Here is a 57,671-nt window from a genome sequence, read left to right on the forward strand (position 1 = left end):
CGGATCTCCTGCACGCAGGCGCGGCGGAACTGCTCACGAGCCTGGTGCTCCACCCGCTGCCACAGAGCGGTCTGCGCAGGCAGCAGATCCACCATGCCCCGCAGGCTTTGCAGCTTCTCCACTCCTGGCCCAATGCTGCAGCCAGTCTGCAGTGGCACCCTTAGCCTCGCTGAGAGCCGTGTTGCCGCCCCTTGGCCCAGCTGCTGATCACCGGAGGAGCTGGCTTCATCGGCAGTCACACCGCCTTAGTGCTGCTCGAGGCAGGCCACAGCCTGGTGGTGCTCGACAACTTCCAGAACAGCTCCCCGGAAAGCCTCAGGCGGGTGCAGGAGCTGGCGGGCCCGGAGGCCGCCGCAAAGCTGCGCGTTGTGGAAGGGGATATCCGCTCAGCCGCCGATCTCGAAGAGGCCCTGGGCAGCAGCACTGATGCGGTGGTGCATTTCGCGGGCCTCAAAGCCGTGGGCGAATCCGTCGCCAAACCTCTTGCCTACTGGGACGTCAACGTCTGTGGATCAAGGCAGCTGCTGGCAGCCATGCAGCGAGCCGGCTGCCGGACGCTCGTGTTCAGCAGCAGCGCCACGCTTTATGGAATCCCTGATGTGGTGCCGATCCCCGAGAGCGCCCCGGTGCAGCCCATTAACCCCTACGGCCACAGCAAGGCCGCGGTGGAGCGGATGCTCTCGGACCTGGCAGCCAGCGAACCGGGCTGGCGGATCGCCTGCCTGCGCTACTTCAACCCCGTCGGCGCCCATCCCAGTGGACGCCTGGGCGAGGACCCCAACGGCATTCCAAACAACCTGTTCCCGTTTGTGAGCCAGGTGGCAGTGGGCCGCAGAAACCGGCTCTCGGTCTTCGGCGGCGACTGGCCGACCCCCGATGGCAGCGGCGTTCGCGATTACATCCACGTGATGGATCTCGCCGAAGGGCACCGAGCAGCTGTGGATGTCCTGCTGGCAGAAGATCCGCAGCTGCTCACCCTGAATTTGGGCAGCGGCCAAGGCCACTCCGTGCTGGAGGTGGTGGCGGCCTTTGAAGCAGCATCAGGTCAGGCCGTGCCCTACGAGGTCGTGGCCCGCAGGCCTGGTGATGCAGCAACCACCGTGGCCGACCCGTCGCTGGCGGCGGAGCTGTTGCGCTGGCGTACCCAAAGGGGCCTGAGCCAGATGTGTCGCGATGGCTGGGCCTGGCAAAGCGCCAACCCCCAGGGCTACGCCTCGTGATCAAGCCGCTACGGCTGCTGCAGGAATACAGCAGCTGCCTGGCATCCACCCGGCTGAGGAAGCCGCACCAACTGCTGGTGCTGGCCCTGTTCAAAAACGAGAGCCACGTGCTCGCTGAGTGGGTCGAGCACTACCTCGCTGAAGGGGCCACAGCGATCCACCTGATCAACAACAACAGCACGGATGACTTCTTGAGCCCGCTTCAGGATTTCATCGCCTCTGGCGTCGTGACTCTCCACCACGACGCCCGCCAACACTGCCAGCGGCAGATCTACAACGAGCATCTGCAGCGCCTGCGTAGCCAATGCCGCTGGCTGCTGGTCTGCGATCTGGATGAATTCATCTACGCGCGAGGCTCAGGACTACGCATCAGCGATCTGCTGAAGGCCCAATCCATGAACGTGAGCTGCATCCACCTGCCCTGGAAGATGTTTGGCTCATCGGGCCGTGAAAGACAACCCAAGAGCGTTCGCTCCGGATTTGTCTCCAGGGCCAATGCCGACGCACCTCATCCCTGCAAAACCAGCGAAGGAGGCATTCCTGGCAAAACCATTGCCCGCGCCTCGCGCATCCGCAGCCTGGATGTTCACACCTGCAACCTGAGCTGGGGCCGGCGCATCCTGCCCAATGGCGAACCCGCTGATCGCGGCAGCTTTCAGACCATCAGCGAGGCTGCCCTGGCGACCCATCCGCTGCACCTCAACCACTACGCCATCCAATCCCTGGAACTCTTCAGAGCCGTAAAGATGACCCGGGGTGACGTCAACAATGCCGATTACGCCAGCGTTCGCGACCTCGACTACTTCCGGCGCTACGACACCAATGCCGTCGGCGACGACGAGTTAGCGATCAAGAGCGGTAAAGCGCAGTTGCCGTAGGCGTTCACCCAGCTCCGGCCCTGGCCGCAAGCCCTCCTCGCGCATCAACTTGTTTGCAGTGAGAGGTGATCGCACATGGCGCCAGCGCAGCCACCAGCGCAGCAGCGGCTTCCAATTAGTGGTGCCACTCGCCACGAGCAGCGCAACTGCCTCGGGACTAAGACCCGGGGCCTCCAAGAACTGACACCACGCGGAGGGAGCCTGCTCCGCTGACTGGCTTTGCAAGCGGTGCTCTAGCTCAAGCATTTGAGCCAGGAGCTTGTGCTGGCGGTGGGGCAGTTGCAGCCGCTCCGCCAAAGCCAGAGGATCGCTCGCCCCCGCCAGCAAAGCCGGGAGCAAAGGAATCTGCAGCCGCTGGGCCCAGTGAAGCCGGCGCCGCCATTGGTCAGCCTGCAATTGCGGGTCCAGCAACACCAGGGCACCCCAGCGTTGCAACGCTGCCAAAGCCGTCGGCCAGGGCTCACGGCTCAGCAGCAGCTCCAGCTCCATCCGCAGACGCGTGCCCAGGGCCGGTGGGGCCTGACCCGGGTCATCCCCTGGTCGCCACTGCCAAGGCCAGGCCGACAAGGTGGCATGGGCTTGAACCTGGGCATCAGGCGCCAGATCAAACCCCAGGCGCGCCGCATAGCGAGCAGCCCGCACCAGGCGGGTTGGGTCATCGCTGACGCTGCTGGGGTGCAGGAAACGCAGCTGACGTGAGCTGAGGTCCTGCTGGCCACGATGGGGATCCAGCAATTCACCACCCTCAAGCGTCAGGGCCATGGCATTGACCGTGAAATCACGGCGGGCCAGATCTTCATCGAGCAGACCAAAGCTGACGAGCGGGTTTTCTCCAGGCTCGAGGTATCGCTCACTCCGCGCTGAGGCGATATCGAGCAACCAGGTCCCCCCCTGATCCTCGGGAAGATCCAGCTCCAGCTCGAGGGTGCCAAAGGAACCGTGCTCTTGGACCCGCAGGGGGATCGGTTGAGCGAACACCGCCCGCAAAGCCTCCGGGAGACGCTCCACCAAGTCGGCAGCGCGGCCCTCCACCAAGAGATCAAGATCGGGGAGTCCGCGCCAGGGATCTTCGTGGTGGCGATGCAACAGCAAATCCCGGACAACACCCCCCACAAGGGCGCAGCGCTGACCAGCTGCGGCTGCGGTTAACGCCTGCAGCAGAGGCTTTGGGACATCAGGGATTTCCATCGCCCTGCCGCTTCAGAGCGGCTCGATCGGAGCCAAGCGGGGGTCCAGGATCTTGGGCCCCATGCCCTCAAACTTCACAGCAAGAGAGGTCTTTTCACCGCTGCCGAAGAGGTGGGTGACCTGGCCTTCTCCGAAGGAGCTGTGACGCACCCGATCGCCCACAGACCAGGTTCGCGCGGGGGCACGCCGGCGCACGGCGTTCGCGGGTTGTGATGGGGAAGCTCCGCCACCCGGTCGATCAATTCGGGTAAGCCGATCGAGTCGCTGTTCCCGGCGAATTGCAGCACCACCGCTGCGGGGGATGTCGCCTTGAACCAAGGCCTCCGGTAGTTCTGAGAGGAAAACCGACGGGACAGCCGGCTCGCGCATGCCGCCCCAGAGACGTCGCTCGCTGGCATGGGACAAGAAGAGGCGCTCTTTGGCCCGCGTAATGCCGACGTAACAGAGGCGCCGCTCTTCCTCCATAGCTGCTGGATCTTCCAAGGATCGATAGCTGGGGAAGAGACCCTGCTCCATTCCGACCAAAAACACCACCGGAAACTCCAGACCCTTGCTGGCGTGCAGGGTCATCAAAGTCACCCGGTCCTGCTCGGTGTCCTTGCTGTCGGCATCGCTCGCCAAAGCGGCTGAGGCCAGGAAGTCTTCCAGGGAGCCCTCTTCGTTTTCCTCCTGGTACTGCAGTGCGGCATTGACCAGTTCGTTAAGGTTGCGGCGCCGGTCCTCTGCCTCATCCGTCCCCGCAGCGATCAGCTCAGCGACATAACCGCTTTTCTCCATCGCCAGCTGAACCAACTCAGAGGGGGCTGCCTCTTGGGAGCGATCCTTCAGGTTGTTGATCAACTCACAGAACTGAAGCAATCCTTTCGCCGAACGACCTCCGAGGGAGCGCACGGCCTCGGGATCGCTGACGACATCCCAAAGCGGAATCCCAAGTTGATTGGCAGCATCCGTCAGCCGTTCAATCGTGGTCTTACCGATACCACGCTTGGGTGTATTCAAGACCCGCAACAAACTCACCGTGTCGGCAGGATTCACCAACAATTTGAGATACGCGAGCATGTCTTTGATCTCGCGGCGGTCATAGAAGCGCAAGCCACCGACAACCACATAGGGAATGCCCCAGCGCACCAGGGATTCCTCCATCGCACGGGACTGAGCATTGGTGCGATACAGCACAGCCATATCTCCCCAGCTCAAGTCGGGATGGGCCGCATCCATCATTCGCATGCGGTGAACCACCGCTTCGGCTTCAGCAATCTCGTCATCGCAGCGGGTCAACGTCAGCAGTTCACCTTCACCACGCGTCGGCCTTAGGACCTTGTCGATCCGCTCACTGTTGTTCGCAATCAGGACGTTCGCCGCTTCAAGAATGGTTGCTGTAGAGCGATAGTTCTCCTCCAACTTGACCATGGTCTGCGTGGCCTCATCTGGCGCACCATCGCCAAAGTCATCCTGAAAGCCCATCAGGATGGTGAAGTCTGCAGCGCGGAAGCTGTAGATGCTCTGGTCGGCATCGCCGACAACAAACACCGAGCGGCCAGACCAGTCGTCAAAGGATTCCGGATCGCGTCCATCCGTGACCAGAAGTTTGATCAGGTCGTACTGGGTGCGGTTGGTGTCCTGGTATTCATCCACCAGAACGTGCCGAAAGCGGCGATGCCAATAATTGCGGACTTGGTCGTTCTGACGCAGCAACTGCACCGGCAGCAACAGCAGGTCGTCGAAGTCCAGGGCGTTATTCGCGGCTAAAGCACGCCGATAGCGGCGATAGGTCTCAGCCATCAACTTGCCGCGCTGCCCGCCCGTGTCGGCCTGGAGCTGCTCGGGCATCCAACCCTGGTTCTTTGCGTTGCTGATGGCCCAGCGAACCTTCTTGGGCTCAAAGCGTTTGGGATCGAGCCCAAGCTCCTGGGTGACGATCTCTTTGACCAGGCTTTGGGTATCCCCTTCGTCGTAGATCGAGAACTGACGGGTCCACGTGAGCCCCTCTGGATCGCGGAACTTATCGATGTCAAAGCGCAGTAAGCGCGCAAAGAGGGCGTGAAACGTACCGATCCAGAGGTCCTTAATCACCTCGCGATAGATCCGCGAACGCAGTTGCCGCTGATCGACAGCCGCCAAGGTGCTCCAGGGCTGTCCGAATTGGCTCTGGGCCAGCTTCTGGGCTAGGAGCAGCTCGAGTCGCTCCTTCATCTCGCGCGCAGCCTTGTTGGTGAAGGTGACCGCCAGCAGCTCAGCCGGATCGACGCCGTGCTGCCCGATCATGTGGGCAATGCGATGGGTCAAGGCGCGGGTCTTACCGCTCCCCGCACCAGCCACCACCAGCAATGGACCTTCATGATGGTCCACGGCCTTGCGCTGGGCATCATTGAGACCCGCAAGAAAGCTCATGAAGCCGCTTGTTGCTGCTCAAGCATCGCCAACTCACGGAAGCTGTCTGAGCGCTCTTTCAGTTCTGTATAGCTCCCGTAGGCCTTGACGCTGCCGTTTTGAAACTCATAGATCCGATCACAGCGCTGAACCGTGCTGAGCCTGTGGGCAATCACGACCGTGGTGCAGCGGCGGCCGATCACCTCAAGCGCTTCAATCACCTCGGACTCCGTACGGTTATCCAAGGCGCTGGTCGCCTCATCCAGCACCAAGAAACTGGCCTGGCGATAGAAGGCACGAGCCAGGGCCAGGCGCTGACGTTGACCACCGGAGAGACGCAATCCGTTCTCTCCAACCTGGGTGTGAAGGCCATAGGGCAACTCGGCCACAAACTCCTGAAGCTGAGCTGCTTCCAGCGCCTCCCAGACACGATCAGATTTCACCTGCTCAACCGCCTCACCAAAGGCGACGTTCTCCAGAACGCTGGCATTGAGCAAATTGATTGACTGGGGCACCTGGGCACAGTTGGCCTGCCAAGCGGGCACATCAAGGCCTTCCACCGGAATCCCATCGAGGTCCAAGGCACCGCGGCTGGGATGGAGCAAACCCAGAAGGATGTTGGCCGTTGTGGTTTTGCCGCTTCCCGTGCTCCCCACCAAAGCAATCCTTGAGCCAACGGGGATAGAGAGATTGACGCCCTTCAGCACCCAGTCCTCGGAGTGGGGGTAGCGATACCAAACATCGTGAAGGCGAATCGTATTGCGCGGGAAAACCCCTGCCGCTGATGGGACCCCTGGAGTGCGCTGGGTCGGCCTATCTGCCGGCAAATCGAGCAGGGCCAAGGCTCCATCCAGCAGGGGCAATCCACCACGCAACTGAGTTAGTGAGCGGAAAGCATCTTGCAGAGGTGGCGTCAATCGCAGTGCGGCCACAGCGATAGTGGCCAAGAATGGAAGAATGGTGCGTACTTCATTTGGGTTACCGCTCATCAGAGCAGGCATCGCCCCAACAGCAAAAATCATCGTAATGCCAAAGGGCTCAATCAGGCCGCGTGGCAAATCTGGCAACCATTCTGTCAACCAGGCATAACGGCGAGCCCGCTCACCAGAGACCCTGAACTGGCGTTCAAAGTAAGGCTCGGAACCGCTTAGCTGGATATCACGTATAGAACCCAAAGATTCAAACAAAATGCTGGCCGATTCAGCCTCCTGCCTGAGCTTCTGGCGGAATCCATGCCTCAAGCGTGGCGTCACAGCCCCGGAAATGATGCTGTAGGCAAGGACAAGGCTTAGCACCAACACGACAGCCAGCCAGCGCCCAACGAATAGGATCCCAATCGACAGCAAAACAATAGAGACTGAGGCACTCAGAATCTGAAGAATTGGAGTGACCACGTTCATGGCAACTCGGTTGAGGTTATTGAGAAGCTGGGAACTCAGATCTGCCGTACTTTTGCCCAGGTGATATTCATAGGGCTGCTGAAGCAGCCGGGCATGAATTTCATCCGAGATATCGCGCCAAACTCCAGCCGAAAGTCTCTGCTGAAAGAACTTCAGTGCAATCTTTGAGAGGGAGGCACCCCAAGCCAACAGGATGAAGACCAGGATCATCCAGACGCTCTGGTTGACACTGTCCCCACCAAAGACATGGATGCCTGGCAGTCGATCCTCCAGGTCGGAATCCACCAAGGCGCCAGTCAGGCGGGCGATCACCGCCACGGACGCCAGATCGATCACACCCGGCACCACCGAGAGCGGCACCAACATCCACAACGCCGACCGCCGCCGCCGCGGCAGGTGATTCAGCAGGTGGCGTAGCTGATCGAGGGTTCGGCTGCGCATGGTCTCAAACTATGGCTCCAACCCTGGCGCTATGGCCGCAAACGGCCAGCCAGCGAACCGATTGGCCTGAGTTTCGACTTGAGCCGGAGTCTCCACAGAGGAGGGGCTTTCAAGGCAGGCTCACCAGCCAAGATCCGGTCCCAGTGCTGGTTGACCGCAACCAAGGCCTGACGCCAATGCTCCAGCAGAGACGCTTCGCTGGAGGCATCCAAGAGGTCATTGAGCGTCTCGAGCTGGGGCCTCCAGTCCTCGGGCTGAGCCACCGCGGCACTGATGGCCTCAAGATCAGCGGCCAGGGTCCCCGCTCCCAGCTGATGGCCCATCCGGCCTGGCTCCAGGCTGTCGGCCAAGGCATGGTTCAAGCTGCTGAACATCACACAGCCGCAAGCCAAGGCCTCCAAGGGGGGTAGTCCGAATCCCTCCGTGACACCGCGACCACGCCAGTAATCCGCCGAGTCGTACAGCACCACCTTGGCGCTATTGAACAAATCAACCAGGTCCTCCACCCATCCGGATTGCACCTCAACCCGAAGGCCCTTGGCCTTGAGGGCAGGGACCAACTGCTTCAGGACATAGGCACTGGTCTTGCGCTGCTGCACCAGAACATCAATGCTGCGCTCTCCATCGCCGCACCGCTTTCCCCGTTGCAGCCACTCGGGACTCAGGGCGTTGGGCACCAGGCAAAGCGGATTACGCGGAGCGCGATCACCCCAATAACCGAGGGTGTTGCGGCTCACCGCCAGCACGGGCACAGCAGGCGGCAGGGAAAAGCCATAGCCGCTGCTGTGGGCGTGATAGGCACAGGCGCGGCCACGCAACTGCCGCAGCAACCAGGGGACATCAAAGCCCCAGCTCACAATCCAGAGAGCGCCCCCCGCACCATCGGGGAGGGGCTCGGCACGAAGCAAGTCAGCAAGGAATGGCCTGCCTTCTTCGCGCTGGCGGTAGGTCACCAACTCGACGGGCCCCAACCCAGCTAGCAGACGGGCGGTTTGGAGCTCAACGAGCAACCCCCCACAGCGAAAGCGACCGGTGGTTCCGGGGACTAAGAAGCGAAGGGAGCGCAAGCTCAAGCAGCGACCGTCTCGGTGCTGCCGGTGCGCTGGCGACGGGTCAGGAAACCAAAGAGCACCTTGCCAATGGCAGCGACGAGGTTGCCCTCGAGCTCCTTGAACATGTTCATGTTCAGGTGGAAGGCCTCATTGGCCTCTTCCACGATCCGATCGGCCATGGGCTGATCGATCGGCAGGGTGTCCATGGCCGAGCGATAGGTCCCCTTAAAGGCCTTCTCGTCTGAGATCGCATCGAACTCATAGAAGTGGAGACCGTCATCTCCTCCCAAGTTCATCGCCTTCTGGGCAATGTTCTTGAGGATCTGGCCACCGGAGAGATCACCGAGATAACGGGTGTAGTGGTGACCGACGAGCAGCTCGGGGGACTCCTGAGCCACCTGGTGGATGCGCTCGACGTAAACACTCGCCGAAGGGGAGGGCTGGATGTTCTGCTTCCAGTCCGCACCGAAGTAATAGACGAGGTCCTTCTCAAGGGCCTCACGGCGGTTCAGTTGCTCAAAAGCGATGGGAGCGAGGACCGGATTGTCCTTCAGCCGGGCGAACTCGTCCTCCATCGCCCCATACACGAAATAGAGGTCGGCCACCAGCTTGCGGTAGCTGGCCTTGTCCACAACCCCCTTGAGGAAGCAGCTCACGAAGCCGGTGTTCTCGGCCATGGTGTGGGACTTCTTGGTCCCTTCACGCAACTGGGCAGCAAGAGCGACAGCCATGTCCTTGGATTCGTGGTCGTGCGATACCGCACGGTCAGGAGGATCAAGGTAAAGGGGAGGCTGACGGGGGTGAGCGCAAGGTTGCGAAGGGTTACGCCACGTCGGCCGCGCCTGCTCCCGCCTCGAACAGATCAAAGAGCTCGCCGCAGAACTGCTTGAGCTTGAGGGCCACGGACTCCACGGGCAGATGCGAACCTGCAGGACGCCAGTCGCCCAGGGTGGTGAGCCGCCAGCGCTCGCTCTCGTAGGTCAACCCACGAATCGTGACCCCCAAGAGCCTGGGCCTGGCCTCACTGACCCCAGCAGCCAGGCTCAGCTGCAGCAAAAAGGAGCGGCACTGGCTGCGAGGACTCCAACCGGGCAGATGAAACGACAGATCCAGGGTCTGCTGGTCCTCGAAGGCGCGGGTGTGCGGGTCATCGCGCCAGGGACGCAGATTCGCCCGAGCATCAGGGAAATGCTGACGAAACAGCGCGGCCACCGACGCGATCAGCTGAACCAATTCCAGTGATCGAACCTGGTCGCCTGCATTCATGCGTGCCTCCGGCTGCAGAACCCTGCTTGGCCGAAACCTAGGCTCACCTTCAGTGTTCTGCCGCAACCATGGCGACCTTCGAGAAGCTCACCGCCCCCAGCCAAGGAACGGCCATCCGCTTCGAGAACGGTCAACCGGTCGTTCCCAACGACCCGATCATTCCCTTCATCCGCGGCGATGGCACCGGCGTCGACATCTGGCCCGCTACCCAGAAGGTGCTGGACGCAGCAATCGCCAAGGCCTATGACGGTGAACGTCGGATCGAGTGGTTCAAGGTCTACGCAGGCGATGAGGCCTGCGACCTCTATGGCACGTATCAGTACCTCCCCGAGGACACCCTGGAAGCGGTTCGCCAGTACGGCGTCGCCATCAAGGGTCCCCTGACCACCCCTGTCGGTGGCGGCATCCGATCCTTGAACGTCGCCCTGCGTCAGATCTTTGACCTGTATTCCTGCGTCCGTCCCTGCCGCTACTACGAAGGGACGCCCAGCCCGCACAAACGGCCCCAAGACCTCGATGTGATCGTCTACCGCGAGAACACCGAAGACATCTATATGGGTGTCGAGTGGGAAGCGAGCGACCCTGTTGGCCAAGCACTGCGCAAGCACCTCAATGAGGTGGTGATTCCGGCCAACGGAAAGCTCGGCAAACGGCAGATTCCTGAGGGTTCAGGCATCGGCATCAAACCCGTCAGCAAGGACGGCAGTCAGCGCCACATCCGCAAGGCCATCCAACACGCCCTGCGGATGGAGGGCAAGAAGCGCCACGTAACCCTGGTGCACAAGGGCAACATCATGAAGTTCACGGAGGGCGCCTTCCGCGACTGGGGCTACGAGCTCGCCACCACCGAATTCCGTGCTGACTGCGTCACGGAGCGAGAGAGCTGGATCCTGGACAACGCCGATCAGAACCCCGGACTGAGTATCGAGGCCAACGCCAAGATGATCGACCCGGGCTACGACAGCCTGACTCCCGAGAAGAAAGAAGCGATTTGCGCAGAAGTTCAAGGGGTCATCGATGCCATCGGCTCCAGCCATGGAGGCGGCAAGTGGAAGCAGATGGTGATGGTGGACGACCGCATCGCCGACAGCATCTTCCAGCAGATCCAAACCCGCCCAGCCGACTACTCGATCCTGGCCACCCTGAACCTCAACGGGGACTACATCTCAGATGCGGCTGCCGCCGTGGTCGGTGGATTAGGTATGGCACCAGGCGCAAACATCGGCGACACCGCTGCGATTTTTGAAGCCACCCACGGCACGGCCCCGAAGCACGCCGGTCTTGATCGCATCAACCCCGGCTCAGTGATCCTGAGCGGCGTGATGATGCTCGAGTACATGGGCTGGCAGGAAGCAGCTGATCTAGTGACCAAGGGGATCAGCGCTGCTATTGCCAATCAAGAGGTCACCTATGACCTGGCTCGTCTGATGGAACCGCCTGTTGAGCCGGTGAGCTGCAGCGGTTTTGCTGAAGCAGTCATTAGGAATTTTTGAAATAGGTTGATGCAAAAGTGAAAACAAAGAAAGCGCAGAAGGCTAGAAACAAGTCAGTTTTTTACATATTCTACGCGTTACTTTTGCCAATCGGTCTATTTAGCTTAGCTGAGCTGGCGCTCCTTGCATGTCACCGCATCACTGGTAGCAAGTTACTTGAACCATCCATAGAACGAGAAGTCCGTGAGGGGTCGATAGCTCGAGCGCCTCTGGCAGGTGAAAAACAGATTAAGAAAGTGGCCATTTATGGGGGTAGCTCCGCAGCGGGATTCGGTTCAGAAAACTCATTCCAGGATTTGATCCTAGACGAGGGCAGGAACAACGTAGTCATAGATAGTTACGCAAAGGCCGGCATGCCCTTCGCAAGACACCAAGAAAAGATAGCAATTGAGACAATGTCCCACTATGATTTGATAGTTATTTATGCTGGCCACAATGAGGTTTTTGCCAACATATTCAAGCAAGCCATCGAGTCAGGACAAGCCTGGAAATACCCAAACGGCAAAAGGGTAACACCTGAAGAAGCTTCAAGATTCGAGAGATATTCAAGAGGGTTCACCTCTCAGATGTTGTCAAGTAAATCGAAACTGGCCACTACGATCAAAGGGCTCAGAACCCCGGAAGTATTAGGCAAAGGCCTAGCGACAGCCTCAGACTACATAAATCGTGCTCGCCTAAGAATTAAACGGCTCACAAGACAGATGAGCCCCTCTAGTCCCATAAACAAGGACAGGGAAGTGTCCAAATATCCATTGTACGCAGGCAAGGAATATATCCCACCCTCCAAGCCTGAGATGACTAAGGATTTTGAGATAGCAGTTCAGAATATTATCAACAACTTGGAATCGCATCAAACGCTAGTGATATCGACTGTAATATCAAATGACCTATACCCACCAGCAGTTGACTTGAAATCAAGCGTGGGTTTAGAAACGGGAGTCGATGCACTTGCCAAAAGTTTATACAAGGATGTACCCCCTAGAAGAGTCGATAAGGACAGCCTCGACCAGCTGCCACCTGGACCCCACAAGTCATATCTTACGGCCCTCAGGACATGCTTCCCCAAGCAAGAAAAGCTGGTCGAAGGACTGCTAAGCACTACATGTCACAGTCAGCTTAGAACCGCGCGTGGAAAGGACATGCTGCCGACGAGAGTTTTACCTGAAATCAACGACTACATTCGCTCGCTAAAAAACAAATACAAGAACGTGCATGTAGTTGATCCAGAAAGTGAGATCAGCAACATCATGGGAAGCAAGCAGTACCTAGACATGTTTGTCGACTATCAGCACCCGTCTTCCAACGGCCACGCAGTGATCGCTAGAAACATAGCGAAAGCGCTAGGCTTAGAAGCCATCTCAGCTCCTCGAACCGATCAGTGCAACCTTGTAAGGATAAGAGAGAACGGAAACTGGCTTAAAGAGTTTATAAGGATCTCCTCCGTCGAAACCTTGCATATGTACTACCTGAAGAAATCGGTGGCAAGAGAGAAATCTTGCACACACGACTAGCCCGAAGATGGACAAGACTACTCTGAAAGCATCACGATTTAGCATAGTTTTATTGGATCACATCATCAATTGGGTGGCTTATGCTTCGTAGCCAAGAATCAAGAATCGAGCCATTTGAGCGATTGTCATCTGTCCTTGTATCTGAACTGATAATGCTCACTTCCATTGACAAGACCTGCCAGAGCCCAAGAAATCAGCATTAAGCGAGTCATTTAAGGCAAGAAGTTCTGGCTTACGCTTAACAGTTGACTGAAAATGGATAGCATTGAGAATCTCCTCTTATATTCTGGTAGTTTGGAGTGGCTTAAGAATTAAAGTGCAGACGAAAAAGGGTCGGCGCGCGTTTCGTCGTCCTGAATGCAAAAAGGGTTGTGATCAAGGAAAGAACGTATATGCTCGGACCAAAGGTTTGTGAACCATGGATTTACAACTTCAAGACCTAGAAAGATAGATCTGCACATGAGCTTTATTCTCCTAGAGTACCGCGAGGCAATTGGGTAGAGAATAGGGAATTAAGAGTTGATCACCTAAACGGATTGCTCGCAGCCGTCTGAATATTTGATTGCCGGAATGGAAAGAAATGTGCCGCCGAGACGCATATATCCCTCGAATATCTGACAGCGTAGGCAATAGTTAGCGTCGAACCGGCAGTTGTTAACACCTCTGAGTAAGATGAGTGGTTTAAGACTACTAGATTGACAGACGCGAAGTTATCCTTCCTCAGCAGGCTCTCGACGATATAACTCTAATCAGAAACCAGAAACAAGACACCATACATGTTTAGCAATCAGGCGAACAATTCACGCATATACTCTCTTTGGGTATCCAGCGACAAGGATAAATGCAATCAGGTTTGAGGTCTGGGTATGGTTTATCAGACATTTGTAGGCCAAGTGAGTGCTCAGGATGGTCAAACCATAAGATGCCTAATAAGGCAGGAGAACACAAGACTATTTAGGGTCGGGGTACTGCTACAAGGGTCTTGAGCAGTCCATCAGCAAGCCTTTGGTGGCCTAAAGGTGAAAGGTGATCATCAACAAGAAAGTACGACTCATGGTGCTTGCCCAATCATAAAGAGGCAGGGTAAACAACCTTAATATCCAAAGACTCTAATTTCCTATTGAGTTTCTTGTAGCGATTGCGATCAAGCTCAGCCGTTATCTGCTGATTGTCTTTCCCGAATCCATTAGAGACAAACACAATTACTCTCTTCCCTTTTAACAAATCTGAATAGCGGTTAATAATAGGCCAAAAGTTTTTTGCATGCTTTGTTCTTTCTTGATTAATCAAACCCTTAGCCTCAAAAAATCCTGACAAGGGAGATGCAGACAGAAGAGTTCGGGCAAGGTTTTTTACTTGGATATATGCATCCCAATAGAGTTCTTTGATTGACAGAAATAAGAGTTGCGGCCTGGCCAAAAAGAGTCGCAATAACGAAGAACCTCTGGGCAAGTGAGATCCGTTGTCACTTCTTAGAGCGTTGGCATAACTAGCCAAGTGACTCTGATTCAGCGGCAGCACAAAGCCATTCGCTATGTATTCCCTATTTTCGCCTGAGTCATTGTCGCTATATTGAAGAATTATTGTGGTAACTCTGGCATAGATATCAGGATAAGACTCTGCGAATTTTCGAAGTCTTATGAGCTCACGCGCTGTACCATAACTTGATACTGCTAGGTTCAGAGTTTTTAGAGAGGTATTTGAGAGATGCGAGGAAAATACATCGGTATCACTTACACCCCATCCCATGGCATGGGAATCACCAAGGATAATGACCAAATTAGGTTTATTGTCCTTGTTATGAAAGAATTGAGAGGCCGAGTTAGTGCCGCGAGCACCATAGATTCCAAAGCTGACTTTTACTGAGCTTTCAACATTAGACTGTTCGCAAATGGAATTTTCAAGAGGAGCATAGACAAGGCTTGGGTCAACGCTAAAACAATCTGGATTGTATTGAATAATGCTCCTTAAGGGTATCTGAAAATACAAAACTGATAGCGGCCTGACCAACAGACGGTTCAGTGAGAGAGCTTGTAGTGCAGAATTTTTTTTTAGCGGGCTCAGTTTTAACAATATAAGAGTCAGCGACAAGGACAGACAGAAGAGGGATCGTAAATGGAATTGTGAGTACGAAGAATACTCCCACATTCAAGGCGAGTATTGTCCTGAGACGCACGACCGTAGCTGCTCTCTAGAAGATGGAATAGATGAAAGGAGCCACAACCGAACCCTGGGTAAATACCAACAAAGCGCCCATCAGAACAATTGTGATAATAAGAGGGGCTAGCCAGTATTTTTTGCGGACTTTAAGAAAGTCCCAGACGTCCTTGAGGAGATCGAAAAAAGCTTCCATCAGATTCTCAGAAAATTCGTGTTAGGTCCACAAGCTTGTGCTTTGGCTGCTCGCGATAGGACTGCAGTCCAGTTCGCTTCCGCTTTAGGGGATCGTAGCCGGTCAAGCGCATCAAATAAGCAATGGGCTGAAGCACGAAGACAAAGACCGCGCCAAGGATAAGGTGGCCATTGATCCAACCCAAGATGTGACCAAGCTTCATCCAGCCCTGGTATGGCCACTGCAGCCAACCAGGCTTGATCAAACCTAGGGCGAGGCTTGGGATGCCGATCAAAAATGGCCAAATCGGTGCATGGTGGCCCTTTAAGCCTGGAATCAGCCAACCAAAAACAACTGGGAAAACGATCCCAAGCAGAATTCCGAATTCACGGAGCTGCTTTTTGGATACGGATGAGAAAGATGAGTGGGCCATGATCAATCGAGTTCAAACTCCTGTTTCCAGCTTTCGTCCGCCTCTTCTTGGGATTGCTCCTCCTTCAACAACAACTGGTTCTGCAGCACCAAGACATCCATCTCAGTCCGCATAAAGCAGCGGTAGGCGTCCTGCGGTGTACACACGATTGGCTCTCCGCGAACGTTGAACGACGTATTCACAATCGTTGGACAATCCGTTCTGTGCTGAAACGCCTTGATCAGATTGAAATAGCGAGGATTGGTTCGCTCTGAAACGGTTTGAACACGGGCTGAGTAATCGACGTGCGTGATCGCGGGAAGTGATGAGCGTGAAACATTGAGCTTTTCGATCCCGAACAACTGCTCCTGCTCAGCCGTCATGGACTGGCAAAGCTCTTTCTTGACCGGTGCGACCAGAAGCATATAAGGACTTTGAGCATTCAGCTCAAACTGATTGGAAACCTCGTGCTCGAGAACGGAGGGGGCAAAGGGGCGGAAGCTTTCGCGGTACTTGATCTTCAAGTTCATCACGCTCTGCATCTGCTGGTTACGCGGATCACCAATGATCGAACGTGCGCCTAAAGCGCGGGGACCGAATTCCATTCGACCGTTGAACCAACCCACCACCTTGCCTTGATCCAACAGCTCCGCCAGCCGATCAAAAAGGTGCGGATCCTCCAGGGCTTGGAACGGAGCATTGATGCTGGTCAGGTACTCACAAATTTCAGAATTAGAGAACTCGGGTCCGAGATACGTTCCTTTCATCGCATCACCACTCACCAGCTGACGCGCATTCTTGAAGTGCTGATGCCAAGCGACCAAAGCAGCGCCGAGGGCTGATCCGGCATCTCCACTGGCCGGCTGAATCCAGATCTGATCGAAGATCCCCTCACGCAGGAGTCTCCCATTCGCGACACAATTGAGAGCCACACCCCCAGACAAGCAGAGCGCTGTCGCACCAGTTTCATCGCGCAGGGTCCGGGCCAACTTCAGAACCACCTCTTCGGTGACGACCTGAATGGAGGCCGCTAGATCCATGTGGAATTGACTGAGCTCTGTCTCGCCTTTGCGGGGTGGACGACCAAACAACTGATGGAATTTCCGGCCCGTCATCCGGAAACCACGATGGAATTTGAAGTAACTGAGGTCGAGGCGGAACGTGCCGTCTGGCTTGATATCGATGAGGTGCTGCTTAATTTGATCCACATATCTGGGCTCCCCGTAGGGAGCCAGGCCCATCAACTTGTACTCACCTGAGTTGACCTTAAAGCCGCAGTAGTAGGTAAAGGCTGAATAGAGCAGTCCCAGGGAATGAGGGAAATTGATCTCCCAAAGGGAACTGAGGTCAGGGCCATCGCCCAGCCAGGCGGAGGTGGTCGCCCATTCACCAACACCGTCCATGCACAGAACCGCTGCTTTCTCAAAGGGGCTTGGATAAAAAGCAGCACCCGCATGGGAGAGATGGTGCTCACTGAAGAGCAACTCCGGGTGCTTAGCGTCAGGCTCACCCAGAGCTGCGATCTGTCTTTTTAGCTCGGTCTTGAGGAACAGTTTTTCTTTTAACCAGACCTGCATTGCCGCCACAAAGGAGCGTCCCCCACGCGGGGCCGCTCCCAGATAGGTCTCCAACAGACGCTCGAATGTCAGCAGCGGTTTCTCGTAGTAGACCACCGCATCGATATCTGCCAATGTCAAGCCTTGAGAATTAAGGCAGTAGCGAGCGGCCGAAGCAGGAAAACGAGAGTCGTGCTTCTTTCGAGAAAACCGTTCTTCCTGGGCAGCTGCGACCACCTCACCGCCAACCAGTAGCGCCGCAGCGCTGTCGTGGTAGTACGCAGAAATCCCCAGAATGCGCATGGCTTGGCAAAAATCCACCCACCAAATCCTGTCATGAAGCAGCCAACACAGGAGGCATGGGCGGCAAAGTACTAACCATGCTCGAGTCCTTGACCAGCGCCACTGACCCTTGCGTGCACTGCGGCTTCTGCCTGCCCACCTGTGCCAGCTACCGGGTGCTCGGCAACGAGATGGACTCGCCACGGGGACGGATCCACACACTTAAGGCGATCGACCGCGGAGAGCTGGAGCTTGACGCCACGGTGGCCTCGCACTTCGACACCTGCCTGGGCTGCTTCGCCTGCGTCAGCGCCTGCCCCTCAGGCGTGCGGTACGACCAACTCATTGAGGCCACCAGACCAAAGCTCAACGCCCCAGAGCTGCGCACTCCCGGAGAGACCGCTTTCCGAAAGCTCCTGTTTGCGCTCCTGCCCTATCCGCGGCGTCTGCGTGCCGCACTGTCACCTTTACGGCGGTATGCCGGCTCACGGCTGCAAGAACTGATCCGCCAATCAGGCCTGAGCCGCCGCTTTGGAACCCAGATCCAGGCGATGGAAGAACTGCTCCCTGCGCTGAGCGAAAGCAGTTTCCGGGATGACTGGCCCGTGATCAACCCCGCGATGGGTGAAAAACGAGGAAGGGTGGGTCTTGTGCTGGGCTGCGTGCAGCGCGTCTTTGACCCCGAGGTAAATGCTGCGACCGTGCGGGTGCTGACGGCAAACGGCTTTGAAGTCGTCATTCCAACCCAACAAGGCTGCTGCGGGGCTGCGACCCATCACCAAGGGGAGACGGCACTCACCGAGGCTTTCGCCTCGGAGCTCATCAACAGCTTTGAGCAGGTCATTGGACCTGGCCAACAAGCCGGCAGCGAACCGCTCGACGCTGTACTGGTGGCAGCCTCAGGTTGTGGTCACACCATGAAGCAGTACGGATCAATCCTGAGCAAGCAAACGCGTGGAAAAGAATTTGCGAATGGTGTTTTTGATGTTCATGAATTCCTTGACCAAAAAGGACTCAGAGATGCATTCAAACAACAATTGAAGCCTCTACGCGCCGACACAACAACAACGATCACCTACCACGACGCATGCCACATGCTGCACGGGCAGCAGATCAAGTCAGCGCCTCGCAGCCTCCTTCAATCCATTCCCAATGTGAAATTAAAGGAAGCAACGGAGGCAGGGATTTGCTGTGGAAGCGCTGGAATTTACAACCTTGTTCGACCTGATGAGGCGAATGAACTTGGAGCCATCAAAGCGCAAGACCTAGCGACCACCAATCCCGACTGGATTGCCAGTGCCAATATTGGCTGCACGCTACAAATCCGCAAACATCTCAAAGATCAGCAACGGTCAATTCCCGTTGCTCACCCAATGCAGCTCCTAGATCAAAGCTTCAGAAAGCAACCCATGGGCCACGAGAAGGAGATTGAGTAGCTACAAGTAGAGATGAACACTTGAAGTCTGGCTGAAGGTTTGGGGGTAGGCGGTCAAGGCAACGATCAATCCCCCGGTTCAGCACCCAATGGCCGCCTTCTCAAGGTGCTCGGCGTTGGCTTTGGGCTCGCCGGATCGATTGGCGGAACCATCGGCGCCGGCATCCTGCGTATCCCAGGACTCGTGGCCGAGCAACTGCCCTCGCAGCCCTGGATTCTCTGGATCTGGGTCCTGGGAGCCTCCTACGCCCTGCTCGGTGCCATCTGTGTGGCGGAACTGGCAGCAGCCATGCCCAAGGCGGGGGGCTGGTATGTCTACGCCGAAGCCGCCTTTGGGCGTCGTGCGGGATTTCTAGTGGGCTGGAGCGACTGGATCGCCCACTGCATTGGTTTGGCCTGGGTCGTCACCACCCTGGGTGATTACCTCTCGCCTCTGGTGCCGATGAGCAGCGCCTGGATCGCCGTCGGGATCCTGGCGCTGTTCACGCTGATCCAGTGGCCTGGGGTGCGCTCTGGTGGCACCAGCCAAGAGTTTCTGAGCCTGATTAAGGCCCTGATCTTTGCGGCCTTAGTGGTGGCCTGTTTCGCGCTGCCCCTTCCCAATCGGGTGGAAGCACCAGCCAGCTTCATCCCGCCAGATCTGAACCTGTTCGTGCCAGTGGTGCTGGCCCTGCAGGCCGTGATCACCACCTACGACGGTTGGGCTTGCCCGATTTATTTCGCTGAAGAATTCGCCAGACCCAGCCGGGACATCCCGCGCTCGCTGATTGGAGGTGTCCTTGCGGTGGCTGGCCTCTATCTCTTGATCAACGCAGCACTGCTGCATGTGCTGCCCATTCCGGTCCTGGCGGAATCAAGCCTGCCCGCCGCCACAGCTGCAGAGCGGTTGGTTGGACCCCAGGGCGGAGCGGTAATCACCGCCGTTGCCTTGGTGTCTCTACTGGGTGTGACTAACACCGTGGCGATGGCCGCTCCACGCATCCTGTTTGGCCTCGGACGCGATGGATTGATGCCCGGCTTCACCGCTGAAGTGAATGCCGGTGGAACCCCGGTGAACGCCCTGCTGATCACGTCCCTCTGCAGCACGTTGCTGGTGGTCAGTGGTTCGTTTGAGAGCCTGCTGGGGATGGGAGCGTTCCTCTATGTGGGACTACCGCTTTGCGGATTCATCACCTTGATAGTCCTGCGGCAACGCCAACCGGAGCTGGATCGGCCGTTCCGCTGCTGGGCCTATCCCCTGACGCCGATCCTGGTGGGAACGGTGTCGCTGGCCTTTTTGCTGGCAGCCCTCTGGAGCGATTCCGTCAACAGCCTCTGGGCCCTGGCCCTAGTCACCGCCGGAGGCCTGGCCTCAGAAGCCAGCCAACGGCTCAGGGCTGCTGCATGAGTGTCCAGGCCTGACGCAAGCTCGACGCATCGCCAAGATTGCCGGGGAAGGTGATGACCGGCAGACCGTCTGGGGTCAGCACGAGCGACAACCCAGCAAACAGTTGTCCCTGGAGCTCAACCCACGGGGCCTTCAGACCGGACTCCAGCAGGGTGTGCGTTGTGATCCCCCCTTTGCTGATCACGTAACCGAGTTGGGGGGCCAGACCTGCGGCTAAGCGCGCCATCAGCTGTGCCAACTCCATCCCAAGCTCCCGGCGTTCCGCAGTACTGGCGCAATGGACTTCGCCGCGGCTCGTGAAGAAGACGGGGGTCTGGCCCTGACTGATCACCGTTTCAATCTGCTGCCGCCAGGACTGCTCGAGGCTGGCGAGTAGGCGCTGCCGTTCAGGTCCGAACACCACACGAGCCACTTTGCGGACATCGAGCTCGATGCCGCTGCAATCGGGCTCAGCCAACAGAGTCGTCAGTTGGGCATCAGCCAAGGGCACGTGGGAGCCCACCAGCACCAAGCCAGGCAGAGCAGGACCGCGCCTCAGCCCGGCCAAGCCAGAGGCGTCAAGCGGCTGGGGTGGCAGCGGCACAAGCCCATTGATCAAGCTGGCGGCGGACTGCAGGGCAAAACGCTGCCCCTGACGTTCGCGGGCCCAGATCGCCTGACCCAAGACCGTCAACTGCTCCTGCCGTTCCGCATCGACACAGGCGATCGAGGCCGGAGGCAAAACGGCCAAGCGATCCTTCAAGGCATCAGGACCAGCCTCCAAGTCGGACCATCTGATTTGCTGAACTGAGTCCGCCGGGATCTGTCCGACCGTTTTTTCCTCCACCCAAGCCGGCAAAAAGCTGCTGGTGAATCCGAACAAGCAATCCTGCGCAAAGGCTGTGGCGTGGACCGGTTCTCCATGCAGCAAATGCATGCCGTCCTTGGTGGTCCGCCCCCCGGGCAAAAACGCCGGCACCAGCAAGGTGGAAGCAAAGGGGCCCAGCTCCTGCTCGATTACCTCCAGCTCCAGGGGAAAGTGACCGCGCAGTGTGGAGTCTCCGCGACTGACGATCAACCAGCGATCCATGAAGCCAGCGGCCTGCGCTTCGGCCAGGGCAGGCTTCATGGCTTGGCAAATGCTGCGGACGCGCTCCTTGGCAGCCGGGGGATCCAGCGCGCGCGTGTTCGCCAGCAGAAACAGCAGCGGTGAGGGGTGGGCCAGAGCTTGGCGCAGGCTGCCCGGGTCCCAGCGCAGCAGCAAAGGACAACTGTGCACCGTCTGCGATCCGGTCGGATCGTCATCAAGTACCAGAACCTTGATCCGCTCAGCCATGGCACCATCGTGCCGTGATCACCCCTGAACCCGGAGAACTGCAAGATCTGGTGCGCCAATGGCACCAGCAGGCGCAGCCGTGGACGCCGGCAGGTGCAGGTACGAGGCTGCATTGGGGAGCAGCACTGGAGCAACCGCAAACCCTGAGCACAGCCAAGCTCAATCGGCTAGTGCATCACTCCAGGGGCGACTTCACCGTGACCGTGGAAGCCGGCCTGTCCTTGATCGAACTCCAGGCGGCTCTGGCGGAAGCCAAGCAATGGCTGGCGGTGGACTGGCCCTGGGGCAGTGGGGCTGGCGGGGCCCAGAGCGGAACGATCGGAGGCCTGATCGCCCGCGGCATGGCCGGGGGATTCAGGCAGCGCTATCTGGGGATCCGCGATCAAGTGATCGGCCTGGAGGTGATGCGGGCTGATGGAACCCAGGCCAGGGCCGGAGGCCAAGTGGTGAAAAACGTGGCCGGCTACGACCTGATGCGACTGTTCTGCGGCAGCTGGGGAAGCCTGGGACTGATCACTCAAGTCACCCTGCGCACCTTCCCCCAACAGCCCCATCGCGCTGGACTGCTGTTCACCGGGGAGCTGAAAGCGCTGGAATCCATGCGTCAGGCCTGCCTACGGGCGGACCTGATGCCCCAACGCCTGGATTGGTCGACGACAGAAGGGGTGCCCTGCCTGCTGCTTGGGCTCGTCAGCATCAGCCAAAGCGCTGTGGATGCACAACTGCAGGAGCTGAGGAGCTACGCCCAGACACTCGGCCTGGAGGCGAACGGACTCAATGCCGATGAGCTCCAGGAGCAGGAGGCCCAAGGGCGTCATGCAGGAGCTGAACTCGACAAGGAGCGCTGGTTGATGCGCATCGGACTTACCCCCGCTCAAGCCCACGCCTTGATGGGCAAAGCCTGCTTGCACGGCATCCGACTCAACATGGCCGCCGGGAGCGGCCAAGGCCTGGGCTGGGCCGCTCCTGAGGATCTACCCGCCCACCGCGTCAGCAGCCTGAGCGAACGCTGCCGATCGCTGGGCGGTGAGCTGACGCTCCTGCAGCAGCCGAGCCGAAGCGGCCTGACGAGCGGGCCCGAACATGCGAACCACAGCTTGGTTGCCGCCATTAAGCGAGAGTTCGATCCGCTGCAACAGCTCGCTCGAGGGCGCCTACCCGGCCTCTGAGCAGACGTAACAGCAACGCAGCTGCATGGCCTGTCCAGGCTCCAGCTCCAGCCGGCGATCACCCGTTACCAGGGAACCGCGTGGGGCAGTCCAGGGCTCGAGGCAAACCATGGAGCGAGGGGGTTCGGTCCAAACCACCGCCAGATCAAGCGGGGCGGTCAGCTCGAGGCTGATGACCTGCCCCGATCCAGCATCGACGAGACGCACCGAATCGCCCGTTTGATCAGCAAGGAGATCCACGCCCTCAGGCAGCTGAGCCAGCTGATCGGCCGTTGAAGCCGGAGCCATCTGGTGATGATCGAGGCAGCGCTCGGGCAACCCCTCCAACGTTGCAGCCTGGAGCGAACTGACGGCGAAGTAGGGGTGCAGGCCGAGCGAAAACGGCATCACACCAGAGCTTTCAGGTCCATGTTCAACCGTGGCCAAAATCTCCAATGCCGACGGTTCCAGCCTGTAGTCCAGGCTTAAACGAAACGAGAAGGGAAACGCAGCAAGGGTTTGTGAATTGGACTCCAAGACCAAACGAAGTCCAGCCACATCGCGCAACTCCTCGAGTTGCCACGGCAGATCCCTCGCAAAGCCGTGCTGAGGAAGCATGTAGCTCCCTTCCGGGAGATTCCCGCAGATTGGGAACAACACGGGAATGCCACCCCGAACACTCTTGGCTGGATCAGCAAAGCGATCGGCATCGAAATACAGACGCTCTTGGCCACCACAGACCCAACCGGTGACGAGCCCACCCCGCTCGGGGACAACCCGGAGCTGATCACCGTTGGCCGCCGCGAGCAACCAATGCGGGTACGGCCCATCAACAGCTTGTAACCCCATGGTCTCGAGCGTCAGCGTGCCCAGAGGTTGTACTTGAGAATGCACCAAACGGCACGGACTCCGTCCTTCCAGCCAATTTTCTTGCCTTCGTCGTAGGTGCGGCCGTAATAGGAGATGCCGACCTCATAGATGCGGCAGCGACGTTTCGCCACCTTGGCCGTAATTTCCGGCTCAAAGCCAAACCGCTTCTCTCGAATCGGTATCGACTGAATAATCTCAGTCCGGAATGCCTTATAGCAGGTCTCCATATCTGTGAGATTTAGATCCGTCAACATGTTGCTCATCAACGTCAAAAAACCATTGCCAATCCGGTGCCAGAAATAGACAACACGATGTGGAGCGGCACCCTGGAAGCGACTCCCAAACACCACATCTGCCTTGCCCTCAACAATCGGCCCAATCACAAGTGGATATTCGTTGGGGTCATATTCGAGGTCGGCATCTTGCACGATGCAAATCTGACCAACTGCTGCGGCAAAACCAGTAGCAAGCGCCGCCCCTTTCCCCTTGTTGCGCTCATGAAGCAGCACAGTGAGATCAGGGGCGCTCAAGCCCTTCAAAAGCTCACGGGTGCCATCGCTGGAGCCGTCGTCAACAACGATGAGCTGCTTGGAGGCAACCGGGGCCTGGCGGACCCGTTCGATCAAATCGAGGATCGTTCCGGCCTCGTTGAAACAGGGAATGACAACCGAAAGCAAGGGACGCGTGCTCTCGGTTTGCATTGCCACGATGCTCCAGCTCTGTTCGATCTACTTCAGCACAGGCTCACCGGGGGGCCTGGCGGAACACCACTAGCTTTTGAGCCGTGTAGGACAACGTCGCAAGCACTGGAATCAACAGCAAGGCCGCCAAATTCCTGGAAAGGCCCCAACCGGCGAGCAGGCTGATGCCCGCCCAATTGCCCCACCAGAGGCCCAAAGCCATCAGCGCATAGGCAAGGGCCGAACGTTTCTGCAGGCGCTCCACCCGAAACACGCGCTTGCCGTACAGCACAAAGCCCAAGGCCACGTTCAGAAGCTGACTCAGGAACGTGGCCAAACCCGTGCCCAACACCAACAGCAGACCCTGGAGCACCAAATTGGTGGCCAGCACGTTCAGGGCGCCGTAACCCAGAAAACGCCGCTTCCGTCCTGATCCCATAAAGGCTAGGGGAGTTGGTCCAGCCACTCCAGCAGAGCGGCATTCACCTGGTCCGGCACCTCGTCGTGGGGACAATGACCGGCTTGGAGCACCACTTCAGTGGTTTTCGCAGGCGCGTGACGCTGAAAGGCTCCGCGACGGCCTGCTGCGTTGATCCAGGGGTCGCGAATGCCCCAGAGCAACAGCAGCGGTGACTGCAGCTCGGCAAACAGATCATCGAGGGGCTGGCCCCGGGGAATGTCAAAGACCGTGCGGAACACCCCGAATGCTCCGGGATCCCTCGATGGAGCCAAGATCGATTCCACCAGCGCGTCATCGACGTTGGTGCGATCGATGTAGACCTGATTGAGGGTGCGCCGCACATTGCCCGGACGGCGCATGTTTTCAAACAACAGGCGCTGCAGGATCGGGCTCTTGAGCAACGCCGATCCGACCGTCCGGCGGGTGATGGCACCCCAGCCTTTGGGCTCGCCCTGTTCATCAGAGAACGGTCCAGCGGCATTCAGAAGGGCCACCCCCGCACTGTCTGAACCCAACGCCGCCCCTGCTGCCAGGGCGGCGTAACCCCCCAGGGAGTTGCCAACGATCACCGTGGGGCGGCCGATGCGCTCCCTGACATAGCTCACCAACTGATCGCGCCAGAGGGCGCCGCCATAACTGGGGCCGGCGGGCTTGGCACTGCGGCCAAACCCCAGCAGATCCAAGGCGTGGACCTCGTAGTGCTGCTGCAGCGCCGGGATGTTGAAGCGCCAGTGGTCGGTGGAGGCGCCAAAGCCATGCACCAACAGCACGGCAGGGCGGTCAGCGGGGCTCGTGCCCTGCTGCAGGCAATGGATGGGAAACCCCTGAAACTGCCAGGTGCTCGTGGTCACAGGGGCCTACTGCTGAAGGGCGATGCTAGGGAGGACCACTGCCCTGGGGGCGCCTGGTGATCACCGACTGGCTGCTGACGAGCTGGAGTCTCTGGCTTCCGGGCACGGCGCTTTGGGCCTTGAGTGCCTACATCCCCCTCAGTGGCCGACTGCTGCACGAAGACGACCCAGCAGGAATAGCCAGCCTCAAGTTGGGGGGTTGTCTGGCCCTGGCCCTGGGGATGGGCTTCGGCATCAACCTGGGCTTGGGCTTCAGCCTGGGCCCCAGCTGGGGCTCAAGCCTCGGCCTGGTCACAGCGCTCTATGCCCTGTTTTGGGGCGTGATCGCCCGCCAGGACTAATCGCCCTGGTAGCTGCTGCGGCGACGGCGGGTCCGGCCTTCACCAAAGGAATCGTTCTGACTGCCATAGCTGCGGTCTTCCCAGCCCTGGGCACCGGATGGACGATCACCCCGAGGTTCAGGTGCGCGGTTGGGTTCATAACCACCACCGCCGGAATAACCCCCGCCACCGCCATAGCCACCGCGACGGGGGGCACCACCACCGCCGCCTCCGGGAGAACGGGGTTCGGCCTTGTTGATGCGCAGGGGGCGGCCCATCAGTTCAGCCCCTTGCAGGGCGTCGATCGCCCGGTCTTCGCTGTCGGGATCGACGAGTTCGACAAAGGCGAACCCACGCTTGCGGCCGGTATCGCGCTCTAGGGGAAGGGCGCAATTGGCGACTTCACCAAAGGGGGCAAACAACTCGGCGACGTCCTCTTGCTCTGCGCGAAAAGGAAGGTTGCCAACAAAGATGCTCACAGGCCGTCTGGGCCGATTCGGCGTTGATTCAGCCCCAGAACCCTAGACCGGCTGGAGCAATTTGAACGGCTGCCCTTAATCCAGCAGCCGCTCTTTGGCCCGCTCCAGTTGCAGCCGGACCTGCTCAAACGCCGTCCCCCCTTCACTGCGGCGGGCGGCGACCACCTGGCGGGGATGAATGGCCTCAAAGATGTCGGCCTCAAAGGCTGAATGGAGCTGGTGCCAACGCTCCAGCGGCAGCTCACGCAAAAGGATCCCCTCCTGCAGGCAGGTTTTGACGAGGCCGCCAACCAATTGATAAGCCTCCCGAAAGGGAACGCCTTTGCCGACGAGATAGTCCGCCACATCCGTGGCGTTGGAGAAGTCACTCTCCACAGCCTGCTCCAAACGCTGGGGACGAAACTCCAAACCCTCTTCAAACAGAATCGCCATCGCCTCCAGGCAGGCCAGGGTGGTGGCCACGGCGTCAAACAGGGCCTCTTTGTCCTCCTGGAAATCCTTGTTGTATGCCAGGGGAAGACCCTTAATCATCACCAGCAACCCCTGCAGGTGACCGAACACGCGACCGCATTTGCCCCGGACCAATTCGGGGACATCGGGGTTTTTCTTCTGGGGCATCAGGCTGCTGCCCGTGGCGCAGCGATCGGTAAGGCTGACGAAGCGAAACTCCTCGCTGGCCCAAAAGATCACCTCCTCGCTGAGGCGACTCAGGTGCACCATCACCAGGCTGGCGGCCGCACTGAACTCGACCGCGAAATCGCGGTCGCTGACGGCGTCGAGGCTGTTGGCATAGACGTCGTCAAAACCCAGGGCGGCGGCCGTGTGACGCCGATCAATCGGCACTGGCGTGCCCGCTAGAGCAGCGGCACCGAGGGGGCAGATGTTGACCCGCTTGCGCAGGTCCTTCAAACGAGCGCGGTCCCGCTCCGCCATCTCCACATAGGCCAGTAGGTGATGGGCCAGGCAGATCGGCTGGGCCCGCTGCAGGTGGGTGTAACCGGGGATCATCACCTCCACGTGGGCTTCGGCCTGGGCCAGCAACGCCTGCTCAAAACGCACTAAGGCTCCATCGATGGCATCGATCTGACCCCTCAGCCACAGGCGCAAATCCGTGCCGACCTGGTCATTGCGGGAGCGACCGGTATGGAGCTTTTTGCCCAGGGGCCCCAAGATCGCGATCAACCTTCGCTCCACGGCGAAGTGCACGTCCTCATCCTCGAGGCCAGGGTTGAACTGGCCTGCGGCCGCCTCTGCGCGCACCTGCTCGAGACCAGCGACCAGCTGCTCAGCCTCCTCGGCCGTGATCACTCCGGTGCTGCCCAGCATCCGGGCATGGGCAACGGATCCATCCAGGTCCTGCTGCAGCAGGTTGATGTCAAAACCGATCGACGCGTTGAATCGCTCAATCGCTGGATGCAGACCTTGCTCAAAACGCTGACTCCAGGTGGAGGAAGAGGAATCAACGGCCATCGGGCCCGGACGTGCTGCTGAATCTCAGCTTGGCAGGCGACTACTCACACTCGGCAGCGTCACCTCTTCGCGCACCTTCAGCACCACCATCGAGGCATCGTCATCGAGGGGGCGATCCGCTCCAACAAAGCGATCCAGGCGCGCGAACAGCTGATCCAGGATTCCTTGGGCCCCACCGCCGGAGCGGCAAGCCGTTTGCAGAGCCTGGACCAGACGCTCCTCATCGAAGCGCTCGCCATTGAGGCCGGAGGCTTCCGTGACGCCGTCGGTGTAGCAGAGCAAGACATCGCCTGGCTCCAGCACGATCTGCTCGCAGCCGTACTCCGCCTCGCTCTGCAGGCCGATCAACAGACCCGGTGCATCCAGGCGTTCGACCGTGTGGCGAATCCGCCGCCAGATCAAGGGCGGATTGTGGGCGGCGTTGGCGTAGCGCAGCAGCCGCGTGCGGGGATCGAAGTCGGAATAGAAGAGCGTGACAAAGCGATGGGACTGGGCCAGGTCCTCCTGGGCCAATTGGTTCAGGTCGTGGAGGATCTGATCAGGGGGCAAGCCGCTGGAGACCTCAGCCCGGAGCATGCCCCGCAGCAGCGTCATCAACAGGCCCGCGGGGACCCCCTTGCCCATCACATCGCCAATCACCAGGGCCCAACGCCCCTGCTCCCGCTGGCGGCCTATCAGCTGGGGCCGGGTGGGAATGAAATCGAAATAATCGCCACCCACTTCAAAGGCCGGCCGGCAGCGCGCGGCCAATTCCACCCCCTCAATCACGGGGCAGTGGTCCGGCAGCAACTGGGCCTGGATTTCACCGCCGGTGGAGAGCTGGCGATCGAGCCGCTCATGGCGCCGGGCCTCCTGCAACAACTGATCCCCCTCCACCGCGACCCCGGCGAGATCCGCCACGAGTTGGACATGGCGGCGGTGACTCTCGCTCCAGCTCAGGCCCGCCTTGGACCCGAAGACATACAGGCGGCCGCGAACACGACTGCGGGCGGCCAGGGAGGTGGCGACCAAGGGGCGATCCCCCAACTGCCGGCGCACCAGAGCATCCAGCAGTTGAGCCACCGCCTCATCGCCGGAGGCCTGCTGCAGCTGCTCATCCGAAAGCGTTGCCAACTGCCGCAGCAACTCGGGGTGACTGCCGTGGAGCTGCTCGCGCCAGAGCCGGCCATCGGGGTGGAAGACCACCAGCACCGCCCCTTCCGCCTCCACCAAGCGCGTCGCCACGAGGGGGACCAACTCCAGGAAGCGCTCCAGGTTGGTGAAGCTGCGCAGGGCAAAGGCCAAGGACGCCAGCAATTCCTGATTGCGGCGCTGCTCCTTGCCCAGGCTGTCCAGCAGTTGACGCAGTGAAGCGACGGCGGATGCCGGCTTCAGGGAGCCCACTCCGCCGGGATGAGAGTGATAGGCAGGCGGCAAGTTGCTCACTTGCGCGCAAGATAGCCGCGTTTATTTGGCCAGCAGTGCCTCGACGAACTCGAAGCTGTTGAAGGGCCTCAAATCACGGATCCCTTCGCCCGCACCGATAAAGCGGATCGGTAAACCCGCTTCGGAGGAAACCGCCAAAGCGACACCGCCGCGCGAACTTCCATCGAGCTTGGTCAGCACGACACCGGTGAGACCGGCGGCCTGGGCGAAGGCCATGGCTTGCTTCAAACCGTTCTGGCCCTGGCTGGCATCGAGCACGAGCAGGGACTGAACCTCAGCATCCGGGGCCAGCTTGTCGACGATCCGGCGCACCTTGGTGAGCTCCTCCATCAGGTTGTGCTTGGTCTGCAGGCGACCGGCGGTGTCCACCAGCACCAGATCGGTGCCCTTGGCCTGAGCCGCACCGATCGCGTCGTAGACCACCGCCGCAGGATCAGCATTCGCGGAAGGGTTGGAGACCACCGTGACGCCGCTGCGCTCACCCCACACCTGAACCTGTTGCACTGCCGCGGCCCGGAAGGTGTCAGCAGCAGCAATCAGGCAGCTGTAGCCACTGCGGATCGCCAGATTGGCGAGCTTGCCCAGGGTGGTGGTTTTACCGACCCCATTCACGCCGACCATCAGCCAAACGTTTAGGCGACCCCGCTCTGGGGCAAGCAACGCAGTGCCGCTGGCCTTGATGGGGTGATCGAGCAGACCCTTCAGCTGGTCTTTGAGGAAGCGAATGCCCTCCTCGGGCTCGACGACTTCCTCGTTGAGGCGCTTACGAAGGGCCTCCAGGACCTGGTCAGTGGCTTGCACCCCGACATCCGCGCGGAGCAACAACGATTCGAGGTCGTCGAGGACCTCTGGGGTCAGCGGGTCGTCACCGAGGGTATCGAGCAACTGGGTGACGAAGCCCTGGCGGGTCTTCTCCATGCCCCGGCGCAGGCGCCCCAGCCAGTCGATTTCCTCGAGGGAAATGTCTGAGAGCTGGCGGCCCTGGGCGGCCAACACCTCGGCCGACCAGGTGAAGTCCTCATCGAAGTCCCCCAGGCTCGGGGCTGCTTCATCGGTCGCCGCTGGAGTCGGTTCGACAGGAGCGGGCGGGGTCTCGATGGCCCGGTCCAGCTGCTCCTGCTGACGCTGGGCCCGCTGGGCTGCTGCCTGCTCCAGCAAGGACAAGCCTGTAGCAGGCTCGGGAGTCTGGACGGCCTGAACGGGATCGGGAGTCGAGACCGGTGTGGTCTCCGCCGGGGGTGTTGGTTCGGGTTGTGGCTCAGCAGCAGCAGCGGCGGCTTCTTGCTTCTGCGCTTCTTGCTGGGCCTTAAGGCGGGCATAGGCCTGGCGCGCCCAATCGAGAGCGTCCTGATCGATGTCTGAGGGCTCCGCAGCTGCAGGAGTGGGAGCTACCGGGGCCTCGTCCTGGGCAGGTGGCTCAGCGGCCTGTTCCGGCTGGGGATCCTGGGGGTCCTGAGGGGACGCGCTGCGATTGAACCAGTCGTAAACCATGCCGTCTCTCAGCTCTTGGCGGGGGCGTTAGTGAAACGACGCAGCACGCCGTTGATCATGCGGCGGCCCTGCTCATCGCTGTAGCGGTTGGCCAGCTCGACGGCCTCATTGCAAGCCACCGGCGCGGGGGTGTTGAACTGCTCGATGTCCACGGCTGCGAGCCGCAGGATGTCCCGGTCAATCCGAGGCAGCCGGGTCAGGCGCCAGCCCTCCATCACCGCATCCAAGCGCTGATCCAGATCGGCACGACCCGAGAGCACTGCCCGGGCTCGATCGATCGCACCGCGGCGGATCTCCTCTTGATCCGAGAGCATCAGCAGCCGCGGAAGCTCCAGGCTGGCGGACAGGCGGTTCAGGCCGTTCTCGGCATGCTCCAGGCCGTCCTGGAGGTGCTGGCGAATGCGGGGCAACTGACCAACGGCGCCCTGGTCCTGCAACTCGCTGTCGAGAAGCTGCTGTTGGGCGGCCTGCAATTCGGTGGCGGCCTGATCGAGGGCCTCCCGCACGTGTTGGCTCAGGGAAGCCAGGGCCTGTTGCAGCAGGGTGTCCAGGGAGGTGTCGGCGCTGGGCTGACGGTCACTGACCTGACCGAGCATCAGCAGGGCCAGTTCGCGGGCTACGGAGCGGCTCTGCATCAGGCCTTATTGGAGGGAAGTGGGGAGTAGGCAGGGGCCCTGAGCTGGGCGAGAAGGCTGGAGAAACTGCGGCTGGCCGGGGTCTCACGCTCATCGGGATTGACGATGCCCGCCGAGATGATCGTGCGGAAGGCGTCTTCCACCGAAAGATCCAGATCCTGTACGGAGGACTCCGGCACCACGGCGTACCAGCCGGTGGTGGGGTTCGGGGCGGTAGGGATAAAGACGCTCAGCATCGGCTTCTCAAAGCCAGCCGACAGGGTTGCCCCCAGAACGCCAGTCACGAAGCCCAGGGCGTAGAGCCCCTCGCGGGGGTACTCCACCAGCACGACGCGGCGGAAACGGCTGGAGTTATCCCGCAGGAAGGTCTCCAGCAATTGCTTGAGGGTCTTGTAGACGGAACCCGCCACGGGAATCCGTTGCAGCGTGCCCTCGCCAAATTCCAGCAACCAGCGGCCGACGATGTTGCGGGCCATCAGGCCAATCAACAGGATCCCGAGCAGGGGAACCAGCAGACCCAGGCCCAGGTTGATCAACTCCTGCAGCACAGGGTTGAGGGTGTTGAAGGGGTTGAGCTGCTTCGGAATCGACGTCAAAAACGCCAACACGAAGCGACTCACCGTCGTCGCCAACCAGATCGTGGTGGCGAGCGGAATCACCACCAACAGACCGGCGATCAGGTCGTTCTTGAGGTCCTGCTGGAGACGATCGCCCAGCGGTTGCTCAGGTCTGGGACTCGATTGCACCACTACGTTGCGTCGCTCAACTGGCCGGAATTCCGGTCACAAAGGGCCAACCTGCAACTTAGCCAGTCGCCCTACAGAACAGCCGCCAGGGCAAGCAGGGCAAAGGCAATCACCAGAACAACAGCGGTGCCTGTGCCACCAATCCGACGTTGGTTCAAGGCCAAATCACGGCGGGTTTCGGCCTGTTTGATTTGGTTCTCCGCCTGCTGCAGCTGGCTTTGCATGAAGGCGCGAGCGACCTTCTTCTTCTCGTCCTCGCTGGCCGTCTCGGGGATCTGACCGGTTTGAACCCCCTGCTCGATCACCTGCTCCAGCACCTTGGGGTTGTCGAGCTGGGCCTTGGCCATCTCCAACTGGCCGCGTTGGGCCTGCAGGGACTGGTTGGTCTGCTCGCTCAGGCTCTGATCACCGCCGATGGTGGCGGGAACGGTGAACAACAGCGCCAGCGCCAGAACCCCACTGATCACGCACGCCGTCCAACGCAGGGGCGTCGGACCGGACTGGGGATCCTCGAGCCGCGCAGCGATCAGCATCAACAGCATCCCCACCAGAGCCATCGGCGACTGGGTGATCAGGGTGGAGCTCAGCAGCTGACGGAAGCTCTCATCGCCCCAACCGTTGACCGAGAGCACCGCCAGCAATTGCAGCGCCAGCAGCAGCACCAGCGTGATCCCTAGCCAGCGCAACAAACTGGAGAAGCGTCCTGCAACTGCTGAACTCACCGGGAGGGCCTTGGAAGTTGGGCAAGCGTAGGGGCGATCAACCGAAGCCACAGCCCCTTCCGGCTGGAGAGCTGGCCAGCGCCCTCAAGGCCCAGGCCATGGAGTTGGGCTTCAACCTGGTGGGGATTGCCTCAGCGAGCGGTAGCGAGCGGATCCGCCTGCGCAACGCCGCCCTGCAGCGCTGGCTGAGCGCGGGGCATCAGGGCGAGATGGCCTGGATGCAGGACCCCAGACGGCAAGCCATTGAGGCCTTGCTGCCTGGGGTCCGCAGTGTTCTGGCGGTGGGGCTGAACTACTACGTCGATCGCCAGCCTGCGCCCGGCAGCTTGAAGGTGGCCCGTTACGGCTGGGGCCGGGACTACCACCGGGTGATCGATGGACGCCTACGGGCCCTGGGGCGTTGGCTCGAGAGCAACCAGCCGCAGACCCAATGGCGCGCCTGCGTCGACAGCACACCCCTGCTGGATAAGGCTTGGGCCGAGGAAGCGGGCCTGGGCTGGATCGGGAAACACAGCAACCTGATCAACCGCGACTGGGGCTCCTGGCTGCTGATCGGGCATCTATTGATCGACCTGGAGCTCCCCGCTGATGAACCCGCTACGCCCCACTGCGGGGCCTGCCGCGCCTGCCTGGACGCCTGCCCGACTCAGGCGATCACCGAGCCGTTTGTTGTCGATGCCCGCCGCTGCATCGCCTTCCACACGATCGAGAACCGGGCGGACCAGTTGCCGGCAGACATCGCCTCGGACTTGAACGGCTGGGTGGCCGGCTGCGACATCTGCCAGGACGTCTGCCCCTGGAACCAGCAAGCCCTGGTCTCCAGCAGCGATCCGGATCTGCAGCCCAGGCCGTGGTGGCTGGATCTCCAAGGGGCTGATGCCCTGGACTGGAACGACAGCGAGTGGGACGAGAAGCTGCGGGCCTCCGCCCTGCGGCGGATCAAGCCCTCAATGTGGAGGCGAAACATTGCAGCAGCCCTAGGCTGAGCGCTCGATCGCCCTGCATCGATGGCCGCGCGCTGGTTGAAGGTTCTGGCCACAGCGCCCCTGATGCTGGCAAGCCTCACTGGCCCCCCCGCCAAGGCACTGGTGCCCTACGTCGTGCTGCCCAGCGAGCGCAACCTCGAAGCCGCGGGGCTGGGCATTGCCCAGGCCGCCAGCCGACTCTTGAAATTGGGCCAAGCGGAAGAGGCCGCCAGTCTCGCGGCGCTGACCGTTCAGCTGATCCCAACGGATGCCCGGGGATGGCTGCTGCTGGCGGAAGCCCAGTTGCGCAGCGGCGAGGACGCCGAAGCCTCCGCATCGCTCGAGCAAGCGCGAAACCTGGACCCCCGCAATGCCGGGATCCTTTTTGCCCAGGGCTCCCTGGCCCTCAAAGCCAACCAACCGGCCCGCGCCGTTGAGCTGATCCGCGAAGGTCAGCGCATCGACGGCAAGAACGCCGGTTCCTACTTCGATCTGGGCAACGGCTACATCCTGCTGGGGGAATCCAAAGCGGCGCTCTCGGCCTTTGAGAGGGCCTCAAAGCTGCGCAGCGACTTCTGGGAGGCCATCAACAACCAGTCGCTAGTGCTCTACGAACAGCGCAAGGACGCCGAAGCGATCCAACGCTGGCGCTCCGTCCTGGCGATTCGGCCCACGGCAGCAGAACCGATGTTGGCCTTGGCTGCGGCTCTCAATGCCCAAGACCCCAGCAACGGCGAGAGCCTGGACCTGGCCAAGCGCGCCCTAGCGGGTGATCCCAACTACGTGCTGAGCAGCTATCAACAGGAGCAGCTCTGGGGCACGCGCCTGCGGGAAGCCACCAGCGTTCTGCTGGCGAACGCGAGCTTGAAGGGCGATGTGGAGCGGGCTCAGGCCAATGCCGATGCTGAGCCCGCGGAACAACCTCGGTAGGCTGAGCCGCACTTTCTGACCTCGGATGGCCAAGGCGCGTCCCGAAAAGCCGCTGCCCGACCCATCCGACGAGCGTCGTATCCAGCCGATTGAGCTGCATCAGGAGATGCAGCGCTCCTATCTGGAATACGCCATGAGCGTGATCGTGGGACGGGCCTTGCCCGATGCCCGCGATGGCCTGAAGCCCGTGCAGCGGCGCATCCTGTTTGCAATGCACGAGCTGGGGTTGACCCCCGATCGCCCCTACCGGAAATGCGCCCGCGTGGTGGGCGACGTGCTCGGCAAATACCACCCCCACGGCGACCAAGCGGTCTACGACGCCCTGGTCCGGCTCGTGCAGACCTTCGCAAGCCGCAATCCCTTACTCGACGGCCATGGCAACTTTGGCTCGGTGGACGACGATCCACCGGCCGCCATGCGTTACACGGAAACGCGCCTAGCGCCCATCGCCAATGAGGCGATGCTCGATGAGATCGGCAGCGACACGGTCGATTTCGCCAACAACTTTGATGGCTCCCAGCAGGAGCCAACCGTGCTCCCGGCCCAGCTGCCCTTCCTGCTGCTGAACGGCTGCACCGGCATCGCCGTGGGCATGGCCACCAACATCCCTCCCCACAACCTTGGGGAGGTGGTGGATGCCTTGATTGCTCTGGTGCGCAAGCCCGAGCTGAGCGACGAGAAGCTGCTGGAGCTGGTGCCGGGCCCTGACTTCCCCACCGGCGGCGAAGTGCTCACCGGCAGCGGCCTCCGCGACACCTATCTCTACGGCCGCGGCAGCATCCCGATGCGGGGCGTCGCCCACATCGAGGAGATTCAGCCGGGCAAAGGACGCCACAAGCGCGGAGCCGTGGTGATCACCGAGTTGCCCTATCAACTCAGCAAAGCGGGCTGGATCGAGAAGCTGGCCGAGCAGGTCAACGACGGCAAGATCAACGGGATCGCGGACATTCGCGACGAGTCCGACCGCGACGGCATGCGGGTCGTGGTGGAGCTGCGCCGGGACGCCAACCCAGAGAAGGTGTTGGCCGATCTGCAGCGGCGCACGGCGCTGCAGAGCAACTACGGCGCGATCCTGCTGGCCCTCGTCCACGGAAAGCCAATCCAACTGAGCCTGCGCCAGCTCCTGCAGGAGTTCCTGGACTACCGGGAGCTGACGATCATTCGGCGAACCAAGCACGCCCTCAAGCGTGCGGAAGATCGCTTGGAAGTGGTCGAGGGTTTGATCACCGCCCTCAATGCATTGCAACGGGTGATCGAGATGATCACCGCCGCACCCGATGCCTCCAACGCCAAGGCCAGCCTGCAGGTCCACCTCGACATCAATGAGCGCCAGGCCGATGCGGTCCTCGCCATGCCCCTGCGACGGCTGACGGGCCTCGAGCAGGAAAGCCTGCGCAAGGAGGCGGACGACCTGCGCCAGGAGCGAGCCCGCCTTCGGCACCTGCTGGATGAACGTCCGGCGCTGCTCGACACCATGGTGGCGGAGTTCAAGGCCCTGAAAAAGCGCTTTGCCACCCCCCGCCGAACGCGGCTGGTGGAAGGTGGTGATGAGCTAGTCGCCCAACGCACCGCAGCCCAACGGCCCAACACGGAACTACTGCGCCAGCGCGCCTTTGAAGGGCTGCCCAGCGATGGCCGACTGGTGATCCAGGCCGATGGGCAGGTGAAGGTGATTGGCCCCCAATTGCTAGGACGACTTCACCTCGATGAGCCGGCACCTCTTGGCGACAACCCCTCGCCAGCACGCCTGATCCTGCCGATCAGCAGCAGGCCTGCGCTGTTGGCCTTCACGGACGCAGGTCGTGTGGCGTTGCTGCGCTGGGAGTTTGCCGGGCAGAACCCTGGCACCCTCGAGAAATTCCTACCCGAGGGGATGAGCGGAGAGCGGGTGGTCCAACTGCTGCCGCTCCCGCAAGAAGCGGAAGGAAAGAGCGTTGGCCTGCTGAGCAGTGATGGTCGTTTCAAGCGTCTTCCTCTGGCTGAATTCCAAGACCTCTCGGGTCGGGCGACCTCAATCCTCAAGCTCAAGGAAGGAGTAAGTCTTAAGCGCGTGGTGCTTTGTCAGGACGGCGACGATCTGGTGGTGAGCAGCAGCACCGGTCGCCTGCTGCGCCTAGAAGTCAACGAAGAGAACCTGCCGGTGATGGGCAGGAACGCCCAAGGGCCTGTGCTGCTGCGCCTTCTACCTGGTGAGCATGTGGTGAGTGCTGCAACGCTGAAAGCGGAGGACAGCGTGTTGCTCGCAACTCAGCAGGGTCTGCTCAAAAAGCTTCATGCCGCAGAAATCCGCCGCTGCCAGCGGGGAGATCTTGGACAGATCTGCCTGCGCTTTGAGCAACGGGGCGATCAGCTGATCGATCTTCAAGAATTCAGCGGAGGGCTGTTATGTGTAATCCTCGAGGATGGTCAAAATTCAAGAATCTCACTTGAGTCTGACCACAATGCCCTCAAAAAGATCAATATGGGATCGTCCAGTAAAATAAGAGTAATATTCAGCTTGATAACAAGTTAGAGAGATATCACCAAAAAAGATCTTCCACAAGACCCAGGCTAAACACACTAACAAATAATACCAATTCACAATGGAATTAGGATTCTGGCTACCACTCGAGAAGATAGTTTTCTGAAAACGTAACGGGAATTTCGTCTGTTATGCTTGATCCTGGAATCAACTTAAGGAGAGAATCCTGGGGCAAATTATTGATATCGTCAAATTTGCCGTCCACCCCACTATTCATAATCAGATAGCCGCGACGGGAAAGACTCAACACCTGATCAAAGTATTTTAGCTGCAAAGACTGCGGAAGTTCACTGAAGGCATAGTTACTGATAACCATATCCCAAGAGCCCAATCCATCAAGACTTCCAAGAGTAGCCAGTCTGTATTTACAGTTTATTCCAGCATCTTCGATAAAACGTTGAATTAAGTAATTTACCTGCCAGAGATCAATAAACGTGTAGGAATTAATATGCATAATCCTATCCAGGACAACTGCCTGCCCTCCATAGCCACAACCAATCTCAACTAAGTCAGGAGAAGGGCCATCCTTGAGCTTATCTTTAATCTCTAGAGCAACTTTTAGGTAACGAAGTGACGTCGTAGAGATTGGCATACGAAGCCGATCAAGATGAATTTTATAAGGCGAGCCGATACATTGCAAAGGCTCCGTCGCCTGATAAATCTCATCGTCTGCGAGATGGTAAACATCTTTAATGATATTAAGATACAAAGAAGCATCCTTTAGAGATACATGTTCGAGAATTGGAGTATAGAGATGATGCCTTCTAAAGACACTATATATAGATGGATCAATGGCAGCCCTGAGTGCAAGCTCTGGATAGAAAGTTTTGGCGCTTGCCGATTTTGATCCAAAATTTACACGCTTTCCATTTTTAAATCCAACCCGGAGAAGCCTTGTATGGATCCTCTGGAGAACGCTTGTTGTTTGATTTTTGTAGTTTCCCAGCAATGCTCTTATCATGACAATCGATCTACTGAAACAATTTTAGAGCCTAAGAGATTACCCGGAACAAGCCGACCTTGAAACTTTAGTGTTCAGCATATTTGTCATGGCTAGTTACATCACTTAATCAGACATGCCCAAGCTTATGCGTCAGGCAGCGACCGCCTGCGGCGGGTGCTGCTCCAAAACCTGCTTGAGGTAGCGCCCGGTGTGAGAGCTCGGATTCTCCGCGACCTCTTCGGGAGTGCCGGTCACCACAATCTCGCCACCCTTGTCGCCACCCTCGGGACCAAGGTCAATGATCCAATCGGAGCAGCGAATGACATCCAGGTTGTGCTCGATCACCAAGATCGAGTTGCCCTTGTCCACCAAGCGCTGCATCACGTCCATCAACTTGTGGACGTCGTAGAAGCTCAGGCCCGTCGTCGGCTCATCGATCAGATAAAGGGTCTTGCCGGTGGCGCGTTTCGAGAGTTCGGTCGCCAACTTCACCCGCTGGGCCTCACCTCCGGAGAGGGTCGGTGCGGGTTGGCCGAGCTTGACGTAACCCAAGCCCACATCCACCAGGGTCCGCAGCCGATCGGCCGCCTGCGGGATCGCTGAGAACACCTCGCAAGCCTGCTCCACCGTCATCTGGAGCACATCGGCGATGGTGTGGCCCTTGTATTTGACCTGCAACGTCTCGCGGTTGTAGCGAGCACCCTTGCAGACGTCGCACTGGACGTAGACGTCAGGCAAGAAGTTCATCTCAATGACGTTCACGCCCTGGCCGCTGCAGGCTTCGCAGCGACCGCCCTTGACGTTGAAGCTGAACTGACCGACGGCGTAGCCGCGAGCCTTGGCCTCGACCGTCGCGGCAAAGACCTGTCGGATCGGATCAAACGCTCCGGTGTAGGTCGCTGGGTTGGAGCGAGGCGTTCGGCCAATCGGTGATTGGTCAATGACGATCACCTTGTCGATCGCCTTGATGCCCTTGAGGTCCTCAACCCCTGCAGGGAAGGGGACTTTCATGCCGAGCTTGTGCTCCAGCGCGGGGTGCAGGAGCTCGTTGACCATCGTGCTCTTGCCGCTGCCGCTCACCCCGGTCACACAAACCAAACGGCCCAGGGGGAACTCCACGTCAAAACCGCTGAGGTTGTTCCGCGCACAACCCACCAAGGTGAGCTTGCGGGATCCACTGGCACGGCGCTCAGCCGGGGTCGGAATAGCCCGACGACCACTGAGGTAAGCGCCAGTCAACGACTCCTCAGCCGCGAGCAGGGTCTCGAAGTCACCCTCGGCAACGATCTTGCCGCCATGGACTCCGGCGCCCGGGCCGATGTCGACGATGTAATCGGCGGCGCGAATGGTGTCCTCGTCGTGCTCCACCACGATCAAGGTGTTGCCCAGATCCCTGAGCTTCACGAGGGTGTTCAACAGCCTGTCGTTGTCACGCTGGTGCAAACCGATGCTCGGCTCATCGAGCACGTAGAGCACGCCCGTCAGACCTGCACCGATCTGGGTGGCCAGCCGGATGCGCTGGGCCTCACCACCAGAGAGGGTCATCGCCGGACGATCCAGGCTCAGGTAGTCCAGGCCCACATCCAACAGAAACTTCAGGCGCATGCGGATCTCCCGCAACACCAAGTCGCCAATTTGGATTTGACGGGCGTTGAGCAAAGCCGGGCCCTCAACGCCCATCAGCTCTTCAATGCGGCGCAGGCTCTCGCCGACGCTGCTGTTGGTCAGCTCATGGATGCGGTAGGGACCAACCCGCACCGCCAATGCCTCGGGCTTGAGCCGCAAACCATGGCAAGTGGAGCAGGGCACCAACTCCAGGTACTTCTCGAGCTTCTGGCGAATGGACTCACCGCTGGCGTCACGCAGCTGGCGCTCGAGGATCGGCAGGATCCCTTCGAACGGCCGCAGATAGGTCTGGTTTTTCCGGTAACGGCTGTCGGCCTGAATCGGGATCGGCTCCCTTGAGCCGTTGAGCAGCACGTCGTGCTGTTCCTCGGTCAGCTCATTCCAGGGGGTCTTGATCTCAAAGCCAAAGGCCTCTCCCACCGAATAGAGCAGGGAGAAGTAATAGGAGTTGTCCTTCTCCGCCCAAGGGGCCACCGCCGCATACACCGGCAGCGAAGGATCAGGGATCACCCGCTCCTTAGTGAATTGGCGCAGGTGGCCAATGCCATGGCAATCCGCGCAGGCGCCATAGGGACTGTTGAAGGAGAACAGCCGCGGCGAGAGCTCCTCCATCACCGCACCGTGAACCGGGCAGGCGAAGTTCTCGGAATAGAGGCGCTCCTTTTCCACCTCGGGCGGAAGCTCTTCACCGGACTTCGGAACCACCTCCACCAAGGCCAAGCCATCGCCGCGCTTGAGGGCGGTGCGGAGGGAATCGGTCAGGCGCTCCTGAATGCCCTCGCGGGCCACCAGGCGATCCACCACCACTTCAATGTTGTGGGAGTGGTTCTTGTCGAGCTCGATGTTGTCGGCGAGTTCACGCACCTCACCGTTGATGCGCACCCGGGCAAAGCCCTCGGCCACAAGGCCACTCAACAGCTTGACGTGGGTGCCCTTTTTGCCGCGGACGACGGGCGCCAGAAGCTGATAACGGGTGCCCTCCGGCAAGGTGAGGATCTGATCAACCATCTCGTCGATCGACTGGGGCCGAATCGAGCGATCGCACTCGGGGCAGTGGGGTTCCCCTGCGCGGCCGAATAGCAAACGCAAGTAGTCCTGGATCTCGGTGACCGTTCCCACCGTGGAACGGGGGTTGTGGCTCGTGGACTTCTGGTCAATCGAAATGGCCGGAGAGAGGCCCTCAATTGCATCCACATCGGGCTTGTCGACCTGGCCAAGGAACTGCCGGGCGTAGGCCGAGAGGCTTTCGACGTAGCGGCGTTGGCCCTCAGCAAAGATCGTGTCGAAGGCGAGGGAGCTCTTGCCGCTGCCGCTCACCCCGGTGAAGACCACCAGCTGGTTGCGGGGGATCGTGACGTCGACGTTTTTGAGGTTGTGCTGACGGGCACCCCGCACCCGGATCACATCCTCCAAGGAGCCGCCGTTGAGGGCCTGAAGCGCAGCCTTCTCGTTCACGCTTTTGGCGAGGGCGCGGGGCATCCAGGCGGCTCTAAGAGGGATGAAGTCTAGGCAGCGCGTTTGAGCAGGCTGGCCGCGTAGCTCCTGGTCTCACCGAAATCACCACCGGCCAATTCCGCCAGTTCCGCCTGCCGAGCCTGAGTGTCCCGCAGTTGGGACACTCGCGTGTGGGTCATCCCATCCCGCACCTCCTTCGCCACCTGGAAGTGATGGTCCGCAGCAGCGGCGACCAAGGGCTGGTGAGTCACGCAAAAGACCTGGCGCTGCTGGGCCAGGCGCTGCAGCAGCTCAGCCATGGCACCACTCACTCGGCCGCTGACACCGGTGTCTATCTCATCAAAGAGCAGGGTGACGTGCTGATCCGCCGCGGCCAGGCAAGTCTTCAACGCCAAGAGAAAGCGCGACATCTCACCGCCTGAGGCCACCTCAGACAGGGGAGCCAACGGCTGCCCGGGGTTGGCGGAGAACAGGAACTGCACCGCGTCCGCCCCCTCTTCCCCCGGGGCCGCGGGCTCGATACCGACTTGAAAGCGAACGTTGGCCAAACCCATCGGCCGCAGGGCCTGCATCAGCTCTTGTTCCAAGGCCTCAGCGGCAGCGCGGCGCGCCTGGGTCAGTTGGGCGTTGCAACGATCACGCCGCTGACGGGCTTGGAGTTCGTCCTGCTCCAAAGCCTCGAGGCTGGCTTGAGCACCGCCGGGGACCAGCTGCTCACGCAATTGATCGCGCCAAGCAATCAACTCGGCCAAATCTTTGCCATGGCGCCTCTCGAGCGTCTTGAGCAAGGCCATCCGCTCCTGCAGTTGTCCCAGACTGTCTGGATCACTCTCGAGGGTCGAGCCATAGCGATCGAGCTCACGGATGAAGTCCTGGAGCTCCGCTAAGCCATCGCCAAAGCGAGCGCTCACCGCCGACAAGCTGCCATCGAGTTGCTGCATCTGAGCCAACTCGGCCTCACAGGCCGCCAGATGGTCCAACACGGATGGCGCTTCTTCAGCGCCATCCACCAGCCGTCCCATCAGGGTCATCACCCCTTCCTGCAGACGCACCCCATGGGCGAGACGGTTCTCTTCGTTCTCCAGCTGGCTGCGCTCTGAAGGGTCCTCCAGCTGCGCCGCCTCCAGGTCATCCAAAAGCTGTTGCTGACGCTCCAAATCGGCCTGCAGGGTCAACCAATCAGCCTTGGCCTGCTCCAGGGCCGCCGAGGCTTGGCGCCAGGAGCGATAGCTCTCCTGAACGGGAGCTGAATGCTGCTGGAGTTCAGCGCCACCAAAACGGTCCAGCCAACGGCGCTGTTGACCAGGCCGAGCCAACTGTTGGGTCTGACCCTGAACGGTCAGGTCCAACAGAAGGGGGCGCAGGGATTGAATCTGTTGACGGTTGACCGCAACGCCATTGAGTCGATGGCGACTGCTGAGGCGATCGTCCTTCTGGCGCCATTCGCGGCTCAGCAGTAACTCCTCCTCGTCGCACTCCAACTCCTGCTCGTTCAACCACTCCTGCAGGGGAGGACTGAGGGAAAAACTGGCCTCGATCACCCCTTTGCTGCTGCCCTGTCGCAACAGCCTCGGCCCCTGCCCACCCAGTAGGGCATCCAGGGCATCCAAAAGAATGGACTTACCGGCTCCGGTCTCACCGGTTAGCACCGTGAAGCCCTCTCCAAACTCCAGCTGCAGCTCCTCGATCAGAGCAATGTTCTCGAGGCGCAGACCGGTAAGCACGAGCAGCCTGGTGTTGGGCCCGACCGTAGCGGCTGTCTCTTTCGTTTAGAAGGGGGTCATGTCAGAGACCGGCCTCACCCCTGCCGAAGCAGCGGCGGCTGCCATGCAACGCAGCGTGTTCGGTGACGACGCCGAACCGAACACCCCTGCTAAAACGACCAAAACGGTGGAGCCCCAGCGCGAGGAGCTCTCCGACTTCATCGAGGCCGCTGGTCTCCTCGAATACGACCCAGCAGCCATCAGTCGGATTTACGCCGGCGCACCTCAACGTTTGATCCGCCGGCTCTGGCAAACGCTGGTTCCAATCGGCCTCTATCTCTTCGGTGTCGGCTTCGACTGGCTGACCCGCAGGCTCAAGGATCCCGAGTACGCCCGGGCGCGGGCCAAGGAAGCAGCTGATCTGGTGGCCTCCCTGGGTCCAGCGTTTATCAAGGCCGGTCAGGCCCTCTCCACCCGCCCCGACATCATTCCGCCACTCCTACTGGAGGAGCTTGCCGGACTGCAGGACCAACTGCCCGGCTTCGATTCGGGCCTGGCGATGGCCTGCATCGAAGAAGACCTCGGTGCTCCGATTTCAGCGATCTATGCCGAGCTGGAACGGGAGCCGATCTCAGCGGCATCCCTCGGCCAAGTCCACAGGGGTGTTCTGCTCAGCGGCGAGAAGGTTGCCGTCAAGGTTCAGCGCCCAGGACTGAGGGAACAGATCACCCTGGACCTCTACATCGTCCGGAACATCGCGGCCTGGCTGAACACCAACATCGGCTTGATCCGCTCGGACCTCGTGGCCCTGATCGACGAGCTGGGCAAGCGGGTGTTCGAGGAAATGGACTACTGCAACGAGGCGACCAACGCCGAAACGTTCGCAGAGCTCCACGCCCACAACCCCCGTATCGCCGTACCCCGGATCTTCCGCGATGCCACGGCCAGGCGCGTGCTGACGATGGAGTGGATCGACGGGGTCAAACTCACCAACCTCGAAGCCGTTCGCGAACTCGGGATCGACCCCGACGACATGGTCACCGTGGGGGTGAACTGCTCCCTGCAGCAACTGCTGGAGCACGGCTTCTTCCACGCCGATCCCCACCCCGGGAACCTGCTGGCCCTGGCTGATGGTCGCCTGGCCTATCTCGACTTCGGAATGATGAGCGAGGTCAGCCGTGAGAGCCGCACCGGCCTGATCCAAGCGGTGGTCCACCTGGTGAACCGCAATTTCGGAAAGCTGAGCAATGACTTCGTCAGCCTGGGCTTCCTGGCGGAGGACGTGAATCTCGAGCCGATCGTTCCGGCCTTTGAGCAAGTCTTTGGCCAAGCGCTGGAAATGGGCGTCAGCCGGATGGACTTCAAAGCCGTCACGGACGACCTCAGCGGTGTGATGTACCGCTTCCCCTTCCGCGTTCCCCCCTATTACGCACTGATCATTCGCTCCCTGGTGACGCTCGAGGGCATCGCCTTAAGCGTCGATCCCGATTTCAAAATCCTCGGTGCGGCCTACCCCTATTTCGCCCGCCGGCTGATGGAAGACCCGGATCCGCAGCTGCGCAACAGCCTCAAAGAAATGCTGTTCGACGGCGACATCTTCCGTTGGCAGCGGCTGGACAACCTGATCAGCAGTGCCGCCAGCGGCAGCCAGTTGGACCTGGAGGGACTGCTCGATCAAGTCCTCGACTTCCTCTTCTCCCCTAAGGCGGGTCTGCTGCGCAACCAGCTCGTCGAAGCTGCTGTCGACCAACTCGACGCCCTGGGCTGGCAAACCGCGGTCCGTCTGAGCCAACGCTTGCCTCGGGCCCTGAGGCCACCTGGTCTGCGGGATCGCGTGGCGATCACCGCCAGCGACGTGGAGTTGCTCTCCCTTGAGCCCATCCAACGCCTCGTGGCCATCCTCAACCAACTGCCTGGATTCGATCCGCAATTGCTGCTCAAACGAGTCCCAAGGCTTCTCCAGGAAACCGAACTGCGGCGCATGGGGACAGAGATGGCCAAAGGACTGGCTGAACGCAGCATGGTCAGGCTCGTGCGCGACGTCCTGGTGAGTCCGGCCTAGGGTCACCTCACTGTTTCGAGGCCCCATGCCGACCTGCAAACGCCAGCGCCTCCTCGCTGCAGCGCTTGGCTTGGGCTTGCTCGGTGGGACGCCAACGCTAGCGGCGGAGAACGTGGTGTTCGTCACCGGGGCCTTCCGGCGTTCGATCCCAGTGGCGGACTTCGAATACTTGGCGGAGACCGATCAGGCCAGGGGTCTGCTCTCGGATCTGCTGAGCCTCACGAAGATGGAGCCCAAGGAGGTCTCCAAGCTGCTGAAGGCGGAGCTCGCTATCCCGTTGGTGCTCACCAGCCGCTTGCTGAACACCCGTCTTGGCGAAGCGATCCTGGCCCGGGTGGCCAAGATCATCTATCCACTCAAAGCCCCTGGAGCAGGCATCCCCGCCCTACGAGCCGGTGTGATCAATGCCCTGGTGGCAGGCGACGACAAGATCAATGCGATCAGCTTCATGCAGGCCTACCCGGTCGATGAGCTGGAGGTCAGCATTCCGGCGCTGATGAACGTGCTCGAAAAAGCCAAATCCATCAGCCAGTTGATCTCCTTCTTTTCCGATTCGCCCCTGGATGGGCTGAGGGGCGACAACAAGGCTGCCCCGTAGATTCGGGTCCAGAGCGTCCCAGCCGACCGTGCCCCTGCTGACTTCCATCCGCCGGCGACTGGGATCGAAGAAAGCAACGATGCAGGACTGGCCGGGCCTGATCGAGGGCTACCGCCGCTGGTTGCCCGTCAGCGACAAAACGCCTGTCATCACCCTGCGGGAAGGGGCCACCCCGTTGATCCCTGCCCCCTCCATTGCTGAGCGGATTGGCAAGGGGGTCAAGGTCTACCTCAAATACGACGGCCTGAACCCCACCGGATCCTTCAAGGACCGGGGCATGACCATGGCCATCTCCAAAGCCAAGGAAGCGGGTTCCGAGGCAGTGATCTGTGCCAGCACCGGCAACACCTCCGCGGCGGCAGCGGCCTATGCCAAGCGCGGTGGCATGCGGGCCTTCGTCTTGATCCCCGATGGCTATGTGGCCCAGGGCAAGCTGGCCCAAGCCCTGCTCTACGGCGCGGAAGTCCTGGCGGTGAAGGGCAACTTTGACCGGGCCCTGGCGATCGTTCGCGAAGTGGCGGACCAATACCCCGTCACGCTGGTGAACTCCCTGAATCCCTACCGACTGCAAGGGCAAAAAACCGCAGCCTTCGAGGTGGTGGATGCCCTCGGCGAGGCCCCGGATTGGCTCTGCATCCCCGTCGGCAACGCCGGCAACATCAGCGCCTACTGGATGGGCTTCAACGAGTACAAGGCAGCCGGCCACAGCCGCAAGCTGCCCCGAATGATGGGCTTCCAGGCGGCCGGTTCAGCCCCCCTGGTCCTCGGCCACACCGTCGAGCAACCCGACACCATCGCCACTGCGATCCGAATCGGAAACCCGGTCAACAAGGAGAACGCGCTGAAGGCCCGGGCTGAAAGCAACGGCGACTTCATGGCCGTCACCGACGCCGAAATCATCGAGGCCTACAAGTTGCTCGGCAGTGGCGAAGGCGTCTTCTGCGAGCCCGCCAGCGCAGCCTCCGTCGCCGGTCTGATCAAACGGCGCGACGAAGTCCCTGCAGGCGCCACGGTGGTCTGTGTCCTCACAGGCAACGGCCTGAAGGACCCGACAACCGCAATCGAGCACAACGACTCCAAGTTCCATACCGGACTCGATGCCGACACCGCCAAGGTGGCGCAAGTGATGGGCTTCTGAACCTCTTGAGACCGCTTTGCCCGGCCACAAGCCGGGCTTTTTTGTGTCCAAGAAAGCCAACCAATCCAAAAAGCGACTGCCCACAACCTGTGGAAAGAAGGCTGGAAAAACCAAGAACCAGAAACCGCCGGAACTCGCTCGTTTTTCCACAATCCTGGGAAAAGGAGGAAAGGGCTCCAATAGTCCGCAGTCCAGATCCTTGTTCCACAGGCCTGCGGGAAGCGAAACCCTTTGCAGTCAATAGGAGTTGGTGATTTCCCAGGGTTTCCCCAAGACCTACGACTACGGATTGGGATTTCTTTCTTCTTGATCCTTTAATCCTTAATCGGTCGTCTGGGGATTGCCGGGGAACCCGATCGCTCGACCCGTTGCGCTTCCGCTTGGGTTGTGGAAGCGTGGAGGCCCCTTCAGTCCTGCCATGAAGCTGGTCTGCTCCCAGGCCGAACTGAGTTCCAGTCTTCAACTGGTGAGCAGGGCTGTTGCCGCACGTCCCACCCATCCGGTTCTTGCGAATGTGCTGCTGACCGCAGATGCCGGAACGGGTCGCCTGAGCTTGACGGGATTCGATCTGAGCCTGGGCATCCAAACCAGCCTGAGCGCCTCAGTTGCCACCAGCGGTGCCATCACCCTTCCCGCCCGGCTCTTTGGTGAGATCGTTTCGCGGATGCCGGCCGACAGCCCGATCACCCTCTGCTGCGAAGACGGCAGTGAGCAGGTCGAGTTGACCAGCCTCTCGGGCAGTTATCAGATGCGGGGGATGCCCGCCGATGATTTTCCTGAGCTCCCTCTGGCTCAAGCGGGAACTCCGATCAAGTTGGATCCAGAGGTCCTCGTCAAGGGTTTGCGCGCAACCCTCTTCGCCAGCAGTGGTGATGAGGCCAAGCAGCTGCTGACCGGTGTTCACCTGGGCCTGGATCAGAACGGTCTGGAATGCGCCGCCACTGATGGCCACCGTCTGGCCGTCCTGCGTCTGCAGAACGCCTCCAGCAGTGAGGCAGAGCTGGATGTGACGGTGCCCGCCCGCTCCCTTCGGGAGTTGGAGCGTTTGCTCTCCAGCCGCGGCGGCAGCGATGCCGTGAGCCTCTTTTGTGATCGCGGTCAGGTGGTCTTCCAATGGGCTGACCAGGTCCTGACCAGCCGCAGCCTCGATGGCACTTACCCCAACTACCGGCAGCTGATCCCCGAAAGCTTCGGTCGCCAGCTTCAGGTCGATCGCAAGGGTCTCCTGAGCGCCCTGGAGCGTGTGGCGGTCTTGGCCGATCAACACAACAACGTCGTCAAACTCACGAGCGACCCCGCAGTCGGTCAGCTGTCCATCAGTGCGGATGCGCAAGACGTGGGCAGTGGCTCAGAGGCCATCGGAGCCCAGGTCAGCGGCGATGCCATCCAGATCGCCTTCAACGTCCGCTACGTCCTGGAAGGCCTGAAGGCCATGGGCTGCGAGCAGGTCCAGCTCCAGTGCAATGCCCCGACCACTCCGGTGGTGCTGGCTCCCCAAGACGACTCCAGCTTCACCTACTTGGTGATGCCGGTTCAGATCCGCCAGTGAGCCTCCCCGAACAGCTGCTGCTCAGCGAATTGCTGCGCCGCCGCGTTCGCTGCGATCAAGGCCTCGACCATGGGGTTGGTGTCGCCCCTTGGATGCACCCTCCGGTGCATCGGCTTCTGGGCTGGTTCTCCAAGCCATCCGCCTTGGGTGATCGCCGTGAAGTCTGGCGCCTGAATCAGTTGTGCGGTCTGGCGGAACTGGAGCTCTTTGTCCGTGGGGATGCGGCTGCGACCGAAATCGCCACCATGGATCGCTTGCCCACCTTGATCGAGGCGACCCTCCTCGGCCAAGACGGCGAACCCCTGGGGCAGATCGCAGATGCGGCAGTCGATCTCAGTAGTGGTCAGATCCTCCACTACCTGGTGTCCCGCAGCGATCCGAGGCTGCCCGGCACCAGTCGTTGGCGCTTGGCCCCAGCGCGCATTAACGATCAACAACCTGGAACGGTTTTCACGTCCCTTGCGGGCCTGGATGACCTTCCCCTGGCCAAAGCCAGTGTTCGTCAGGAGTTCCTGCGTCGCTCCAGGCGTTGGCGCGAGCAAATGCAAGAGGAAACCTCCCGCTGGCGCGATCAAGTCCAGAACGCCGGCGATCGTTTTGAAGAGCGCCTCGAAGGTTGGCTGGAGGAACCCCCCTGGGATGAGCGGGAACCAGACCTGGACCGCCAAGCGCGATCCCAGGAGGCCTGGGATGACTGGACTGAAACCGATGAGCCACAGCCCCGCCGCCACCAGGACGATCCCTGGGTTTGAGAGGGGGTGAGTCGCTCAGCGAGACTGGAATGATCTCGCTCCCTGGTCCGTGGTCGCAGCCCCTGACTACTCCGTTGCTGACGCGCTGAAAAAGGAGAACCTCAGCCAAGCCGACTACGACGAGATTTGCCGCCGCCTCGGCCGAGCCCCCAACCGAGCTGAGCTCGGCATGTTCGGTGTGATGTGGTCTGAGCACTGTTGTTATCGCAATTCCAGACCCCTGCTGCAGGGCTTCCCCACGACCGGCCCGCGGATCCTGGTGGGACCCGGTGAGAACGCGGGCGTCGTTGACCTTGGAGAAGGCCAACGCCTGGCCTTCAAGATCGAGAGCCACAACCACCCCTCCGCGGTGGAGCCGTTTCAAGGCGCCGCAACGGGCGTGGGCGGCATCCTGCGGGACATCTTCACCATGGGTGCCCGCCCGATTGCCCTGCTGAATGCCCTCCGCTTTGGCCCGCTGGAGGACGAGCGCAACGTGGGCCTGATGGAGGGTGTGGTGGCGGGCATTGCCCACTACGGCAATTGCGTCGGTGTGCCCACGGTGGGCGGTGAGGTGGCCTTTGACGCCAGCTATTCCGGCAACCCCCTGGTCAACGCCATGGCCCTGGGCTTGATGGAGACCGAGACGATCGTCTGCTCCGGGGCCGAGGGCGTCGGCTTCCCGGTGGTCTACGTCGGCAGCACAACCGGCCGGGATGGCATGGGCGGCGCCAGCTTTGCGTCGGCGGAACTCACGGAAGCCTCCCTGGACGATCGTCCGGCCGTGCAGGTCGGCGATCCTTTTTTGGAGAAAGGCCTGATTGAGGCCTGCCTCGATGCCTTTCAGAGCGGTGATGTTGTCGCGGCGCAGGACATGGGAGCCGCAGGTTTGACCTGCAGTTGCTCAGAGATGGCCGCCAAGGGCGGTCTGGGCATTGAGCTGGACCTCGATCGCGTGCCCGCCAGAGAGGCCGGGATGACCCCCTACGAGTTCCTGCTGAGCGAGTCCCAGGAGCGGATGCTGTTCGTGGTGAAGCCCGGGCGGGAAGCGGCGCTGATGGAGCGCTTCACCCGTTGGGGCCTGCAGGCTGCCGTGGTGGGCCGCGTCCTTGAGGACAACATCGTTCGGGTGCTGCAGAACGGTGAAGTCGCCGCTGAGGTCCCCGCCAGCGCCCTGGCGGATGACACCCCGATCAACCGCCATGAACTGCTGAGTGAGCCTCCAGCGCCCATTCAGGAGCACTGGCGCTGGTCTGAGGACCAGCTCCCGTCTGCATCCCCCTCGGGGATCAATGGAGTCAGCTGGAGCGAGACCCTGCTGACCCTGTTGGACGATCCCACGATCGCCTCCAAGCGCTGGGTCTATCGCCAGTACGACCATCAGGTGCAGGCCAACACGGTCGTTCCCCCGGGCGGCGCCGATGCGGCGGTGGTGCGGCTTCGGCCCCAGGCTGAAACTCAGGCCGCGACCCGTGGTGTGGCGGCGGTGGTGGATTGCCCCAACCGTTGGGTGGCCCTGGATCCAGAACGGGGCGGCATGGCAGCCGTGGCCGAGGCGGCTCGCAACCTCAGCTGCGTGGGCGCTGAGCCCCTGGCGGTCACCGACAACCTCAATTTCCCCTCCCCGGAGACCTCAACGGGCTATTGGCAGTTGGCGATGGCCTGCCGGGGTCTCTCCACCGCCTGCTCGGCCCTGGATACCCCAGTGACCGGCGGCAACGTCTCCCTCTACAACGAGACGCGGATGCCAGATGGTTCGATGCTGCCGATCCATCCGACCCCTGTGGTGGGGATGGTCGGCTTGGTCCATGACCTCAGCCAGGTCCGCGGCCAGGCCTGGCAGGACGCTGGCGATGTGATTTGGATGCTGGGTGTTCCTTTGGAAGCGGGGGAGACTCCAGCCGATGGCCGCTTGGGCCTGGCTGGCACGAGCTACCTCGAGCGAATCCATGGAGCCGTGACGGGGCGCCCGCCGGAGATCGACCTGGAGCTGGAGCGCTCGGTTCAGGCGTTCCTGCGCCAGGCCATCACCCAGGGTCTGGTGAAGTCGGCCCATGACCTCAGCGATGGCGGTCTGGCCGTGGCCGCTGCGGAGTGCTGCATGGCCTCTGGTTTGGGTGCCCACCTGGAACTTCCCTCCAGCGCTGCTCGCCTCGATCGCCTGCTGTTTGCCGAAGGCGGCGCCCGCATCTTGGTCAGCGTCTCCCCGGCGCAAACGGTCACTTGGCAGGAGGCTTTGGCTGCCAGCGGCATTCCGGCGCAGTGCCTCGGTGTGGTGGAGGACGACAGTGCGCTCTCGATCACCCAGGCGGGCTCGAACTTGCTCACCACGCCCATTGCCCAGATGCGTGAGCGCTTTGAGCAGGCGATTCCGCGGCGCATGGGCGTCGACCTGCCTCCGACGGCTTGAGGAGAACCCTGATGCACAATGTTGAAGGAAATCTGAAGCTGGGACTTGCTGTGACGGACGCCACACCCAGCCTCGAGCGTCCAGACAAGCCGGAAGAGGCCTGCGGCGTGTTTGCGGTGCTGGCCAGTGACCAGCCGGTGGCCAACCTCACCTACTTCGGCCTGTACGCCCTTCAGCATCGCGGTCAGGAATCGGCGGGCATCGCCGTCTTTGACGCGGAACCCGGCAGTGCCCCCAAGGTGCGGCTCCACAAGGACATGGGCCTGGTGAGCAAGGTGTTCACCCCCGAAGTCCTCGAGCGCCTCCCCGGCCAGCTCGCCATCGGCCACAACCGCTATTCCACGACGGGTTCGAGCAAGGCTTGCAACGCCCAGCCGGTGTTGCTCAACACCCGGCTGGGCCCGATGGCCTTTGCCCACAACGGCAACCTGGTGAACGCCGGCGAACTCCGGACGGCCCTGGCCAGCGACCTGCCCGAAGCTGAATTCACCTCGACGACTGATTCAGAGCTGATCGCCTTTGCGATTCAGCAGGCCGTGAATGCCGGCAGCGATTGGGACAGTGCCATTCGCTCCGCAGCGGTCCGTTGCCGAGGCGCCTTCAGCTTGGTGATCGGTACCCCCGAAGGTCTGTTTGCCCTGCGCGACGGCCATGGCATCCGTCCCCTGGTGTTTGGTCACATGGGCGAGCTCAGCGAAGCCCGCTGGGTGGTGAGCAGCGAGACCTGCGGCCTGGACATCATTGGTTCCAGCTTCGATGGGGACATCGAGCCGGGTGAAATCGTCCACTTCCGTCTTGGTGAGTCCGAGCCCGTCCGCAGCCGCTGGGTGGAGGAGCCCTCCAAGCTCTGCGTCTTCGAGATGATCTATTTCGCAAGGCCCGACAGCCGTTTCTTCGGCGAATCCCTCTACAGCTACCGGGTTCGCATCGGCGAGGTGCTGGCCCGCGAAACTCCGATCGAGGCGGACATCGTCATCGGTGTTCCTGACTCCGGGATTCCCGCCGCGATTGGCTATTCCCAGTACAGCGGCATCCCCTTCGGTGACGGCCTGATCAAGAACCGCTACGTCGGCCGCACCTTCATTCAGCCCACCCAGGCCATGCGCGAAGCGGGGATTCGCGTGAAGCTCAATCCCCTCCCGGATGTGTTGGCCGGAAAGCGCGTGGTGGTGATCGATGACTCGATCGTCCGCGGCACCACGAGTCGCAAGTTGGTGGCGGCGATCCGCGATGCCGGTGCGACCGAGGTGCACATGCGTATCAGCTCACCGCCGGTGACCCACCCCTGCTTCTACGGGATCGACACCGACACCCAGGACCAGCTGATCGCGGCCCGACTGACCCTCGAGGAGATCTCCGCCCACTTGGGCGTGGATTCCCTGGCCTACCTGAGCAAAGAGGGCATGGTTGAGGCGGCCCACGCCAACGCCGAGAACTTCTGCACCGCCTGCTTCGACGGCGCCTATCCGATTGAGATGGACTCCTCCGTTAGCGGCAGCAAGCTGATGCTTGAGCCTGCCGGCATCGCCGCAACGGTCTAAACCGGCGCCTCGGTTCCCTGGGCCTGGTGCTTCACCTCGCCCCCGAGGCCGAAGGCGTCGTGGATCACCTGAAGGGCTTTGATGCCCTCCCCTTCGGGAACCACACAGCTGGTGCGGATCTCGCTGGTGGCGATCATCTCGATGTTGATCTGTGCATCCGCCAGAGCACGGAACATCCGGCCGGCCGTCCCAGCGGTACAGGGCATGCCCGCACCGACGGCACTGATCCGAGCGATCGCCATTCCTTCCTCAAAGCTGGCGCCGGGCCACTGATTCAGCAGCGGTTGCAGGGCGGTTCGCGCCCGGCTCAGGTCCTCGCGCTTGAGGCAGAAGCCCATGTCGCGGCTGAGTTGTTCCCCTGAGCCATGGGTGCGCTCGGACTGCACGATGGCGTCCAGGCTCACCCCGGCGTCCGCAAGAGCACGGCAAACCGCCGCGGCCGTTCCCGGCTTATCGGGAATGCGCCGCACGGCGACTTGGGCTTGGTCCCGATCAAGGGCCACACCGCGCACCTCCGGTTGACCCGCTCCAGAGGGGGCCGGGTTGAGATGCAGTTGCCGCTCGTTCAGTTCAAAGCAGTGGGCTGCAGCCTGCAGGGCCTTGTTGCCCTGATGTCCCGCGACCAGGCAGCTCACCTTGACTTCGCTGGTGGCGATCAGGCGCAGGTTGATGCCCCCTTTGGCCAGGGTGTCGAACAGGCGTGCTGCCACCCCCGGACGGCCCATGATTCCGGCGCCAGCGATGCTGAGCTTGGCCATCCCGGCCTGGGTGCTGAGGGTCGCCCCGGCCGCGGCGGCATCCATGGCGTCCAAGACGTTTTGGCAGACCGCCTTGGCCTCCTCCAGTTGCGCCTCAGCCACGGTGAAGGCGATGTCGTTGCTGCTGCCCTCGTGGGTGGACTGCACGATCAGATCCACGCTCAAGCCCTCATTGGAGAGCGCTTCAAACAGTTGAGCCGCGACCCCTGGGCGATCGGGGACATGGGAGAGGGCGAGCACGGCCTGATCCGTCTCCAGCTCCGCGCCGTCGACAGGCTTGCCCAGCTCCAGGCCCTCACCGCTACCGCGATGGCTGGTGCTGTCGCTGGTGAGCAACGTTCCCGGTGCATCGCTCCAACTGGAGCGCACCACCAAGGGCACGCCGTAGTTCCGGGCGATCTCGACGGCGCGGGGATGCAAGACAGCGGCCCCCAGGCTCGCCAGCTCCAGCATTTCATCGCAGGTCACCGTCTCCATTAACTGGGCATCGGCCACCTTGCGGGGATCGGTGGTCAGGACGCCGGGGACATCGGTGTAGATCTCGCAGGCATCGGCTCCAATCGCCGCGGCCAGGGCCACAGCCGAGGTATCTGAGCCGCCGCGGCCCAGTGTGGTGATCTCGGGAACCCCTGAGAGGCTGTTGCTGGTGCCCTGGAATCCCGCGACCACAACGACGTTTCCGTCATCCAGCAGCCGGCGCACCCGCTCGGTTTTGATCTCCAGGATCCGGGCGCGGCCGTGGGCGGATTCGGTCAGGATCCCCACTTGGGGTCCGGTCATCGAGACCGCCGGGATCCCCTCGGCATGGAGGGCCATCGAGAGCAGCGCGATCGAGACCTGCTCCCCGGTGGCCAGCAGCATGTCCATCTCCCGCTGGGGCGGGTTGCTGCTGATGGCCTGGGCGAGCCCGGTGAGTTCATCGGTGGTGTGCCCCATGGCCGAGACCACGATCACCAGATCGTTGCCGTCCTCTTTGCTGGCGGCAATGCGCTTGGCCACGGCCTGGATGCGCTCCACATCGGCCACGGAGGTGCCGCCGAATTTCTGGACCAGCAGGGCCATGGGTGGGCGCAAGTGCGTGATCGACGATTGTCCTATGGCGTCAGTAGGAACCCGTCGCGGAAGGCATCACCGGGGTCAGCGCCGCGCTTGAGGTTGGCCTCCACCTGCAGGAGCTGACTGAGTAGAGCGAGGAAGCGTTCGGGTTTGCGGCCGCGGATCTGTTTGCGCATCACGTAGATCCGCTTGGGATTGCCAATGCCGGCGGCTTTAGCGATGGCATTGACATCGTTCTCGCCCTGCTGATCCAGCAGGCTCACCCAAAGCCAACCGCGGATTTGCCCGCAGAGCGTGGCCACGATCCGTAGGGCGGGCTCATTGGCGGCCAGCAGCACATCCACCAGCGCCACGGCTGCTGCAGGTTGTCCAGCCAGCAGGGCATCACCCACCTGGAGGGCATTGGTGGCCTGGCTGCCGATCAGGGCGTCCACGGCTTGGGCTGTGATGGCCTGGCCTGCTCCGGCGTAGAGGGAGAGTTTTTCCAGTTCGCTCGCCAGCCTGGCGCTGTCGCTACCGATGGCATCGCTCAGCGCTTGGGCGGCGTCTGGCTGCAGTTTCAGGCCCAGCTCCTGGGCTGTGCGTTGCACCAACTCCACTTGCCCTGATCCATCCCAGATCGCCGGCAGTTGGAAGCTGCGCTCCTGGGCTTCACCGCTTTTGACCAGTTTTTGCAGGGCCTTGGTGGTCTTGAGCCGCCCATCCGGTTTGGCGGCGTTGACCAACACCAGATGGCACTGCTCCGCCACCAGATTGAGGCTGGTCTCCAGCTGTTCGGCCAGGTCAGCCGGGCACTGATTGCAGAAGGGGCTGCGCTGCAACACGATCACCCGATCGCCGCCGCCGAAGGGGGCTGTTCGCGCTTCCTCCAGGGCTTGAGCGGCCTGATTGGCATCGTTGCCGTCCAGACGGCTGAGGTTGATGCTCTGCCAAGCGGGATCGACCTGGTTCTTGACCAGTGCTTCGACGGCCCTGCTGCGCGCGGCTTCGTCGTCGCCCCAGATCAGATGGATCGGCATGGCAGCACAGGGTGCAGTGCAGTTTGCGCCAGATCCCCATCGGCTGTGACCAAGACAGTCACCTCGTTCTGAATTGCTGTGGCCAGTTCGATCGCGTGCTGGAGCTCCAGTTCCGGTTCCTGTTGCTGGAGACGGCTGGCGGCCAGGGCGAGATCCCCATCGAGCGGCACCTGCCGCCACTGCCTGGGGTTTGCAAAGGCGGCGCCGTAGCGCAAGGCCAGGGCTTCATCCCCTTGGCAGAGGGCAGTTTCCATGACCTGCATCAGGCTGATGCTGCTGATCACCCCTTGCCAGCTGCCTTGGGCGATGCCCTGAAGGACGGGCTCCAGTACCCCGCTGGTGTCTGGGTCGTCCAGCAGAAAGGCCACAAGGGCACTGCCGTCTAGCCCGATGCGGCTGCCGGGGCCGAGTTGTCTGGCTTGAAAGCGAGCTTTTGCACCGGCTGCCCCAGGCGTCCGCTGCTGAGCGCAGCGCTCCTTGGCGCTGCCCTTGAGGCTCAGCAGGTTCTCCATCGCTTCTTGGCTGCTGGGACCACCCGCCGCGTCCTGCAAGGGGACGATGGCCGCCAGATCCTGGCGGTGGCGTTGGATCACCAGCCGCTCTCCCTTCGAGGCGCGCACCAGCAGTTCTGGGAAGCGCTGACGGGCTTCCTGTACGCCAAAACGCTCTGCCGACATCGCACTGCACAGTCTGTACAGAGTCTGTCAGCCGGGCATGCTGATCCCCATGGGATTCGACCATCCGATTTTCAGCGAGAGCCTGCGTCTGATCGAATCGGCCCTGCCTGAAGGGGCTCTGGAGGGTTTATCGGTTCCCGAACGGGATGTGGTGCTGCGCCTGATCCACAGCAGCGGCGACCTCAGCTTGGTTCGGGGGGTGACGTTTTCAGTGCAGGCCTGTGAACTCGGTCTCGCGGCACTCCGTGCCCAGGCTCCGGTCTTGACGGACACCGCGATGGCGGCGGCGGCGGTGGCTCCGATGGCACGGCGGACCTTTGGCAACGTCGTGCGCAGCGTGCTCGATTGGGCCCCCGAACGGGCTCCCGAGGGCGGAACGCGAGCGGCGGTGGGGATGCAAGAGGCCTTGTGCGCCCATCCAGGCGCGGTCGTCTTGATTGGCAGTGCACCAACGGCCTTGGAGCTGCTGTTGGAGCAGGTCCGCACCGCCCAGGTGGCAGCGCCTGCCTTAGTGATTGGCATGCCCGTCGGCTTCGTGGGCGTGGCGGAGAGCAAGCGCCATCTCGCCGCCAGCGACTTAGCTCAGATCCGTCTCGACGGCAGCCGCGGCGGTGCTGGCTTGGTGGGTGCGGCGCTGAACGCCCTGTTGCGCCGGGCTTGGTTGGATCAGGCGGCGTCCGCTTGAACGCTGACGTGGCTGTTGGCTTCAATCCGGCTCAAGACCTGGCGGGCCCGCAGCACCACGGGGGCCGGCACGCCGGCCAGCCGAGCGGCCTCGATGCCATAGCTGCGGTTGGCGCCGCCGCTGACGACCCTGTGCAGGAAGCGCAGGGTTGAACCGGTGTCCTCCACCAGCACCTGAGCGTTCTCGACGTTGCTGCGCTGCTCGGCCAGCTCGTTGAGCTCGTGATAGTGCGTGGCAAAGATGCTGCGTGCGCCGATATCGCCTGAGAGGTACTCGGCCACGGCCCAGGCGATCGAGAGCCCATCAAAGGTGGCGGTTCCTCGGCCGATCTCATCCAGCAGCACCAGCGATTGACTGCTGGCGTGGTGAAGGATGTTGGCGGTCTCGGCCATTTCGACCATGAAGGTGGATTGACCGGCCGCCAGGTCATCCCCTGCCCCCACACGGGTGAAGATCCGATCGGCGATGC

General features: G+C 61.0%; 50 protein-coding genes and 1 pseudogene (2 of these 51 cut by a window edge). 20 read left to right on the forward strand and 31 right to left on the reverse strand.

The genetic code is table 11. From position 1 onward, the window contains the following. Positions 1–122, reverse strand: the start of a protein-coding gene (hisS, locus tag LY254_RS07650) for a histidine--tRNA ligase (protein WP_247476477.1). It extends 1,135 nt beyond the left edge of the window; the window shows 122 of its 1,257 coding nt (coding positions 1–122); the start codon lies at positions 120–122; its stop codon lies off the left edge, out of view. 69 nt (positions 123–191) lie between these two features. Between hisS and galE the strand changes: the two genes are divergently transcribed. Next, entirely contained in the window at positions 192–1,220 is a 1,029-nt protein-coding gene (galE, locus tag LY254_RS07655) for a UDP-glucose 4-epimerase GalE (RefSeq protein ID WP_247476479.1), read from the forward strand. Continuing rightward, positions 1,217–2,098 carry a glycosyltransferase family 2 protein gene (locus tag LY254_RS07660; protein ID WP_247476480.1) on the forward strand — a complete coding sequence of 294 codons (882 nt, stop codon included), beginning with the start codon at positions 1,217–1,219 and terminating at the stop codon, positions 2,096–2,098. The genes galE and LY254_RS07660 overlap by 4 nt, the downstream gene beginning before the upstream one ends. On the opposite strand, the gene LY254_RS07665 is transcribed toward LY254_RS07660, so the two are convergent. The 4 genes and pseudogenes from LY254_RS07665 to LY254_RS07680 all read right to left on the reverse strand — a co-directional run. Next, a complete protein-coding gene (locus LY254_RS07665) occupies positions 2,063–3,286 on the reverse strand; it encodes a CCA tRNA nucleotidyltransferase (protein ID WP_247476481.1) in 1,224 nt (407 codons plus the stop codon). The two genes, LY254_RS07660 and LY254_RS07665, sit on opposite strands and share 36 nt — an antisense overlap. Positions 3,287–3,298: 12 nt before the next feature. Then, positions 3,299–5,677, reverse strand: a complete 2,379-nt coding sequence (locus LY254_RS07670; protein ID WP_247476482.1) for a UvrD-helicase domain-containing protein — start codon at positions 5,675–5,677, stop codon at positions 3,299–3,301. Continuing rightward, positions 5,674–6,603, reverse strand: coding sequence for an ABC transporter ATP-binding protein (locus tag LY254_RS07675; protein ID WP_247479806.1), 930 nt, complete (start codon positions 6,601–6,603; stop codon positions 5,674–5,676). Before LY254_RS07675 ends, LY254_RS07670 begins: the two co-directional genes overlap by 4 nt. Before the next feature lie 195 nt (positions 6,604–6,798). Then, a pseudogene (locus LY254_RS07680) lies at positions 6,799–7,374 on the reverse strand (ABC transporter transmembrane domain-containing protein); the annotation flags it as partial. On the opposite strand from LY254_RS07680, the gene LY254_RS07685 reads away from it, so the two are divergent. Continuing rightward, a complete protein-coding gene (locus LY254_RS07685; protein ID WP_247479975.1) occupies positions 7,303–7,473 on the forward strand; it encodes a hypothetical protein in 171 nt (56 codons plus the stop codon). The pseudogene LY254_RS07680 and the gene LY254_RS07685 overlap by 72 nt on opposite strands. Positions 7,474–7,526: 53 nt before the next feature. Here LY254_RS07685 and LY254_RS07690 read toward each other — a convergent pair whose 3' ends face one another. The 3 genes from LY254_RS07690 to LY254_RS07700 all read right to left on the reverse strand — a co-directional run bounded on the left by LY254_RS07690 (position 7,527) and on the right by LY254_RS07700 (position 9,815). After that, a complete protein-coding gene (locus LY254_RS07690; protein WP_247479808.1) occupies positions 7,527–8,564 on the reverse strand; it encodes a glycosyltransferase in 1,038 nt (345 codons plus the stop codon). 2 nt (positions 8,565–8,566) lie between these two features. Beyond that, entirely contained in the window at positions 8,567–9,280 is a 714-nt protein-coding gene (locus LY254_RS07695; RefSeq protein ID WP_247476483.1) for a heme oxygenase (biliverdin-producing), read from the reverse strand. A 91-nt stretch (positions 9,281–9,371) separates the two neighbouring features. Next, positions 9,372–9,815 (reverse strand): hypothetical protein, encoded by a 444-nt coding sequence (locus LY254_RS07700; RefSeq protein WP_247476484.1) that lies wholly within the window; start codon positions 9,813–9,815, stop codon positions 9,372–9,374. A 68-nt stretch (positions 9,816–9,883) separates the two neighbouring features. On the opposite strand from LY254_RS07700, the gene LY254_RS07705 reads away from it, so the two are divergent. Beyond that, a complete protein-coding gene (locus LY254_RS07705; RefSeq protein WP_247476486.1) occupies positions 9,884–11,308 on the forward strand; it encodes an NADP-dependent isocitrate dehydrogenase in 1,425 nt (474 codons plus the stop codon). Positions 11,309–11,325: 17 nt separating this feature from the next. After that, positions 11,326–12,819 (forward strand): hypothetical protein, encoded by a 1,494-nt coding sequence (locus LY254_RS07710; RefSeq protein WP_247476487.1) that lies wholly within the window; start codon positions 11,326–11,328, stop codon positions 12,817–12,819. A 1,068-nt stretch (positions 12,820–13,887) separates the two neighbouring features. Here LY254_RS07710 and LY254_RS07715 read toward each other — a convergent pair. The 4 genes from LY254_RS07715 to LY254_RS07730 all read right to left on the reverse strand — a co-directional run bounded on the left by LY254_RS07715 (position 13,888) and on the right by LY254_RS07730 (position 17,422). Further along, positions 13,888–14,910, reverse strand: coding sequence for a hypothetical protein (locus tag LY254_RS07715; protein ID WP_247476488.1), 1,023 nt, complete (start codon positions 14,908–14,910; stop codon positions 13,888–13,890). 100 nt (positions 14,911–15,010) lie between these two features. Next, entirely contained in the window at positions 15,011–15,172 is a 162-nt protein-coding gene (locus LY254_RS07720) for a DUF5989 family protein (RefSeq protein WP_247476489.1), read from the reverse strand. A gap of 7 nt (positions 15,173–15,179) precedes the next feature. Further along, a complete protein-coding gene (locus LY254_RS07725; protein WP_247476490.1) occupies positions 15,180–15,584 on the reverse strand; it encodes an SxtJ family membrane protein in 405 nt (134 codons plus the stop codon). 2 nt (positions 15,585–15,586) lie between these two features. Then, a complete protein-coding gene (locus tag LY254_RS07730; RefSeq protein WP_247476492.1) occupies positions 15,587–17,422 on the reverse strand; it encodes a carbamoyltransferase in 1,836 nt (611 codons plus the stop codon). Positions 17,423–17,577: 155 nt separating this feature from the next. On the opposite strand from LY254_RS07730, the gene LY254_RS07735 reads away from it, so the two are divergent. Further along, complete coding sequence (locus LY254_RS07735; RefSeq protein WP_371820439.1) at positions 17,578–18,837, forward strand: (Fe-S)-binding protein; 1,260 nt, start codon at positions 17,578–17,580, stop codon at positions 18,835–18,837. Positions 18,838–18,876: 39 nt separating this feature from the next. Next, positions 18,877–20,223: an APC family permease gene (locus tag LY254_RS07740; protein ID WP_247476495.1), complete on the forward strand. Its 1,347-nt coding sequence runs from the start codon at positions 18,877–18,879 to the stop codon at positions 20,221–20,223. Here LY254_RS07740 and LY254_RS07745 read toward each other — a convergent pair. Beyond that, complete coding sequence (locus tag LY254_RS07745) at positions 20,207–21,538, reverse strand: four-carbon acid sugar kinase family protein (RefSeq protein ID WP_247476496.1); 1,332 nt, start codon at positions 21,536–21,538, stop codon at positions 20,207–20,209. The two genes, LY254_RS07740 and LY254_RS07745, sit on opposite strands and share 17 nt — an antisense overlap. 14 nt (positions 21,539–21,552) lie before the next feature. On the opposite strand from LY254_RS07745, the gene LY254_RS07750 reads away from it, so the two are divergent. Further along, positions 21,553–22,707, forward strand: a complete 1,155-nt coding sequence (locus LY254_RS07750; protein WP_247476497.1) for an FAD-binding oxidoreductase — start codon at positions 21,553–21,555, stop codon at positions 22,705–22,707. Here LY254_RS07750 and LY254_RS07755 read toward each other — a convergent pair. From LY254_RS07755 to LY254_RS07770, 4 genes are read right to left on the reverse strand one after another with little or no spacing between them, the layout of a single operon-like run. Further along, positions 22,693–23,535, reverse strand: a complete 843-nt coding sequence (locus tag LY254_RS07755) for a galactose mutarotase (protein ID WP_247476498.1) — start codon at positions 23,533–23,535, stop codon at positions 22,693–22,695. The genes LY254_RS07750 and LY254_RS07755 overlap by 15 nt on opposite strands. Before the next feature lie 11 nt (positions 23,536–23,546). Continuing rightward, positions 23,547–24,257 (reverse strand): glycosyltransferase family 2 protein, encoded by a 711-nt coding sequence (locus LY254_RS07760; RefSeq protein WP_247476499.1) that lies wholly within the window; start codon positions 24,255–24,257, stop codon positions 23,547–23,549. Positions 24,258–24,300: 43 nt separating this feature from the next. Then, entirely contained in the window at positions 24,301–24,675 is a 375-nt protein-coding gene (locus LY254_RS07765) for a GtrA family protein (RefSeq protein WP_247476500.1), read from the reverse strand. A 5-nt stretch (positions 24,676–24,680) separates the two neighbouring features. Further along, positions 24,681–25,547: an alpha/beta fold hydrolase gene (locus LY254_RS07770; RefSeq protein ID WP_371820440.1), complete on the reverse strand. Its 867-nt coding sequence runs from the start codon at positions 25,545–25,547 to the stop codon at positions 24,681–24,683. A 56-nt stretch (positions 25,548–25,603) separates the two neighbouring features. Here LY254_RS07770 and LY254_RS07775 point away from each other — a divergent pair, with 56 nt between their 5' ends. After that, positions 25,604–25,888, forward strand: a complete 285-nt coding sequence (locus LY254_RS07775; protein ID WP_247476501.1) for a hypothetical protein — start codon at positions 25,604–25,606, stop codon at positions 25,886–25,888. Here LY254_RS07775 and LY254_RS07780 read toward each other — a convergent pair. The 7 genes from LY254_RS07780 to LY254_RS07810 form a co-directional block, all read right to left on the reverse strand. Then, a complete protein-coding gene (locus LY254_RS07780) occupies positions 25,885–26,346 on the reverse strand; it encodes an RNA-binding protein (protein WP_247476502.1) in 462 nt (153 codons plus the stop codon). The genes LY254_RS07775 and LY254_RS07780 overlap by 4 nt on opposite strands. Positions 26,347–26,421: 75 nt before the next feature. Further along, positions 26,422–27,816: an argininosuccinate lyase gene (gene argH, locus LY254_RS07785; RefSeq protein ID WP_247476503.1), complete on the reverse strand. Its 1,395-nt coding sequence runs from the start codon at positions 27,814–27,816 to the stop codon at positions 26,422–26,424. 24 nt (positions 27,817–27,840) lie between these two features. Further along, positions 27,841–29,241 (reverse strand): PP2C family protein-serine/threonine phosphatase, encoded by a 1,401-nt coding sequence (locus LY254_RS07790; RefSeq protein WP_371820441.1) that lies wholly within the window; start codon positions 29,239–29,241, stop codon positions 27,841–27,843. Between the two features lie 21 nt (positions 29,242–29,262). Next, complete coding sequence (gene ftsY / locus LY254_RS07795; protein WP_247476505.1) at positions 29,263–30,732, reverse strand: signal recognition particle-docking protein FtsY; 1,470 nt, start codon at positions 30,730–30,732, stop codon at positions 29,263–29,265. A gap of 8 nt (positions 30,733–30,740) precedes the next feature. After that, positions 30,741–31,367 carry a transcription antitermination factor NusB gene (nusB, locus tag LY254_RS07800; protein ID WP_247476506.1) on the reverse strand — a complete coding sequence of 209 codons (627 nt, stop codon included), beginning with the start codon at positions 31,365–31,367 and terminating at the stop codon, positions 30,741–30,743. Beyond that, positions 31,367–32,116: a DUF502 domain-containing protein gene (locus LY254_RS07805; protein ID WP_010314136.1), complete on the reverse strand. Its 750-nt coding sequence runs from the start codon at positions 32,114–32,116 to the stop codon at positions 31,367–31,369. Before LY254_RS07805 ends, nusB begins: the two co-directional genes overlap by 1 nt. A gap of 68 nt (positions 32,117–32,184) precedes the next feature. Next, the gene (locus LY254_RS07810) at positions 32,185–32,835 is read right to left on the reverse strand and encodes an HpsJ family protein (RefSeq protein WP_247476507.1); all 651 of its coding nucleotides are present in this window, start codon (positions 32,833–32,835) and stop codon (positions 32,185–32,187) included. A gap of 98 nt (positions 32,836–32,933) precedes the next feature. Between LY254_RS07810 and queG the strand changes: the two genes are divergently transcribed. From queG to LY254_RS07825, 3 genes are read left to right on the forward strand one after another with little or no spacing between them, the layout of a single operon-like run. Continuing rightward, entirely contained in the window at positions 32,934–33,821 is an 888-nt protein-coding gene (gene queG, locus LY254_RS07815; protein WP_247479811.1) for a tRNA epoxyqueuosine(34) reductase QueG, read from the forward strand. A 21-nt stretch (positions 33,822–33,842) separates the two neighbouring features. Continuing rightward, the gene (locus tag LY254_RS07820) at positions 33,843–34,730 is read left to right on the forward strand and encodes a tetratricopeptide repeat protein (RefSeq protein WP_247476508.1); all 888 of its coding nucleotides are present in this window, start codon (positions 33,843–33,845) and stop codon (positions 34,728–34,730) included. Positions 34,731–34,755: 25 nt separating this feature from the next. Continuing rightward, complete coding sequence (locus LY254_RS07825; RefSeq protein WP_247476509.1) at positions 34,756–37,242, forward strand: DNA topoisomerase (ATP-hydrolyzing) subunit A; 2,487 nt, start codon at positions 34,756–34,758, stop codon at positions 37,240–37,242. Between the two features lie 88 nt (positions 37,243–37,330). Here LY254_RS07825 and LY254_RS07830 read toward each other — a convergent pair whose 3' ends face one another. The 3 genes from LY254_RS07830 to recN form a co-directional block, all read right to left on the reverse strand. Beyond that, positions 37,331–38,212 (reverse strand): hypothetical protein, encoded by an 882-nt coding sequence (locus tag LY254_RS07830; RefSeq protein WP_247476510.1) that lies wholly within the window; start codon positions 38,210–38,212, stop codon positions 37,331–37,333. A 132-nt stretch (positions 38,213–38,344) separates the two neighbouring features. Then, complete coding sequence (gene uvrA / locus LY254_RS07835; protein WP_247476511.1) at positions 38,345–41,299, reverse strand: excinuclease ABC subunit UvrA; 2,955 nt, start codon at positions 41,297–41,299, stop codon at positions 38,345–38,347. A gap of 26 nt (positions 41,300–41,325) precedes the next feature. Next, positions 41,326–42,999, reverse strand: coding sequence for a DNA repair protein RecN (gene recN / locus LY254_RS07840; RefSeq protein ID WP_247476512.1), 1,674 nt, complete (start codon positions 42,997–42,999; stop codon positions 41,326–41,328). Between the two features lie 58 nt (positions 43,000–43,057). On the opposite strand from recN, the gene LY254_RS07845 reads away from it, so the two are divergent. The 7 genes from LY254_RS07845 to purF all read left to right on the forward strand — a co-directional run bounded on the left by LY254_RS07845 (position 43,058) and on the right by purF (position 53,007). Then, positions 43,058–45,040, forward strand: a complete 1,983-nt coding sequence (locus LY254_RS07845) for an AarF/ABC1/UbiB kinase family protein (protein WP_247476513.1) — start codon at positions 43,058–43,060, stop codon at positions 45,038–45,040. A gap of 25 nt (positions 45,041–45,065) precedes the next feature. Then, positions 45,066–45,638: an alpha/beta hydrolase gene (locus LY254_RS07850; protein ID WP_247476514.1), complete on the forward strand. Its 573-nt coding sequence runs from the start codon at positions 45,066–45,068 to the stop codon at positions 45,636–45,638. Positions 45,639–45,717: 79 nt separating this feature from the next. Continuing rightward, entirely contained in the window at positions 45,718–46,776 is a 1,059-nt protein-coding gene (gene thrC, locus LY254_RS07855; RefSeq protein WP_247479813.1) for a threonine synthase, read from the forward strand. A 418-nt stretch (positions 46,777–47,194) separates the two neighbouring features. Next, positions 47,195–48,325, forward strand: coding sequence for a DNA polymerase III subunit beta (gene dnaN, locus LY254_RS07860; RefSeq protein WP_247476515.1), 1,131 nt, complete (start codon positions 47,195–47,197; stop codon positions 48,323–48,325). Beyond that, a complete protein-coding gene (locus LY254_RS07865; protein ID WP_247476516.1) occupies positions 48,322–49,077 on the forward strand; it encodes an RNA methyltransferase in 756 nt (251 codons plus the stop codon). Before dnaN ends, LY254_RS07865 begins: the two co-directional genes overlap by 4 nt. Before the next feature lie 49 nt (positions 49,078–49,126). Further along, complete coding sequence (purL, locus tag LY254_RS07870; protein WP_247476517.1) at positions 49,127–51,466, forward strand: phosphoribosylformylglycinamidine synthase subunit PurL; 2,340 nt, start codon at positions 49,127–49,129, stop codon at positions 51,464–51,466. 11 nt (positions 51,467–51,477) lie between these two features. Further along, positions 51,478–53,007 (forward strand): amidophosphoribosyltransferase, encoded by a 1,530-nt coding sequence (purF, locus tag LY254_RS07875; RefSeq protein WP_247476518.1) that lies wholly within the window; start codon positions 51,478–51,480, stop codon positions 53,005–53,007. On the opposite strand, the gene LY254_RS07880 is transcribed toward purF, so the two are convergent. The 3 genes from LY254_RS07880 to LY254_RS07890 are packed head-to-tail and all read right to left on the reverse strand — an operon-like array spanning position 53,004 to position 56,517. Beyond that, positions 53,004–54,827: an aspartate kinase gene (locus tag LY254_RS07880; RefSeq protein ID WP_247476519.1), complete on the reverse strand. Its 1,824-nt coding sequence runs from the start codon at positions 54,825–54,827 to the stop codon at positions 53,004–53,006. The two genes, purF and LY254_RS07880, sit on opposite strands and share 4 nt — an antisense overlap. Positions 54,828–54,859: 32 nt before the next feature. After that, a complete protein-coding gene (gene holA, locus LY254_RS07885) occupies positions 54,860–55,840 on the reverse strand; it encodes a DNA polymerase III subunit delta (RefSeq protein ID WP_247476520.1) in 981 nt (326 codons plus the stop codon). Next, the gene (locus LY254_RS07890) at positions 55,825–56,517 is read right to left on the reverse strand and encodes a hypothetical protein (protein ID WP_247476521.1); all 693 of its coding nucleotides are present in this window, start codon (positions 56,515–56,517) and stop codon (positions 55,825–55,827) included. The genes holA and LY254_RS07890 overlap by 16 nt, the downstream gene beginning before the upstream one ends. A 37-nt stretch (positions 56,518–56,554) precedes the next feature. On the opposite strand from LY254_RS07890, the gene LY254_RS07895 reads away from it, so the two are divergent. Continuing rightward, the gene (locus LY254_RS07895) at positions 56,555–57,202 is read left to right on the forward strand and encodes a precorrin-8X methylmutase (protein ID WP_247476522.1); all 648 of its coding nucleotides are present in this window, start codon (positions 56,555–56,557) and stop codon (positions 57,200–57,202) included. Here LY254_RS07895 and mutS read toward each other — a convergent pair. Next, a protein-coding gene (gene mutS / locus LY254_RS07900; RefSeq protein WP_371820538.1) for a DNA mismatch repair protein MutS crosses the window boundary here: on the reverse strand, positions 57,184–57,671 show its 3' end. It continues 2,233 nt past the right edge of the window; 488 of the gene's 2,721 nt are visible here — the last part of the coding sequence; the start codon falls outside the window, past its right edge; its stop codon occupies positions 57,184–57,186. The genes LY254_RS07895 and mutS overlap by 19 nt on opposite strands.

Source organism: Synechococcus sp. NB0720_010, assembly GCF_023078835.1.
Classification (GTDB): Bacteria; Cyanobacteriota; Cyanobacteriia; order PCC-6307; family Cyanobiaceae; genus Vulcanococcus.

Coding starts and splice junctions, on each gene's coding strand:
- LY254_RS07665 (WP_247476481.1), bottom strand. CDS start 3,286: ATGGAAATCCCTGATGTCCCAAAGCCTCTGCTGCAGGCGTTAACCGCA.
- LY254_RS07670 (WP_247476482.1), bottom strand. CDS start 5,677: ATGAGCTTTCTTGCGGGTCTCAATGATGCCCAGCGCAAGGCCGTGGAC.
- LY254_RS07685 (WP_247479975.1), top strand. CDS start 7,303: ATGGATGCCTGGCAGTCGATCCTCCAGGTCGGAATCCACCAAGGCGCC.
- LY254_RS07695 (WP_247476483.1), bottom strand. CDS start 9,280: ATGGCTGTCGCTCTTGCTGCCCAGTTGCGTGAAGGGACCAAGAAGTCC.
- LY254_RS07700 (WP_247476484.1), bottom strand. CDS start 9,815: ATGAATGCAGGCGACCAGGTTCGATCACTGGAATTGGTTCAGCTGATC.
- LY254_RS07705 (WP_247476486.1), top strand. CDS start 9,884: ATGGCGACCTTCGAGAAGCTCACCGCCCCCAGCCAAGGAACGGCCATC.
- LY254_RS07720 (WP_247476489.1), bottom strand. CDS start 15,172: ATGGAAGCTTTTTTCGATCTCCTCAAGGACGTCTGGGACTTTCTTAAA.
- LY254_RS07725 (WP_247476490.1), bottom strand. CDS start 15,584: ATGGCCCACTCATCTTTCTCATCCGTATCCAAAAAGCAGCTCCGTGAA.
- LY254_RS07730 (WP_247476492.1), bottom strand. CDS start 17,422: ATGCGCATTCTGGGGATTTCTGCGTACTACCACGACAGCGCTGCGGCG.
- LY254_RS07745 (WP_247476496.1), bottom strand. CDS start 21,538: ATGGCTGAGCGGATCAAGGTTCTGGTACTTGATGACGATCCGACCGGA.
- LY254_RS07755 (WP_247476498.1), bottom strand. CDS start 23,535: ATGGGGTTACAAGCTGTTGATGGGCCGTACCCGCATTGGTTGCTCGCG.
- LY254_RS07760 (WP_247476499.1), bottom strand. CDS start 24,257: ATGCAAACCGAGAGCACGCGTCCCTTGCTTTCGGTTGTCATTCCCTGT.
- LY254_RS07765 (WP_247476500.1), bottom strand. CDS start 24,675: ATGGGATCAGGACGGAAGCGGCGTTTTCTGGGTTACGGCGCCCTGAAC.
- argH (WP_247476503.1), bottom strand. CDS start 27,816: ATGGCCGTTGATTCCTCTTCCTCCACCTGGAGTCAGCGTTTTGAGCAA.
- ftsY (WP_247476505.1), bottom strand. CDS start 30,732: ATGGTTTACGACTGGTTCAATCGCAGCGCGTCCCCTCAGGACCCCCAG.
- nusB (WP_247476506.1), bottom strand. CDS start 31,367: ATGCAGAGCCGCTCCGTAGCCCGCGAACTGGCCCTGCTGATGCTCGGT.
- queG (WP_247479811.1), top strand. CDS start 32,934: ATGGAGTTGGGCTTCAACCTGGTGGGGATTGCCTCAGCGAGCGGTAGC.
- LY254_RS07820 (WP_247476508.1), top strand. CDS start 33,843: ATGGCCGCGCGCTGGTTGAAGGTTCTGGCCACAGCGCCCCTGATGCTG.
- LY254_RS07825 (WP_247476509.1), top strand. CDS start 34,756: ATGGCCAAGGCGCGTCCCGAAAAGCCGCTGCCCGACCCATCCGACGAG.
- LY254_RS07830 (WP_247476510.1), bottom strand. CDS start 38,212: ATGATAAGAGCATTGCTGGGAAACTACAAAAATCAAACAACAAGCGTT.
- uvrA (WP_247476511.1), bottom strand. CDS start 41,299: ATGCCCCGCGCCCTCGCCAAAAGCGTGAACGAGAAGGCTGCGCTTCAG.
- LY254_RS07845 (WP_247476513.1), top strand. CDS start 43,058: ATGTCAGAGACCGGCCTCACCCCTGCCGAAGCAGCGGCGGCTGCCATG.
- LY254_RS07850 (WP_247476514.1), top strand. CDS start 45,066: ATGCCGACCTGCAAACGCCAGCGCCTCCTCGCTGCAGCGCTTGGCTTG.
- thrC (WP_247479813.1), top strand. CDS start 45,718: ATGCAGGACTGGCCGGGCCTGATCGAGGGCTACCGCCGCTGGTTGCCC.
- dnaN (WP_247476515.1), top strand. CDS start 47,195: ATGAAGCTGGTCTGCTCCCAGGCCGAACTGAGTTCCAGTCTTCAACTG.
- purF (WP_247476518.1), top strand. CDS start 51,478: ATGCACAATGTTGAAGGAAATCTGAAGCTGGGACTTGCTGTGACGGAC.
- LY254_RS07880 (WP_247476519.1), bottom strand. CDS start 54,827: ATGGCCCTGCTGGTCCAGAAATTCGGCGGCACCTCCGTGGCCGATGTG.
- holA (WP_247476520.1), bottom strand. CDS start 55,840: ATGCCGATCCATCTGATCTGGGGCGACGACGAAGCCGCGCGCAGCAGG.
- LY254_RS07890 (WP_247476521.1), bottom strand. CDS start 56,517: ATGTCGGCAGAGCGTTTTGGCGTACAGGAAGCCCGTCAGCGCTTCCCA.
- LY254_RS07895 (WP_247476522.1), top strand. CDS start 56,555: ATGCTGATCCCCATGGGATTCGACCATCCGATTTTCAGCGAGAGCCTG.